Here is a 55681-nt window from a genome sequence, read left to right on the forward strand (position 1 = left end):
CCAGTTGGCGGGCGAAGCGGTAGCGCGGGGCGAGCTGAGCCGGGGTGTCGTCGGCGAGCGTTCTGGTGGCGAGGTCGGGCAGCGCGGCGAGCGCCTCCCGCTCGGCCGCCGGCAGCACGCCGTCACCGGCCCGGATGCCCTCGATGAGCATGAGCAGGGCGAGCAGCTCGGCGGTGTACGTCTTCGTCGCCGCGACCGCCCGCTCGTGCCCGGCGGCGATGTCGATGCTCAACTCGGCCGTCTCGGCCAGCGGGGAGCCGGGGGCGTTCGTCACCGCGAGGGTGAGCGCCCCGGAGGCCCGCGCGGAGCGCAACACCTCGGCCAGGTCGGGTGAGCCGCCGCTCTGGCTGACCCCGACGACGAGCGCGTCGGACAGGTCGGGCCGGGCGCCGAACAGGGTGACCACGCTCGGTGAGGCGAGCCCGGCGGGCAGGCCGAGCCGGATCTCGGTCAGGTACGCCCCGTAGAGCGCCGCGTGGTCGGAGGTGCCCCGGGCGGTGAAGACCACGTGTCGCGGTCGACGCTCGGCCACGACAGCCGCCACGTGGGCGATCGCCGCGGCGTTGGCGCTGTCGAGCAGGCGCGCGTAGCCGGCGGGCTGCTCGTCGATGTCGGCGGCCATTCCGGACCCTGCACGTGTCACGAACACTCCCCTCGTGCGCGATTGCCGCGCGTTTCCTGCTCAGTCTTGCACGCTAAACTCGGCAGCAGCAATTGTTCGAGCAGGAGTGCGCAGTTGATCACTTGATCATCTCAATATCAACTACGCTGGCCCCGCTGTCTGTAGCTGCGACGAGAGGACACCGTGCCCGAGGGAAGGGACGACCCCGCGCTCTCCGCGACGGAGGAGCTGGCCCTGGCCCGGCTGGCACTGGACGAGGGTGACCTCCACCACGCGGCCGGCCACCTCGCCGGCGCGCTGGCGCGGGCGCCCACCCTGCCCGAGGTGCACGAGACGCTGGCCCGCCTCGCCGCGGCCGACGGCGGAGGGCTCGACCTCTTCCCGATCAACCACCACACCTTCGTGGGCGCGGTCGTCGCCCGCGCCCACCTGCTGGCCGCCGCCGGTCGCCCGGCCGAAGGGCTGGAGCTGCTGGCCGCGGCGACCGGCCACGCCCCCGGCACCGAGTGGGCCGGCGTGCCGTGGGTGACCGCCTCCGAGCTTGTCGAACGGCTGGAACCGGACCACATCGCCCGCGTCCTCATGCAGGTCTGCGCGGCGCTCACCGACCCGGTGCCACGGGCCGGCCGGGCCGCCCTCGCGCCGTACCTCACGCTGGCCCGCAACGCCGCCACCGTGCACCCCGAGCACGGTCTCCTGCTGGGCGCGGCGTCCGCGCTGGCCCGGCGGCTCGGCGAGGTCGCGCTGGCGATCCGCTGGGCCAGCCGAGGAGTACGGTGCCAGCCGTCGAAGATGGGCGAGGTCTGGCTCGGGTACGCGTACCGCAGCGCGGGTCGGACCCGCGACGCCCTCGCGGCGCTCGGTCGGGCCGTCGACCTGGACCCCGACGACCTGGCCATCTACGCCGACATCGCCGGCACCCTTGCCGACACCGGCCGACTCGACGAGGCGTTGGAGTGGACCGAGCGGGCGCTGGCCCGGGACCCGTCGTTCGACTGCGCGGTGCACACCGCCCACCGACTGCGGCACCTGCGCGACGGCGACCTGTCCCACCTGGTCGCGCTCGCCGACTTCATCCGTGACCACCCGGACGACAGCCACGAGCACGGCGACCTGGCCCAGTGCTGCCGGGGCCGGCCCTGGCTCGGGCAACTGACGCCGGCCGGCGGCCCCCTTGTCGACGCGCTCCGCCAGGCGGTCGCCGACGACGACATCGGTATCGGCGGCGCCGTACGCCTCGCGGCGGCAGCCCCACCGAGTGCCCTGCGGACGGCGACGGCGGTGGCCCCCGGACTGCGGATCGAGGTCGCCGGCGCGGCGGAGCCGGACCCGCGCGAGCCCCGACGCCCGTCCGCGCAGCGGCTGTGGCACTTCGCCCAGGACGTGCCGACGCCGGCGCTGCCCGCGCCCTCGCCGGCAGCTGTCGAACGGATCGCACAGGTGGCCCACCCGGCGTGGCCGCACCCGCCGGCGGCCTACGACGCGGCGGTGGGCCTGGCCGGCCTCGACGTAGACGACCTGCTCGGGCTACTGGTGCACCCGCCCGCGGCGCCGGCGAGCGGGCTCGGTCGACTGCTCGCCGCTCAGGACCCGTCGATCTGGGTCCGCGGGGTGCAGGTGTGGGCCTGCCTGGGGCTGCTGCACCAGCGCACCGACGAGCCCTGGACGGACTCGACCCGACGCCGGGTGCTGCTGGACCTGGTCTGGGGCGTGGAGGACTGGGTCACCGAGGCGGCGCTGTTCGCTCTGATCACCGCCGCCTGGGTGGACCCGGCGGTGCGACCGGACGTGGCGCGCGTGGTGGCCGAGCGGTTGGCCGACGCGGCGGCCGTGGCCCAGGCCCGGCCGGTGCCGATCGCGGTCTCGCTGGCCCACCTCGCGCTGGCCGCCCCCGCCCTGGACCCGGACACGGCGGCACTGGCCACCCGGATGCTCGGCGAGCGAACCCCACGGCTCCCCCGCCCCCGCAACCCGCTGCGCCGCCTCTGGCAACGCCTGACCCGCCGCCGGTGAAAACGCGCGCCGCGCCTTCCCCTCGGGGACGACGCGGCGCGCGCTGTGGGTCGAGGATCAGGCGACCGGGGCCTTGCCGAGGGCGATCTCGGCCTCCTCCTCCGGGGTGGCCGCTGCGGCCGGCGCCTCGTTGGCGGTGCGCAGCGGGATCTCCTTGATGAACCAGGCGAGCACCGGGATCACGATGGTGAACAGCACGGCCCAGAGGAACACGTGCGAGATCGCGTCCGAGAGACCGGTGAGGACCAGCTCACGCGCCTGGGCGGGCAGCTGCTTGAGCTTCTCCAGGTCCATACCGCCCTCGCCGCCGCCGGTGAACGCCCTGCCGGCGGCCGAGTCGGCGAGCCGGTTGGCGAAGATCGCGCCGAACAGCGAGATGCCGAACGAGCCACCGATCGACCGGAAGAACGTGGCCGCGCCGCTGGCCGCGCCGAGGTCCTTCTGCTCCACGCTGTTCTGCGCGATCAGCATGGAGGTCTGCATGAGGAAGCCCATGCCGGCGCCGAGCACGACCATGTAGAGCGAGGACGCCAACTTGCTGGTGTCGGTGTCGAGCATGGACAGCAGCGCCATGCCCCCGGTCATCACCACGCCACCGATGATCGGGTAGGCCCGGTACTTGCCGGTCTTGGTGATCGCCCGGCCGATGACGAGCGAGACGACGAGCATGCCGAACATCAGCGGCAGCAGCAGCAGGCCGCTGTTGGTGGCCGAGGCTCCCTGCACGGTCTGCTGGTAGAGCGGCAGGAAGTTCATCGCGCCGAACATCGCGAAGCCGAGCAGGAAGCCGATCAGCGAGATCAGCGCGAAGTTGCGGTTGGCGAACAGCGCCAACGGCAGGATCGGCTCCGGAACCCGGCGCTCCACCAGGCCGAACGCCACAAGCGCCACAAGCGCCAACACGGCCAGGCCGAGGATCTGCGGCGAGGTCCAGTCGTACTCGTTGCCGCCCCAGGTGGTGATCAGCACGATCGCGGTGATGCCGACCGAGAGCAGCGCCGCGCCGAGCCAGTCGATCCGGTGCTCGGTGCGGTACTTCGGCAGGTGCATCGTGGTGATCAGCACGAGCAGCGCGATGCCACCCAGCGGCAGGTTCACGTAGAACGCCCAGCGCCAGGAGAGGTTGTCGGTGATGAACCCACCGACCAGCGGGCCGGCCACCATGGCGATGGCCATGATGCCGGCGATCATGCCCTGGTAGCGCCCGCGCTCGCGCGGCGGAACCAGGTCGCCGATGATCGCCATCACGCCGACCATCAGGCCACCGGCGCCCAGGCCCTGCACGGCACGGAAGGCGATGAGCTGCACCATGCCGTCCTGTGGGCCGCCGAACATCCCGGAGCCGGCCATGCCGCAGAGGGCCGAGCCGACGAGGAAGATGCCGACCGAGGTCAGGAAGACGGACTTGCGGCCGTAGAGGTCACCGAGCTTGCCCCAGATCGGGGTGGAGACGGTGGTGCCCAGGACGTACGCGGTGACCACCCAGGTGAAGTGGTTGAGGCCGCCGAACTCGCCGACGATCCGCGGCAGCGCGGTGCTGACGATCATGTTGTCGAGCATCGCGAGCATCATCGCGATCATCAGCCCGAACAGCACGACCCGTACGTTGGGTCGTGCGTCGGCCTGTGTTGCCTGAGTCATGGGTAAGCTCCCCCCGAGAGTTGCCTTACTTACTTGCCGCCCGGCTAGTCACCTTACTAGCCGCACGGTAAGTTGGGTACCAACTGGCGGTCAAGTGAATTGGGGGGCGTGGGTGAGGGAGAGCACAGGCGGCACCCGAGAGCGGATCAAGGCCGTCGCGTTGGAGCTCTTCACCGAGCAGGGGTACGAGAAGACCTCGCTGCGGGAGATCGCCGAACGCCTCAACGTCACCAAGGCGGCGCTCTACTACCACTTCAAGAGCAAGGACGACATCGTCGCCAGCTTCGTCGAGGACCGGCTGGAGCAGATGGACGCGCTGACCGCCTGGGCCGACTCACAGCCGGCGACCCTGGCCACCCGCCGTGCGCTCATCTCCCGCTACGCCGACACGATGTTCGGCGGCGACATGCCGTCGGTGATGCGCTTCTTCGAGCAGAACCAGACCGTGCTCAAGAGCCTCTCCTCCGGCCAGCAGATGCGCGGCCGGATGATGCGGCTCGCCAGCGCGCTCTGTCGGGGCGACGACTCCCCCGCCGCCCAACTGCGCGCCACCCTGTCCCTGTTCGCCGTGCACACCAGCTGGTTCGCCGTGCGGGCGCCGGGCATCAGCGACGGTGAACGCCGCCGGCTCGCCCTGGAGGTGGCCGACGAGTTGCTGGCCGCGATCGGCGCGGAGCCCGACGAGGACTCGGCCTCGACCAGCACGGCCGGCGCGCGGGGCTGACGAGCCAACTCGGCCAACAGTCGGGGCTGACGGGCCGATCAGGTGCGGGGCAGCTCCAGCCGCAGGCCGAGCAGGGCCACGCCCTCCACCGGCGACCAGTCCTTCTCCGGCATCCGCACGAACCCGAGGCGCTCGTAGAGCCGGTGCGCCGAGACGGCCATCCCCGCACGGACGCAGATCACGACCGCCGTGCAGCCCAACTCGGCCGCCCGGTCGACGCACGCCTGGGCCAGCGCCGCGCCGACGCCGCGCCCCTGGGCGGCCGGGTCGACAGCCAGCATGCGGAACTCCGCCTCGCCCGGCCCGGACAGCTCGGCGAACGGGGTGCCCGGCAGCACGAAGGTGACCGAGCCGAGCACCGCGCCGGTCGCCTCGTCCACCGCGACCAGCACCTCGCCGCTGGCCGCCCGGGTCGACACGTCGGCCAGCACCGCCCCGTACCCGTGCTCGCCCTTGAGCTGCCCGTCCGCCTCGTACGCGGCCACGGTCAGCCGGGCGACCGCCGGAAAGTCGGTCGCGTCGGCGAGCCGGACCAGCAGGCCGCTCAACCGATCACCGCGATCAGGTCGCCGTCCTGCACGACGTCGCCCTCGTGCACGGCGAGCTGCTGGACCACGCCGTCGGCCTCGGCGACCACCGGGATCTCCATCTTCATCGACTCGAGGATCACCAGGGTGTCGCCCTCGGACACGGTGTCGCCCGCCGACGCGACGACCTTCCAGACGTTCGCCACCATCTCGGCGCGGATCTCCTCGGCCATGTCCACGGCCCTCCCTTTTTCGCGATGTGCCTGCCGACGTATCCAATCACGCGAGGGTGGGGCGCGGGAGCGGAGCGGTACGGCCCGCATGCCGGGGCTGCCCCGGGGGAAGGCACCGGGTGCCGAGCGCACTACCATCAGCGGGTCGGACCCGACGCCGGGCGGCCGGTGGGTGCACCGGCGCGAGGCCGCGCGCAGCACGGATCCGACCCAACACGAGGAGGTCAGCATGGCGAAGAAGTCCCGCAAGAAGAAGGCTCGTAAGAAGAGCGCCGCGAACCACGGCAAGCGTCCCAACTCCTGAACGCGCCGACGGGCCGACGGCCCGTCACCGGTCAGTTGGACCCGGCGGAGGCCGGGTACGCCGGTGGCCCGGGTCGACGATCGACCCGGGCCACCGGTGTTTCACCGTTTCGGTACGCCGACGCTCAGTCGGCCAGCTCACGGGAGTCGCTGGTCTCGAAGACCACCAACTCGGTGAGCTTGACCCGCAGCCGCTCACGCAGCTGATCGGGTGCGGTCTCGTTACCGCAGCAACGGGCCACCAGCGCCCGCACCTCCTGCTCGAGGCCGTACTCGCGCAGGCACGGCCCGCACTCGTCGAGGTGGTGCCGGATCAGCGAGCGCCGCTCGTCGGCGCACTCGAGATCCAGATAGAGGTAGACCTCCGCGAGCACCTCGCGGCAGTCCGTCTCGTGCGGCTTCCCACAGCTCACGTCACACCTCCCGGCCGGCAGCGGCAGCGGTCGAGCCCTTCGCGGACCGGGCAGCGCTGAAGCCCCGCTCCCCTGCGTACTGCTCGAGCAGCTTGCGCAGATTACGACGGCCACGGTGCAGACGCGACATCACGGTGCCGATCGGCGTGCCCATGATGTCGGCGACCTCCTTGTAGGAGAAGCCCTCCACGTCGGTCAGGTAGACCGCCAGGCGGAACTCCTCCGGCAACTGCTGGAGGGCCTCCTTGACGTCGCTGTCCGGCAGCCGGTCGAGCGCCTCGGTCTCGGCCGAGCGCAGACCGCTTGAGGTGTGCGACTCGGCCTCGGCGAGCTGCCAGTCGGTGATCTCCTCCGTGGGCGCCTGGATCGGTTGGCGCTGCCGCTTGCGGTAGGAGTTGATGTAGGTGTTGGTCAGGATCCGGTAGAGCCAGGCCTTCAGGTTCGTGCCCTGCTCGAACTGGTGAAAGGCCGCGTACGCCTTCAGGTAGGTCTCCTGGACCAGGTCCTCGGCATCCGCCGGGTTGCGCGTCATGCGCAGCCCAGCAGCGTAGAGCTGATCGACGAATGGCATCGCGTCCCGCTCGAACCGGGCCCTGCGCTCGTCCGTCTTCTCGGTGGTCAACCGCACATCCCCTCGCGTCGGATGCTTTCCCGCCGAGGATACGCGCACGGACCTGCCCACAGATTCACTTCCGGCTGGTGTGCCCGTGCTCACCGCACCCACCCCGCCCGGTCCCGCTGTCACGGGCCAGTCCGGACCATCCAACAGCCGTTGCAGCTGCCGGGCGTCCCGCTCGTCCCGTTCCAGGCTTCGTGTCTCGGTCGGCACCGGTCACCCCCCTCGCAGAAAAGTCGTCCGGGGTTAGTAACGCGAGATGACCGGTGAGGCATTCCGCCCGGCTCTCCCGTTCCTGGTCCCGGCCCCGGTGGCGCCGGCGCTGGGACCAGGAAGGGCCTGGGAGGACTGGTGCCGTCCGTCCGTTTCGGGCCGGCGGCACCATCGGATGCAACGACCCGCGACCGGCAGCGGAAACGGTCGGGTGACTCAGTCGGCCACCCAGCGGTGCCGGCGCAGCCAGTCCCGCACCACGTCGGCGGTGCCGGCCGGGTCCCGCCGTAGGTCGTGCGTCTCACCCGGCCGGGTCACGACCTGCACGGTCGACCCGGACTCCGGCACCCCGAACGGGTCCCGGTCCCCGTTGACCACGAGCGTCGGCAGGCCGGTGGCCAGTTCGGCGGCCCGGGAGCGTTCCGGCCGGCCGGGCGGGTGCAGCGGAAAGGCCAGCGCGACGACGCCGGCCGCGCCCACCGCGCGGGACGTCCGGCAGGCCACCCGCGCGCCGCTGGAACGGCCACCCACCAGCACCGTGGGCACCTCGTCGTAGCGAGCGCGCAGCGCGGCGAGCACCGCCGTCCACGCCTCGTCGAGGTGCCCGGCGGGGGCCGGCGCGCGACGGCCGGCGACCCGGTAGGGCTGGGTCACCCGGATCACCGCCAGGCCGGCCGCGACCGCCGTGTCCCGCACCGCGAGCAGGTCGGGCGCGTCCACGCTGCCGCCCGCCCCGTGGCCGAGCACCAGCAGGGCGACAGCCGGCCGGGCCGGCAGGTCGGTGTCGATCCGCGCCGGACCGCGGGGTGTGTCGATGTCTTCGCTGGGCAGCACCGACCCATTCTGCGCCGACCTGGTCGGTCACCGGGACGGTTCGCCCCGGCGGTCAGCTCAGCGGCACCAGGGTGAGCAGGCGGTCGCGCACCGGCGGGCCGGCGTCGTCGGCCGCGTCCGGATCGGGCTCGACCTCGCCGCGCCAGGCGACAAGCATCGCCCGCCTCTCGCGGGGTGTGGTCGCGCCCCACACGCCGTGGCAGTCACCGACCTCCAGCGCCCACGCCAGGCAGGAGCCCTGCACGTCACAACTGCGGCACAGCGCGACGGCGGCGTCCGCCGGTTCGTTCGGCGCCGGAAAGAACGTCTCCGGATCGACGCTCTGGCACGTCCCTCTGGTGCGCCACGCGTCGTCCTGTCGGCGTTCTCGCAAGGCCCGCAGCAGCCGCGGATCTCTCCGTGCCGCAGCCACCTCGTGCGGGCGGGGCATACGCGCCCGTGTCATTCCACCCACCTCCCCCGTGGGACCGGCAAAATCGGTGGATGTCGTCCGCCCCGTGCGAATCGACAGCCACTACCGGCGCTGTGTTGTATCGCACTTCCGGACACCGGGACAAGGGGCTACGGAGAACATGGCTGAACGGCCAGGCGACGAATCGAGCAGAACCCTGGCAAATCGGCACCCGACGATGCCTGTCATTTTCAGAACAGGGTCAGCTCCGGCGGTGCCGGCAGCGGCGGAACGGACACCCGGGCGGTCAACTCCGGGCCGTCGTTCCGAACGTCACCCACGGCCGGCCCGACCGGGCGGATCTCCAACCCGGCCAGCCGGTCGGGAGACGTGGGCGCGAGCAGGCGTTCGGGCTCGTCACACGGCCCCAGCCAGGACGACCACCGATCGGGCGGCAGCAGCACCGGCATCCGGTCGTGCACCTCGGCCAGTTCGCCGAGCGCCGCGGTGGTCAGCACGCTGAAGGTGAGCCGGCTCTCGGCGGCGGACTCCCACACCGACCAGATGCCGGCCAGGGCCAGCACCGAGCCGTCGGCGGGTGTCATGAAGTACGCCTGCCGGCCACCGTCGGGCCGGCGGACCCACTCGTACCAGCCGTCGGCCGGGACCAGGCAGCGGCGGCGGGCGAACGCCCCGGCGTACGCCCGGCTGGTGGCCACCGTCTCGGCCCGCGCGTTGATCATGCGGGCCGCGCCGGCGGCGGACCGGGACCAGTGCGGAAGGAACCCCCAGCGGGCGACGCACAGGCTGCGGTGCCCCTCCGGGGTGAGCCGGACCAGCGGGACGCGGTCGGTGGGCGCGACGTTGTGATCCGGCCGGATCGCGCCGTCGGTGTCGTCGGACGACTCGAACAGCGCGCTCAACTCGCCCGAGCCACGGGTCGTCGCGTACCTGCCGCACATGCGCTCACGCTAACTCGTCCGGGGCCCCGCCTGCTGTCCCGCCAACCGGGAGTACGACCGCCGGCCGGCGTCACCCACCGGCGGACACGGCAGAATGTAACCGTGGGGAATCTGACCGCGACCCGGCCGCCGCAGCCGTGGACCGCACCGACCGCATCCGACCCGGTGACGGCGACGCTGCGCCTGCCCGGCTCCAAGTCGATGACCGCCCGGGCCCTGGTGCTCAGCGCGCTGGCCGCCGGCCCGTCGACGCTGGCCCGGCCCCTGCGCGCCCGCGACACCGAGTTGATGGCGGCCGGCCTGCGGGCGATGGGCGCCCACGTCTCGATCAGCGACGACGAGAGCTGGCTGGTCCGACCGCACCCGCTGGCCGGCCCCGCCCACGTCGACGTCGGGCTGGCCGGCACCGTGATGCGGTTCGTGCCACCGGTGGCGGGCCTGGCCGACGGGCAGGTCACCTTCGACGGCGACCCGCACGCCCGCACCCGGCCACTCGGCCCGCTGGTCGGCGCGCTGCGCTCGCTGGGCGTCCGGATCGACGTCACCGGCACGGGCAGCCTGCCGCTGACCGTGCTCGGCACCGGTGGGGTCACCGGCGGTGAGGTGGTGATCGACGCGTCCGTGTCCAGCCAGTTCGTCTCCGCGTTGTTGCTGGCCGCCCCGCGCTTCGACCGGGGCGTCGTGGTCCGCCACGTCGGCCCGCCGGTGCCCTCCGCGCCGCACCTGCGGATGACCGTGCAGATGCTGCGTGCCGCCGGCGCTGCGGCCGACGACAGCACGCCCGACGTGTGGACCGTCGAGCCCGGCCCGCTCACCGGGCGCGGCTGGGAGATCGAGCCGGACCTGTCCGGCGCGGTGCCGTTCTTCGCCGCCGCCCTGGTCACCGGCGGCGAGGTCACCCTCGCGGGTTGGCCGCACAGCAGCGCCCAGCCGCTCGAGCAGCTCCGCTCGCTGCTGCACCGGATGGGCGGCGAGGTCACCCTCACCACCGCCGGGCTGACCGTGCGGGGCACCGGGGTGGTGCACGGCCTGACCGCCGACCTGTCCGACGTCAGCGAGCTGACCCCCGTGCTGACCGCGCTGGCCATGCTGGCCGACTCACCGTCGGTCTTCACCGGCGTCGCGCACATCCGCGGCCACGAGACCGACCGGCTCGCCGCGCTGGCGCGGGAGTTCGCCGCCCTCGGGGCCGACATCACGGAGATGCCGGACGGGTTGGAGATCCGGCCCCGGCCGCTGCGCGGCGGAATGTTCGGCACCTACCACGATCACCGGATGGCGCACGCCGCCGCGGTTACCGGGCTCGCCGTGCCGGGCATCGAGGTGGACGACGTGGGGTGTACCTCCAAGACCATGCCCGAGTTCCCGGCACTATGGTCAGCGATGGTGACCGGAAAGTGAGCGTCCGCAAACCCCGTGGCGAGCGAGGCGGAGTCCCGCCGCAGCCGCTGCGGGGTTTCCGGACGCTCACTGAGAGCTGAGGCGAGAAGAGGACAGGTCCTGGCGACCAGACGGCGGGAGTACGACGAGGACGACGTACGGGTCCGACCCGGAAAGTCGTCGCGTCCGCGTACGCGCACCCGACCCCAGCACAGCGACGCGGTGGACGGTTTCGTCATAGCCGTCGACCGGGGGCGCTACCAGTGCGTGCTGGCCGGCGCCGAACGCGGCGTGGTGGGGGCCGAGCTGCCCACGGTGACCGCGATGCGGGCCCGGGAGCTGGGCCGCAAGTCGGTGGTCGTGGGTGACCGGGTCAGCCTCGTCGGCGACACCTCCGGCGCCGAGGGCGCGCTCGCCCGCATCGTCCGCATCGCCGAGCGCCGCTCGGTGCTGCGCCGCACCGCCGACGACGACGAGACCACCGCCGAGGGTCGGCTGGAACGGGTGGTGGTGGCGAACGCCGACCAGTTGGTGATCGTCAGCGCGTTGGCCGACCCACCCCCGCGCACCGGGTTCATCGACCGCTGCCTGGTGGCCGCGTACGACGCGGACGTCGAGCCGCTGCTCTGCCTCACGAAGGCCGACCTGGCCGGGCCGGAGGAGGTGCTGGGCTACTACACCGAGCTGGAGCTGCCGTACGTGCTCAACCGGCCCGACTCCGACCTGGGTGCCCTGCGCGCGCTGCTCAGCGGCAAGGTGTCGGTAATGGTCGGGCACTCCGGGGTGGGCAAGTCGACGCTCGTCAACCGCCTCGTCCCGGACGCGCTGCGCGCGGTGGGCGTGGTCAGCGCGATCGGTCGCGGCCGGCACACGTCGACAAGCGCGGTGGCGCTGCGGCTGCCGCCGGTGCCCGGGGTCGACACCGATCCGGGCTGGATCATCGACACCCCCGGCATCCGCAGTTTCGGGTTGGCGCACGTCTCGGCCGACAGCCTGCTGCACGGCTTCCCCGACCTGGTGGAGGGCACCGTCGACTGCCCGCCCAACTGCCCGCACACGGCCGACGAGGCCGACTGCGGGCTGGACGCGTGGGTGGCCGCCGGCAAGGCCGACCCGCGCCGGCTGGCGTCGTACCGCCGGTTGCTCGCCTCCCGGGCCGGCGACGGCGACGCGCGCGGCGACAGCGACCAGCGCGGGCCGGGCGAGGGTGACCGGCGCGGGCCCGACGAGTGACCCGCCGGGCGTCGGCTAGGTTGCCGGCATGACCGGGTACGCCGACGACCTCGCCCTCGCCCACCTGCTCGCCGATCGGGCCGACGCCATCGCCCTGGACCGGTTCCGGGCGCTCGACCTGCGGGTGGAGACGAAGCCCGACCTGACGCCGGTCTCCGACGCCGACACCGCCGTGGAGCGGGAGATCCGCGCGCTGCTTGCCGAGCACCGGCCCGCCGACGGGCTGCTCGGCGAGGAGTACGGCGCGCAGCCGTCCGTCCACCCGAACGGCCGACGGTGGATCATCGACCCGATCGACGGCACCAAGAACTTCGTCCGTGGCGTGCCGGTGTGGGCCAGCCTGATCGCGCTGTACGACGGCGACCGGCCGGCGGTCGGCGTGGTGTCGGCGCCGGCGTTGGGCCGGCGTTGGTGGGCCACCGCGGGCGGGGGCGCGTACGCCGGGCCGGGTCCGGCCGCGGGCGACCGGATCGGGGTCTCGGCGGTGCGCCGGGTAGCCGACGCGAGCGTCTGCTACTCGTCGCTGACCGGGTGGGAGGACGCCGGGCGACTCGACGCGCTGCTCGACCTGTTGCGGGCCGGTTGGCGCAGCCGGGCGTACGGCGACTTCTACGGCTACATGCTGTTGGCCGAGGGCGCACTGGACGTGATGGCCGAACCGGAGTTGTCGCTGTGGGACGTGGCGGCGCTGGTCCCGATCATCACGGAGGCGGGGGGCACGGTCACGGATCTGGACGGTCGGCCGTCCCCGACCGGCGAACCGGGCACCGAGAGCAGCGTGGTGGCCACCAACGGTGTGCTGCACGCCGACATCCTCGCCCGGCTGGATCGACCAGCCGAGCGCTGACCCCCGGCAACCTCTATCCTCGCCAGGTGGTCTCCTCCGGCTGGTGCTTCCTCGCGGCGATGATCGTCGCGTACGGCTTCGCCAACCTGCTCCAGTCGGTGGCTGCGGCACGCACCACCGTCCACCACACGTTCGATCCGGGCCTGCTGCTGCGACTGGCCGGGCACCGGACGTACCTGGTGGGGTTGAGCTGCCAGATCGGCGGTTTCGTGCTCGCCTTTCTGGCCCGGCGGGACCTGCCCCTGTTCCTGGTGCAGGCCAGCGTGGCGGCCGGGCTCGGGGTGACCGCCATCATCGGCGTGCTGGTGCTCAAGTGGCGGTTGCCGATGGCGGAGGTGGCCCTGTTGGCGCTGCTCTTCGCCGGGATCACCGCCCTGGTGCTGGCCGCGCGGCCGGCGCCGTCGAAGCAGCTCGGCACCGCCGGCTCGGTGGCCCTGCTGGTGGCGCTCGGGGTGATCGCGGTGCTCGGCGTCTTCGCCGTCCGACTGCACGGAGCGCCCGGGTCGGTGGCCCTGGGCTCACTGGCCGGGCTGGCGTTCTCCTCGGCTGCGGTCGCGGCCCGGCCGCTGGCCTCCGCGCCGTCGGCCGAGGCGTTCCTCGCCAACCCGCTGTTCTACCTGCTGATCGTCCACTCGATCGTCGGCCAACTGCTGCTCGGCCTGGCCATGCAGCGCGGCTCGACGACCGCCGCGGTCGCCGCCATGGACGCCGCCGGCGCGGTGCCGGCGGCCATCGTCGGTCTGCTGCTGCTCAACGACAAGATCTGGCCGGGTCGGGAGTGGCTGGCCGCCGCCGGTTTCCTGGTCACCCTCGCCGCCGTGATCGGCCTGACCCGCTACGCCCAGCCGCAGCAGCACCGCTCGGTGGCGCACCGCCACGACCGGGCCATGGTCGGCGCCGGCCGGCCCGTCTGACCGAAGACCCACGCCACACCCGGGGGCGCGGCGTGGGCTTCTCGGCTCAGGCCTCGACGGGCTTGCGGCGGCTCACGACCCGCTCGTAGAGGCGTTCCAGCGCACCGGCGGTCCGTTCCCAGGTGTAGCTGCTGCGGACCCGGTCCACGGCGGCGTGACCGTAGGCGAACCTGCCGGCGTTGTCGGCGAGCAGCCGGCGCAGGGAGACCCCGAGCGTCCGCACGTCGCCGGGGGGCACGAGTCGGCCGGTGACCTCGTCGACCACGGCATCCGCCAGGCCGCCCATCGCGTAGCCCACCACCGGCACGCCGCAGGCCATCGCCTCCAGCGAGACCCGCCCGGCCGAGGAGTAGTGCGGGGTGCAGGCCACCACGTCGGCGGACCGGTACCAGGTGGCCATCTGATCGTGCGGAACCGCCCCGACCAGGCGCACCTGGTCGGCCACCCCGGCGCGCTCGGCCAGCTGGCGGAGGCGACGCGCCTCCGCGTGGTTGGCCAGTTCACTGGCGGGCGGACCACCGGCGATCACCAGCTCGGCGTCGCCGACCAGCCGCATGGCCCGGATCAGGTCGTCCTGGCCGTGCCCCGGGGACAGTCCACCGACGGAGAGGATGCGGGCCCGCTGTTCGCGCGGTGCCGCCTCGCCGTCCGGGTGGAACTGCGCGATGTCCACCCCGGCGGGCACCATCGCCACCGAGGTGCGTTGCAGACCCATCCGGGTCAGCTCGTCCACCTCGTCGTTGCACTGGGCGACGGCGATGTCCACCGCCCTGGTCAGCGCCCGTTCCAGCGGGATCCGCTCCCCCGGGCCGTCGTAGTCGCCGCCCAGGTGGCGCAACTGCTCCACCCCGAGCGAGTGGAAGGTCTGCACGACCGGGATGTCGGTCTCCCGGACGGCGTGCGCGGCCGCCAGGCCGCCGATCCAGTAGTGCCCGTGCACCACCTCGGGACGCCAGGCGCCGCTCCACTCGTCGGTCAGCCAGCGCCCGAACTCCGTGACGTGCGGGATCAGACCGGCGGTGGGCAGGGCGGTCGCCGGACCGACGGGCACCCGGTGCACCCGGTAGCCGTCGACCTCCGCCGTCGCCGGCAGCCCCGGGTCGTCCCGGCGCTCGTAGATGCGGACATCATGGCCCCTGCCAGCCAGTTCGGCGGCGACCCGCGCAATGTGTTGTCGGGTGCCGACCGGCGGGCCGTCGGCGTGCCGGTACGAACTGGTGTGCGCGCAGACGAGGCCGACGCGCATGGGTCACCTCCCTGCGAATCTTTTCCTCGGCGGTCCCGGTCAGAGCGTCCCATTAACCTGCGGACCCGGAGCCGAAACCTGGCAGATCGGGAACAGTCACCGCAGGTGCCACCGACACTTGCGCCACGGCAACCACAGGAGCCCCGATCCGGTGCCGGCAAGGACGCTTCCCGATGATCCTCCGGCGGCTGGTGGTATGACCGGGCCCGACCGGGGGTACCGCTCAGGAATGCCGCTGACCCGCACCCTCGACGATTCGACCGTGGTGATCACCGGCGCGTCCAGCGGGATCGGCACGGCCACCGCGTACGCCCTGGCCCGCCGGGGTACCGCCGTGGTGCTCGCCGCCCGCAGCGAGCCCGCGCTCCGACAGGTCGCGCAGCGCTGCCGGGAGCTGGGCGGCCGGGCGTTGGCCGTCCCGACCGACGTGACCGATCTGGAGTCGGTGCAGCAGCTGGCCGACCGCGCGGTGGGCGAATTCGGCCGCATCGACGCCTGGGTCAACAACGCCGCGGTGAGCGCGGTGGGTCTGTTCGACGAGATCCCGGTCGCCGAGTTCCGGCGCGTGCTGGAGGTCAACCTGTTGGGCACGGTGCACGGGATCAAGGCCGCGCTGCCGTACCTCGGCGCGGCCGGCGGTGGCGTGCTGATCAACAACGCGTCGGTGCTGGCCGAGGTGGCGATGCCGTACCAGTCGGCGTACAACGCCGCCAAGCACGGCATCCGCGGGCTGGCCGACACCGTCCGGCAGGAGCTGCGGGTCACCGGTCGGGGGCAGATCTCCGTCTGCACCGTGCTGCCGGCCACCATCGACACCCCCTTCTTCCGGCACGCGGCCAACCACAGCGGTCGGGAGCTGGTGCCACCCCCGCCGGTGTACCCGCCGGAGGTGGTCGCCGAGACGATCGTGCGGTTGCTGCGCCGGCCGCGCCGCGAGGCGTACGCCGGTGGCGCCGCCCGGCTGATCGGCCTGCAGTGGCGGTTGGCGCCCGCTCTGGTGGAGCGCACCCTCGGCTGGTACCTGCACCGCACCCAGTTCGGTCCGGGTGCGCGGCTGGACAGCACCGGAAACGTCTTCCACGCCGACGGACAGGCCAGCCGCAGCGGGGGCTGGCACGGTCGGCGTCGGCAGCTGGTGCGGATGACCGCCGCGTTCGGTCTCGCCGCGGCCGGCACCGCCGTCGGCACGATGGCCATGAACCGCCGATCCCGATCGGATCGCTGATGACCGGCGTCGACCGACCGGACGCGCCGTTCGTCCGCGGGCCACACTCCGAGGCGACCATCCCGGTGGACGAGCGCTGTCGGGTGGAGGTCGACGAGTCGTCCCCGGTCGTCCGGTTGAGCGGCGTGCTCGACGCCGTCGAGGCGGGTCGGGTCCACGACGTGTTGCTCGCACGGCTGAGCGACCGGCCCGGCCCGGTGGTCGCCGACGTGACCCGGCTGCTGGTCGCCGACCCGGCCGGGCGGAGTGTCTTCGCCGAGGTCCGCCGGGAGATCGCCGACTGGCCCGCCGCGGACCTCCTGCTCTGCGACCCGGCGGTCTCCGGGCCCGGTCGCCCCGACGCCGTCCTGGCGGGTGTGCCGGCCTGGCCCACCCTGGACGCCGCGCTGGCCGCGGTCGCCGCGGCCCCGCTGGCGGCGGTGCTGACCGCCGAGCTGCCGCCGGCCGCGGAGTCCGCCCGGCAGGCCCGTGAGCTGGTCGCGACCGGTTGTGCGCGTTGGGGCATGCCCTCCCTGACCGACCCGGCGCAGATCGCGGTCACCGAGATGGTCAACAACGTGGTCACGCACGCCCGGACGCTTATGGACGTGCGGTTGGCGCCGCAGGGCGACACCCTGCACCTGGCGGTTCGTGACCACTCGTCGCGCCGGCCCACGTTCGCCGGTCTGTCCCCGCCGAACCGTGTGGGTGGCCGCGGTCTGCTGCTGATCGACACCGTGGCCCGCCGGTGGGGCACCAGCATGGTGCCGGACGGCAAGGTCGTCTGGTGCGTGCTGCACCCGGACGACGAGGCAGCGCACGGCTGACGGGCCTCGCGCGCCCGGTGTCCGGTTCGCCGCGGCATGACCGGCGGTGCTCCGGTTACGGCGGGAGGGCAGCGGGTAGTGATCAGACATGCGCGACAACGAGTATCCGACCCCCGTGTCCGACACCGAGGCGGAGGGGCTGCCCGACACCGCCGATGACGACTCGACCGCCAACGACGACGTGCTCACCGGGCGCGAGGCGGACGGCCCGGAGCCGGCGCAGCTGCCCGGCGACCGGACGCCGGTGGCGGTGGACCGCTTCGGGACGACCGCCGAGGAGCAACTCGACGGGGAGTCGTTGGACTACAAGCTCGACCGGGAGGTCTACGAGCGCCCGGTGGACGATCCGCTGGCCGGCCCGGTCGACCCGAAGATCGCCTTCGAGGCCGAGAACGAGGCCGCCGCGGCGGAGGCCCAGCTGGACGCCGACGTGATGGACCCGGGGCCCACCTCGGATCCCAACTCGCCGGTCTCCCTCTACGACCACGGCCAGCTCGGCACGGTCGCCGACCACACGGTGGGCCGGCTGGTGGAGCCGGACGAGGGGGCGCACACCGACCAGGAGACCGACTCCGTGGCGTACGACGCCGGGTCGGCGGGCGGCGGGGCGACCGCGGAGGAGCTGGCCATCCACGAGACCGAGCCGCCGCGCTCGGTCTGAGCCGATCAGTCGTCCAGGCCGCGCTCGATCGCGTAGCGGGTCAACTCGACCCGGTTGTGCAGGTGCAGCTTGCCCAGCGTGTTCTGCACGTGGTTCTGCACCGTGCGGTGGGACAGGCCGAGCCGCTGCGCGATCTGCTTGTACGACATCCCCTTGGCCACCAGGCGCAGCACCTCCGTCTCCCGGTCGGTGAGGCGGGGCCTTCCCGGCTCCGCGTTCCCGGTCGTTCCCTGCCCCGGCCCGGCGGCCAACCGCCGGTACTCCCCCAGCACCAACCCCGCCAGGCCGGGCGTGAAGACCGGGTCACCGGCGGCGGTGCGGCGGACCGCGTCGAGGAACGCGGCGGGTGCCGTCGACTTCACCAGGTAGCCGGTGGCGCCCGCCTTGACCGCGTCGAGCACGCTCTGCTCCTCGCCGCTGGCGCTGAGCATGAGCACCCGGACGTCGGGCAGCGCGGCACGCAGCCCGACGACCACCTCGACACCGGAGATGTCCGGTAGTTGCAGGTCGAGGACGACCACGTCGGGTCGGGCGGCGGCGGCAACCCGGATCGCCTGCCGCCCCTCGCCGCTTGTCGCCACCACCAGGAAGCCGGCCTCGGCCAGATCGCGGGCCACGCCCTCGCGCCACATCGGATGGTCGTCGACGACCATCACCCGCACGGCAGTCACCGCTGTGTCCTCGGCACGGTCAGCTCGATCTCGGTGCCCGCGTCGGCTGTCGACAGGATCCGGACCGTGCCCCCGAGGTCGGTCACCCGCCCGCGGATCGACTGGGCCACCCCGAGCCGTCCCTGCGCGGCGGCCTCGACCAGCCTGCCGTCCGGGATGCCCGGCCCCTCGTCACGGATCGACACGGTCACGGTCTCCCCCTCATCCTCGATCAACACCCAGGCCCGCCCGCCGGCGTGGCGGCCCACGTTGTCCAGGGCCGCCCCTGCGGCGGCCGCCAACTCGCCGGCCACCTGCCGGGGCAGGGTCACCGGGGTGGCGGGGGCCGAGAGCGACACCGCCGCCGAGGCGTACCGGCCGAGCAGGCCCCGCAGGTCCACCGCGTCCGTACCGCCGGCAGCGGCCGGTGCGGTGCCCGCGATCAGTGCCCGCAGGGCGGCCTCCTGCTCACCGGCGAGCCGGGCCAGTTCGCCGGCCTCGCCGGGCAGGTGCGCGCCGCGCCGCTGCACCAGCGCCAGCACCTGGAGCACCGAGTCGTGGATGTCGCGTGCCAGTCGTTCCCGCTCCCGGGTGGCCGCCTCCAGCTCCACCGCGTGTTGCAGGCGTTCCTCGGCGGCCACGGCGAGCCGGGCCACGTGCCCGACCACCACCCCGGCGAGCAGCAGCAGGATCACCCCGGTGAACGAGGACTGGCCGATCCGTTCCCGGGTGGCCAGGTCCGCGCCGGCGACCAGCAGCGCGGCCACCGTGCCCCGCCGGCGGCCGCCGGAGACGGCCCAGGCCAGCACCGGGCCGGCCATCCAGGCAACCCCCAGGGTGGGTACGCCGTGCCCGAGCGCCTCCCGTCCGACCGCCCAGGGGGTGGACAGCACGATGGCGATCACCACTCCGAGGTCGGCCAGCAGCAGCGGCCAGCGGCGCCGGGCGGGCCGGGCGTAGCCGACGGCGGTCGCCCCGGTCCAGAAGATCATCGTCAGGATCAGGGCGCCGACGGCGAACGGGTGGTCGTACCGGTCGACGTCGCGCACGGCGAGCGCGCAGACGTACAGGAGGGAGGCCACCCGGAACACCGTGAGCGCCCGCCAGAGCGGCACCTCGAAACCACCCGGGGGCGACGGCATGGCGGTCAGGATGCCATAACCGGGCCGGAGGCGTGGGCCACGGAGTGCGCCTCGGGGAACCCTGACGTACGGTGGAAAAGCCGCGAAATACTCCGAGATCCGCCGTCGGGACGGGCCATGACGAATGCAGATCCGCACGCACCGCGTACGGTTGTGCCCATCGAACCCTCCCTCCTGATCGCCGAGGCCTTCGAGCAGGCCCAGGTGACCGAGATTCGACACTCGGTCACCTCCTGCGCGCACGCCTCCGGCCTGGACGGCCAACGGCTGGACGACTTCGTGCTGGCGGTCAACGAGTTGATCACCAACGCCGTGCGGCACGGCGGTGGGCGCGGATGGCTGCGGCTCTGGCGGGAGCCGGGCGCGCTGTTCTGCGAGGTGGCGGACCACGGGCAGGGCATCACCCCGCAGCGGCTGGGCGACCGGAGCCGTCCCGCCCCGGACACCGCCGGCGGCTGGGGTCTCTGGCTGGCCCGGGAGCTGACCGACGACATGGAGATCGCCACCAGCGCCGCCGGCACCACCGTCCGCATCGCCGCCATCCTCTCCGCCACCGACCGCACCCAGCGCTGAACCCGGGCGCGGGGTGCGGGCGGCTCAGCCGAAGAGGGCCGAGACCGACTCCCCGTTGTGGATCCGGCGCATGGCCTCGGCGAGGGCGGGCGCCACCGAGAGGACCTCGAGTTTCCCGACCCGCTTCTCGGCCGGGATGGGGACCGTGTTGGTGCAGACGATCTCCAACACGCCGTCCTGGTCGCTGAGCCGCCGCAGCGCGTCGCCGGAGAACAGGCCATGCGTGCAGGCCAGCCGGATCGACCGCACCTTCAGGCCGCGCAGGTGCTCCATCAGCTCGACCACCGTGCTGCCCTTGGCGATCTCGTCGTCCAGCACGATGACGTCGCGGTCGGTGACCTCGCCGATCACCGCACTGATCTTGACCAGGTCGTCGCTGAACCGCTGCTTCGCACCGGCCGCCACCGGCGTGCCGAGCAGCCGGGCGAAGGCGGCGGCCTCCTTGGCGTTGCCCAGGTCGGGCGAGACCACCACCGTGTCGGTGAGGTCGTAGCGCCGGAAGTGGGTGGCCAGCTCGCGCAGCGCGTGCAGGTGATCCACGGGAACGCTGAAGAAGCCGTGCACCTGCGGCGAGTGCAGGGTCATCGCGAGCACCCGGTCCGCCCCGGCCGAGGTGAGCAGGTCGGCGACGAGCCGCGCGCCGATCGAGATCCGCGGCGCGTCCTTCTTGTCCGAGCGGGCGTACGCGTAGTGCGGCAGCACCACGGTGATCCGGCCGGCGGACGCGCCCCGCGCCGCGTCGATCATCAGCAACAGTTCGACGAGGTTCTCCTGCACCGGCGGCACCAGCGGCTGGATCAGGAAGACGTCCCGCTCTCGGCAGTTGGCCTGCAACTGCACTTCCAGACAGTCGTTGGCGAACCGGGAGACCCGCACCGGATGCAGCGGCACCCCCAGGTGGGCGCAGATCTCGGCAGCCAGGTCGGGATGGGCGGTTCCACTGAAAACGGCGATGTCGCGCACGTTCGCAGATCGTAGGCGATGCGGAGGCCAACGTGACGTCGGTCGCTCCGCGCCGCCGGTTTGGGTACGGTGCTGCCGTGACCCCCCAGTACGTCGCCGCCATCGACCAGGGCACCACCTCCTCGCGGTGCATCGTCTTCGACTCCGCCGGGGACATCGTCGCCGCGGCCCAACGCGAGCACCGGCAGATCTTCCCCCGGCCCGGCTGGGTGGAGCACGACGCCGAGGAGATCTGGGACAACGTCCAGCAGGTCGTCGCCGAGGCGCTGCGGGCCGCCGGCACGGACGCGGCCGGGTTGGCCGCCGTCGGCATCACCAACCAGCGGGAGACCACGCTCGTCTGGGACCGGGCCACCGGCCGGCCGGTGGCCGACGCCGTGGTCTGGCAGGACACCCGCACCGGGCCGCTGCTGCGCGAGCTGGCCTCGGCGTACGGCGAGGAGCGCCTCCGGGCCCGCACGGGCCTGCCGCTGGCCACCTACTTCGCCGGCCCGAAGGTGCGCTGGCTGCTCGACGAGGTCGACGGCCTGCGCGAGCGCGCGGAACGCGGCGAGGTGCTCTTCGGAACGATGGACAGTTGGCTGATCTGGAAGCTGACCGGCGAGCACGTCACCGACGTGACGAACGCCAGCCGGACCATGCTGATGGACCTCACCACCCTCGACTGGGATCCGGAGCTGCTGGACGCGCTGGGCGTGCCGGCGGCGATGCTGCCGGAGATCCGCTGCTCCGCCGAGGTGTACGGCACCGCCACCGGCGTGCTCGCCGGAGTGCCGGTGGCCAGCGCGCTCGGCGACCAGCAGGCCGCCCTGTTCGGGCAGACGTGTTTCCAGCCGGGCGAGGCGAAGTGCACCTACGGCACCGGCAGCTTCCTGCTGCTCAACACCGGCGCCAGCCCGGTGCCGTCGGCGCACGGCCTGCTCACCACAGTCGCGTACCAGATCAAGGGCCAACCTCCGGCGTACGCCCTGGAGGGCGCCATCGCCGTCACCGGCTCACTGGTGCAGTGGCTGCGCGACAACCTCGGGCTGATCTCCACGGCCCCTGAGGTGGAGGAGTTGGCCCGTACCGTGGACGACAACGGCGGCTGTTACGTCGTGCCGGCGTTCTCCGGTCTCTTCGCCCCGCACTGGCGCAGCGACGCGCGGGGCGTGATCGCCGGGCTGACCGGCTACATCACCAAGGGGCACCTGGCCCGGGCGGTGCTGGAGGCGTCGGCGTGGCAGACCCGCGAGGTGGTCGACGCGATGAACGCCGACTCCGACGTGGCGCTGCGCCGACTCCGGGTGGACGGCGGGATGACCGCCAACGGTCTGCTCATGCAGTTCCTCGCCGACGTGCTCGACGTTCCGGTGGTCCGCTCCCGGATCACGGAGACCACCTGCCTCGGCGCCGCGTACGCCGCCGGCCTGGCAGTGGGCTTCTGGCCGGACCTCGCCACCCTGCGCGCGCAGTGGCGCTCGGACGCGCAGTGGGAGCCGGCCATGGCGCCCGAGCTGCGCGAGAGGGAGCTGCGCCAGTGGCGCAAGGCAGTGCAGCGCACCCTGGACTGGGTGGACTGAACCCGCGTCAGCGCTCGGTGTCGGTCACCGGGAGCTCGCCCGGAGCGGGTCGGCGGCCGCGCCGCACCCGCTGCACGCCCGCCTTCAGGAAGACGACGGCGAGCGCCACCATCGTCGCGAACAGGGCGGAGCCCACCATCAGCGGGGCGATGAGCCAGGCCATCAGGCTGACGGTGGCCCGCTTCCCGTTGGCCCAGCCGTCGACCCGCTCGCCGGCACGCGGCGAACCGCCGCCCACCGGGCCGGTGACCACACGCCCGTCGGACATGTGCCAGGTGCCGCGGCACCGCTGGGTTGCCTTCGGACCGCCGAAGTCACAGGAATCGACCCGGATGCTCACCCGCTCGGCGCCGATCACGTTGCGGCCGAGGCCGACGGGCAGCACCAGGAGGACCAGGAGCATAAGGATCGGCAGCAGAATCCGTTGCCAGCGCGGTCGGCGGGCCATTCGGGAGACGTAGTCATCGGGGGGCGTAGACGCGGAACGTCCGGACGACATAGGCCGCAGACTACCAACGACGGGCACCACCGCCGATCCCTGCGCAGACGCCGGCCCTCCGGACGCCGCGTTCACTCCCAGCGGTTGCCGGTGAGCTTCTCGTACACCTCGACGTAGCGGGCGCGGGTCGCCTCGACGACCTCGGCGGGCACGTCCGGGGCCGGGGCCTGCTTGTTCCAACCGCTGCCGGTGGCCCAGTCCCGCACGTACTGCTTGTCGTAGGAGAACTGCACCCGGCCCGGCTGGTACGAGTCGGCCGGCCAGAACCGCGACGAGTCGGAGGTGAGCAGCTCGTCGGCGAGGACCAGGGTGCCGTCCGGTGCCCACCCCAGCTCGATCTTGGTGTCGGCGATCAGGATGCCCCGGTCGGCGGCCAGCTCCGCGCCACGCCGGTAGACGTCGATGGTGATCTGCCGCAGCCGCTCGGCGGTCTCCTCGCCGACCTTGTCCACCACCTCGGCGTACGTGATGGGTTCGTCGTGTTCGCCAATCGGCGCCTTGGTCGACGGCGTGAAGATCGGCTCGGGCAGGATCGACGCCTCGCCCAGCCCACGCGGCAGCGGTACGCCGGAGACCGCACCGGTGCGCTCGTACTCCCGCAGACCGCCGCCGGTGAGGTAACCGCGGGCGACGCACTCGACCGGGATGATGTCCAGCCGCTGGCAGCGGATCGCCCGCCCGGCGAACTCGGCGGGCACGTCGGTGGCCGAGATGACGTGGTTCGGCACCAGGTCGGCGAGCTGCTCGAACCACCACAGGGAGAGCGCGGTGAGCAGGCGACCCTTGTCCGGGATCGGCGTCGGCAGCGCCACGTCGTAGATCGAGATGCGGTCCGAGGCGACCAGGATCAGGTCGTCGCCGTCGGCGTAGATGTCCCGAACCTTGCCCGAGTGCAGAAGTTCCACGCGCCCTAGTACATCACGCGATATCGGAGGGCCCGATTCGACCACCAGGGTCGGGCATGGCCGGACGGACGTTGACACCCTCCTGCGCCGCCTGCGTGAATGGTCCGACCCGTCCGTACGTGCCAGGAGCCCCCGTGCCCGTTGTTCGTCCCCCGATCGCCCGCTTCGGCGCCGACCCGGGCCGACGCCGAGTGCTCACCGCGCTGCTCGGCGCTCCCCTGCTGGCCACCGGCGGGCTGGCCGGATGCAGCGACGGCGCCGACACCTCGACCCAGGACGGGCCGATCGAGCTGTCGGTCTTCTGGTGGGGCGGGACGAAGCGGGCCGAGCTGACGGAAAAGGCCCTACGGCTGTATTCGGAGCGCAACCCGCGGGTCAGCTTCCGGGTCACCTGGCAGGGCATCGACGGCTATTACGAGCGGCTGGCCATCCAGGCCGCCGGCGGCAACATTCCGGACCTGATCCAGCTCGACGACGCCATGCTTACCGAGTACGCCGAACGCCAGATCGCGCTCGACCTCACCGAACAGGCCGCCGACCACAGGTTGGACCTGCGCGGCCTGCCGGAGGGTCTGATCCGCTACGGCACCGTGGACGGCCGGACGATGGCGGTGGCCGCCGGGCAGACCCTCGCGGCCGTGGTCTTCAACCGTGACCTGCTGCGCGAGCTGCGGGTGCCCGAGCCCCGCGGCGGGATGTCCTGGGTGGACTACATCGCCTGGGCACAGCAGGTCACCGAGGCCAGCGACGGCCAGGTGGCCGGCACGATGGACGCGTCCGGCGACTACCGCGCCCTCTGGCTCTGGCTCCGGTCCCAGGGCAGCGATTTCTACCGGGGGCGGCAGCTGGGCTTCGGCGCCGAGGAGCTGATCGCCTGGTTCGAGCTGTGGCAGCGCGCCCGCACCGGGCGGGCCACGCCGGGCGCGGCCCTCGTCGAGCAGGCCGACAGCGGGGAGCCGGCCCGGCAGTTGGTCGTCACCGGGTTGACCGCCGCGTCCTTCGCCTGGTCCCACCAGTTGCCGGAGCTGCAACGACTCACCGATGCCGAGCTGGGCGTGGTGGGCTTTCCCGGCCCGCCGGGCGCCCAGTGGGCGCGCGCGTCGATGTACTGGGCCGGCTTCCGGGGCACCCGCCACCCGGACACGGTGGCCGACGTGATCAACTTTCTGACCACGAACGGCGAGGCGGGCACCATCCTCGGCCACGAGCGGGGCCTGAACGCCAGTCTCGCCGTCCGCCGCTACACCGAGGGCAGCATCACCGACCCGGCTCAGCAGCGCGCCGCCGCGTTCGGCGCCAGCATCGCCGGCCAACTGGGGCCGGCGCCCGCGCCACCGCCGAAGGGCCATGCCAAGGTGCGTTCCCTGCTGGTCACCGCCGCGGAGAGCCTCCGCGCCCGGCGTGTCGGCACGCGGGCGGCGACCGCACGCTTCCTCGCCCAGGCCAACGCCGCCCTGGCCGCCTGAGCCACCACCGCCGGCCACACCCACCGGCCGCTACCAGCCATGCCTACAGCCCGCTAACGGCCGCCGCCAGCGACGCCTGCCGGCCGCCACCGGACGCCGCCAGCCACGCGGACCGCCTGCAGCCGGGCGGCCCGCCTGCACTCAGCCATACCTGCCGGCCGCCCGGGCCGCCGCCGACCTGTGGTCGTCGGCGGCCGGCCGGATGGGCGACGGTCAGCGCGGAGGGCCGCCGCGCCGGTTGCGCGTCAGACGCAGCACCAGGAACACGATGATCGCCACCACCACGAGGCAGCAGAGCAGACCGAGGAAACCGAAGCCGCCGCCACCACGGGAGCGCCGCCGCGCGGCCTCCACCACCACCTCGCCGGTCCCCGTGGACGCCCAGGCCGCGACCGGCACGAAGACCGCCAGGACAACCGCACCGAGGACCGCGCTGAGCCGGCCCCACCATTTACCGAATGAAGACATGCGCCCATCCTCGCCGAAGGACGCAACCTCGGCACCTCGGTCCACGCCGAATTCACGCCGACGCTGCGGGCTGGGCGGTCGGAGCGGACCCGCCGCCGGAAAACGCTCCCGCAACCTCACGCAGCCCGGGTCCCGACCGTTGCCCGACGGCACCTCGCGACTCGACGCCGTCTTCGCCGGGGCAGCGTACCGACTGGGTCTCCGCCGGCGAGGGCATCCGCTGGAAGCAGGACTCCTACGTCGACGGCTGGACGCGGTCGCACACGGACGAGATCGCCTACCGGCCGGGCAGCGTCCAGAAGGACCGTTGGTTCGAGCCCATCACGCGGCACGCCTGCTGACCTACGACATCCCGTTCCGCGGCCCAGGGTGACAGGCAACTGGTGCAGTTCGAGGGCTGGCCCGAGCTGTTCGCCGGTGAGTTGTCACCGGAGAAGTTGCCGTACCGGCTTGTCGTCGAGACCGAGACCAAACCCGAGTACACCCCGTACTCCTCCACCACGCGCACCGACTGGAGTTTCCTCTCCGGCGCCGCCCAGGACGTGCAGGCCATTCCGCTGGTCCAGTTGGACCACGACACGGAGGTGGACCTGGCGGGCCGTGCGCCGCGCAGGAGCGACCTCGCCATCACGCCTGTCGTGGTGGGCAGCGGCAGGGTCTCAAGGAGCGCAGGGGCACCTGGACGGCGTCGGTGAACGCGCCGAGCCGGGCCGAGTACGTGTCCATCCGTGTCACCGCCGCGCAGCGCGACGGCGGTGGCGTCACTCAAACCGTCATGCGGGCCTTCGGCCTCAGGTGACAGCAGTGGGGGTCGGTGCCCGTCGGGCGCCGACCCCCGCGCGCGCCGGCGTCATCCCGGCCGAAAACCAGAAAACCCGGCCCCAAGGATCTGGGACCGGGAACCGGCGTGCACTTTCCGTGGTAGCGGGGACAGGATTTGAACCTGCGACCTCTGGGTTATGAGCCCAGCGAGCTACCGAGCTGCTCCACCCCGCGTCGACTGGTTAACCCTAACCCATCCGCCCCGACGATGATCAGCGGGGGTCCTCGTCAGGGCGGGACACGAGTCCCGGACAGGGCGAAAGCCCGCCCCCGGCGAACCGGAGACGGGCTTTCAGTCGTAGCGGGGACAGGATTTGAACCTGCGACCTCTGGGTTATGAGCCCAGCGAGCTACCGAGCTGCTCCACCCCGCGTCGGCTCGTTAACCGTAGCGCACCGACCCGGGGCACCGCAAAACGACTCCGATACCGCCGTCAGCCGAGCCATTTCTCGATGGCCGCCACCGCCCGCCGGCTGTCGGCGTCGACCTGCGCGCGTTCGGCGGCGGTGTACTCCCAGCCCTGCTCCCAGAGCACCGTCACCACGTCGTCGACCCGGACCGCCCGGACCAGTCGCACCTCGTCCGCGCCCGGATCGCCCATGCCCTGCGGGTACGGCGCACGCAGCTCGAACAGCACCGACTCGTCGCCGTACGCGCCCGGGTCCAGCAGCCGCTGCCGCCAGGTCCTGGTGTCGTCGGGCATCCTCTGCTCCGGGCAGGCGCGGACGGCCTGCCGCAGCTCCCGCAGCGCGTCGTCGGCGCGGCCGGGACGGTAGATCGTGATGCTGTGCCGGTAACTGCCGTCCGGCACGCTCCCCACCCGGGTCTCCGGTCGCTTGTAGGCCAACGAGCGGGCACGGCGCTGCACCACCGCCGACTCGCTGGGATACCGGGCCCCGCACAGCGCCGGCAGGACCGGGCCCGCCGCTGTCGATTCCAGGCCCGTCCGGTTGGCCGCCGCCAGGACGAAGAAGGCGCGGTCCGGGATCGAGGTCGGTGGGGGGGCGGTCACCGCGCCGGTGGGCTCGGGCGACCGCGTACCGCTGGGGGTGGCGCGCGACGGCGTCGGGGACGCCGTGGACGCGGACGGCGGCGCGGACGGGGATGGGGACGGGGGAAGAGCCGACCCGGTCGGCGGTGGGGAGGCCGGTGTGCCGGCCGGTGGCGGCAGCGGCGCGGACCCGTCGGCGGAGAACGCCAGCCGCCCACCGGCGGCCACCCCGCCGAGCAGCACCGCCACCGCCACCGCACTGCCGGCCACCTGGACCCGGGCCCGCCGGTCGGCGTGCCGCCGGACCAGCTCGGGGTGGGCAATCTCCACACCGTCGGCCACGACGGTGAGCGACCGGTACAGGTCGGAGAGTTCAGCTGACATCGTTCGCCTCCAGCTCGTCGATGTGGACGTCGGGCAGCAGTACGGCCAGCCGGGACCGACCGCGGGACAACCAGGACTTGACGGTGCCGAGCGGGACGCCGGCTTCCCGAGCGATCTCCTCGATCGGCATGTCGAAGAGGTAGTGCAGGGCCAGCGCCTGTCGCTGCGTCGCCGGCAGTTGGCGAAGTGCGTGCACGAGCAGCACCCCGTTCTCGCTCGGTGGCGGCGCGGTCGGTGGCGGCCCGCTGCGGCTCGCCATCACCCGCCAGCGGTGCAGGTGCCGCCAGCGGTCGTTCGCCAGCCGGGACACCACCAACCGCAGCCACGCCTCGGGCGCCGGATGCTCGGACAGTCGCCCCCACTGCCGCCAGGCCCGCGCGAACGCCTCCTGAACGAGGTCCTGCGCCTCGGTGTGGTCACCGCTCACCGCGTAGCCGTACCGCATCATCCGCCGGGCGGTGCTGCGGTAGAACTCGTCGAAGCTCTGTGCGTGCCTCACGCCTGCCCCCTTGTCCGCCCCCGTTGCATCAAGGACGGCGGGACGTGGTCGCGGGTTGCGGCTCAGCCGGACAAAGCATGTCGGAGAGGCGACAGGCCGGCATAACGTACGGACACGACGGAGCCCTCGCCGTCCGGACCGCACGGGTCCGACGACGAGGGCTCCGGGGTGCTCCTCGGGTGGCCGGTCAGCCGCCCGGGGTGGCGCTCGGCGACGGCGGCGCGCCGCCGCTCGGCGTGCCACCGGGGTTGGCGGCCTGCTGCGCCTGCTGGAACGCGGTGAGCGCCTCGTCCAGCGCCTTGAGCGCGCGACCGTACCGCTCGAAGTCACCGGAGGTCTGCGCGGCGCGGACCTCCGTGATGGCGGCCTGCACCCGGTCCGCGGCGGTGGCCAGCGGGCCGGTCGGCGGCGGGTTGGTGCTGCCCGGCGTCGGCGTCCCGCTCGGGGTAGCGGTCGGCGACGGGTTCGTCGGGTTGCCCCCGGTGGTCGGCGGCGGCGAGGTGCCCTGCCCGGCCTTCTTCCCCTGCTCGACCAACTGCTTGATGCCGTCGTTGATGTTGTCGGCGAGCGCCACGAACGAGCCGCCGTCCCCGTAGGAGAGCAGCACCTTCTGCAGCAGCGGGTACGCGTCCTGCTGGTTGCTCTTCACGTAGACCGGCTCGACGTAGAGCATGCCGTCGGCGAAGGGCAGCGAGAGCAGGTTGCCGTACTGCACCTGCGCCTGGTTGCTGGAGAGCAGGTTGAGCTGCTGGCGGATGTTCGCGTTGTTGGTCATCTGCTGGTGCACCTGCACCGGCCCGGAGATCCGGGTCTGGTCCGGCAGCTCCAGCACCTCCAGCCGGGGCTTCCCGTCGACGTACGACCCGGAGATCAGCGCGGCCAGGTTCTGCCGGCCGTTCGGGGTGACCGCCGAGGTGAGCTGGAACCGCGGGCCCTCCTGGCCCGGGAACTGGGTGAACAGGTAGTACGGCGGCTGCTTCTGGCCACTGTCCGGCGCGTCCGGCACGTTCGGCACCTGCCAGAAGTCCTGCGCGGAGTAGAAGTCACCCGGGTTGGTCACGTGGAACTTGGTGAGCAGGTTGCGCTGCACCTTGAACATGTCGGCCGGGTAGCGCAGGTGCTCCGTCAGCTCGACCGGGATGTCCGCCTTCGGCTTGATCAGGTCCCCGCCGAACGCCTTGTTCCACGCCTTGAGCACCGGGTCGGTGTCGTCGTACTCGTAGAGCGTCACCGTGCCGTCGTACGCGTCGACGGTGGCCTTCACCGAGTTGCGCATGTAGTTGACGTTCTCCCGGGCCAGCTGGAACGTGCCCCGGTTGGTCAGCTCGTCGGTCGTCTCGGTCTGCAGGTTGACCCGCTCGGCGTACGGGTAGGTCGCCGCAGTCGTGTAGCCGTCGACGATCCACTGCACCCGACCGTCGACCACCGCCGGGTACGGGTCGCCGTCCAGGGTGAGGAACGGCGCGACCTTCTCCACCCGGTCCCGCGGGTTGCGCACGTACAGCAGCTTGGAGTCCTTGTTGACCGCCTCGGAGAGCAGGAAGTTCGACTCCTGCTCCTTGATCGAGTACAGCAGCCGCCGGGTGAAGGAGCCGATCTCCACGCCGCCCTCACCGGTGTAGGTGTAGGACTCGCCGCCACCCTCACCGACCGGCCTGTCGAACTCGGCCTTCTTGTTCGGGTCGGACTGCCCGACGATCGCGTAGTCGTCGGCCGCCATCCGCTCGCCGTAGTAGATCCGCGGCTGCTTGGCCGGGATCTGCTCGGTCTGCGAGGAGCACGCCTCCTGCGTCTTCTCGCCGAGGAAGCCGGAGACGAAGAACGGCTGCCCGCCGCACACCACCTGGTTGGCCGGGGCGGCCACCAGCCCGTACCCGTGGGTGTAGACGGTGTGCCTGTTGATCCAGGTGTTCTGCTGGTCGGTCAGCTCGCCGTAGTTGATCTCACGGACGCCGACGACGTAGTCGGAGGTCTTGCCGTTCACCCCGTACCTGTCGATGTCCAGCTTGGGGCCGAAGTCGTAGAAGCCCCGCACCTGCTGGAGCTGGGTGTACGTCTCGCTCACCAACTGCGGGTCGAGCAGCCGCACGTTCGACACCACCGACGTGTCGGTGGCCAGGTTCGCCGGTGGGGTGAGGTTGTTCGCCGCGTACGGGGTGGTCTCGGTGGCCCCCAGCCCGAACGCCGCCCGCGTCGCGTCGATGCTGCGCTGGATGTACGGCGCTTCCTTGTCCTTGGCGCTCGGCTTCACCTCGAAGGTCTGCACCGCCCAGGGGTAGATGCCGCCGATCGCCACCGCGGAGACGCCCAGCAGAGCGAGCGAGATGCCCGGCCAGACCAGGTTCCGCATCCAGGCGTTGGAGAACACGATGATCGCGATCGCCACGACGATCGAGATGTACGCCAGGATCTCCTTCGCCGGCAGCAGCGCGTTGACGTCGGCGTAGCCGGCGCCGTACAGCTTGGCGCCCTCGTTGTACTCAAGCAGCATCGCGCGGCGGTCCAGCACGTACGCCAGGGCCTTGAGCAGCACGAACACCGCGACGAGGGTGCTCAGGTGAGCGCGGGCGGCGTTGCTCATCCGGTCCCCGACGCCCTGCAGGCGAACCCCGCCGAAGAGGTAGTGCACCGCAAGCGCGCCGATCAGGGCCAGCACCACTGCGGTGAAGCCGACACCGAGCAGGTAGCGCCAGAACGGCAGCTGGAAGACGTAGAAGCCGATGTCCACCCCGAACTCCGGGTCCTTGATCCCGAAGTCACCACCGTTGCGGAAGAGCAGCCACTGGTTCCACCGGCTCTGCGCGGACAGGCCGGCGAAGAGGCCGACCACGGCGGCGGTCAGCGCGATCCAGGTGCCGAGGCGCGGGCTGAGTGCCATCCGGTAACGCTCCAGGGTGGCCTGCTCCACCGAGTGCGGCCGCAGCCGCGGACGCAGCCGGTGGGCCAGCCACAGGTTGCCGCCGACGATCACCGCCATGCCGAGGCCGATGACGAGGAACAGCGTCAGCCGGGTGACAAGCACACCGGTGAAGACCTCGGTGTAGCGGACCTCGTCGAACCAGAGCCAGTCCGTCCAGGCCTGAACACCCCAGCCGAGCAGGGTGAAGAGCACGAACACCCCGACCAGGACAGCGATGGTGACGCGGCCGCGCCGGCTCATCCTCGGCAGGGGGCTGCTGCTACGCATTACCACTGTTGGCTCCGCACGCTCGATGTGATCGGCTCCGATCAGGCACCCAGAGTACGGGGTGTTCCTGAGCGTGTCGGGGCACGGTCACGCCGGTCAGCAGCGGGTCGGCTGACCACCCGCGCGCAACGTCTCCAGCGCGGTGAGCGCCTCGTCCAGTGAGCCCACCTTCAGCAACGGCAGGTCGGGCTGCGGATTGCGGACCGCCTCGGCGCAATTGTCCGCCGGCACCAGGAAGACCTTGGCACCCGCACGCTTCGCGCCGACCAGCTTCTGGGCGATGCCGCCGATCGGGCCGACCGTGCCCTCGTCGTCGATGGTGCCGGTGCCCGCGATGACCTTTCCGCCGGTGAGGTCGGCCGGGGTCAGCTTGTCCACGATGCCCAGGGCGAACATCAGGCCGGCGCTCGGGCCACCGATGTCCCCCAGGTCGATGCCGAGCGTGAACGGGTGCGGCTGCTGCTGGTCGATCTCGACGCCGATCCGCGGCCGGCCGTCCTGCTCCCGGCTCGTCACCGTCGCCGTGGCCGCCGCGCCGTCGCGCGTGTAACCGATCCGCAGGGCCGTACCGGACGGCTTGGCCCGGATCAGCTCGGTGACCTTGGCGGCCACCGGCACCGGCTGACCGTCGACCGAGGTGACCACGTCGCCGACCTTGAGCACCCCGGCGGACGGGCCGTCCGCGGCGACCGTCTTGATCACCACCTGCACCGGGAAGCCCAGCTCGCGCAGCGCGGCCGTCTCGGCGCTGGTCTGCGAGACCTTGAAGTCCTCGGCGTTGCGCTGCTCGACCTGCTCCGTCGACTCCCCCGGCGGGTAGACCAGCTCGCGCGGCACCACCGCCTCGTCGTCGGAGAACCAGCCGGCGATCGCCGAGCGGAGCCGCACCGTGGGCTGCACCCCCACTGTCGTCAGCCGGAGCTGGCCGGCGGAGGTGGACGTCTCCCGGCCGGTGACCTGGATGACCTCCTTACCGTCGGCCGTGCCGAGGGTGTTGACCGTCGGGCCCGGGCCGAGCACCACGTACGGGATCGGCACCCGGAGCACCCCGATGCTCAGCAGGGCGGTGAACAGGGCACCGAGCAGGACCGTCAGGCCGCGACGTCTCATGCGCCAGAGCGTACCGATTGCTCGGGGCCCGCCCGACGGATGCGCCACGCGACTTCGCCCTCAGCGCAACGCCAGCGGCGGCTACCTGGGGCGCGGCGCGCGTAACGTAGACGTCGTGCCTGATATTCCGTTCGGTTTCGCGCTCCCGGGTGGGCAACCACCAGACCCCAACGATCCCGCGCAGATGCAGCAGTTCATGTCGCAGTTGCAGCACCTGCTCTCGGCGCCGGGCAGCGGGCCGGTCAACTGGGACCTGGCCCGGCAGGTGGCGGCCAGCCAGCTCGCCGCCGCCGGCGACCCGGCGGTCTCCCCGTACGAGCGCAACGCGGTCGAGGAGGCGTTGCGCCTGGCCGACCTGTGGTTGGAGCCGGCCTCGTCCTGGCCGTCGGGCATCCAGTCCCCGGTCGCCTGGAACCGCAACGAGTGGATCTTCAAGACGCTCGACGTGTGGCGCAAGCTCTGCGACCCGGTGGCCAGCCGCATGGTCGGCGCGATGGGCGACCTGGTGCCGCCGGAGGCGCGCGCCCAGCTCGGCCCCATGCAGTCGATGGTGGCCACCCTCGGTGGCGCACTCTTCGGCGGTCAGCTCGGGCAGGCCCTCGGCTCGCTCGCCGCGGAGGTGCTCTCCGCCGGCGACATCGGGCTGCCGCTCGGCCCGGCCGGCACGGCCGCGCTGATCCCGGCAAACATCCGCGCGTACGGCGAGGGCCTGGAGCTGCCCGAGGACGAGGTCCGCCTCTACGTGGCGCTGCGCGAGGCCGCCCACCAGCGGCTGTTCCAGCACGTCCCGTGGCTGCGCGGGCACGTGCTCACTGCCGTCGAGATGTACGCCTCGGGCATCCGCGTCAACCGCGAGGCGATCGAGGAGGCGATGGGCCGCGTCGACCCGACCGACCCGGAGTCGATGCAGGCGATCGCCCTGGAAGGCATCTTCACCCCGGAGGACAGCCCGGCGCAGAAGGCCTCGCTGGCCCGGTTGGAGACCGCACTGGCCCTGGTCGAGGGCTGGGTGTGCCACGTGGTGGACAGCGCGGCAAGCGACCGCCTGCCCAACGTCGTCCGGCTGGGCGAGGCGTTCCGCCGCCGCCGGGCCGCAGGCGGCCCCGCCGAGCAGACCTTCGCCGCGCTCGTCGGCCTGGAGCTGCGCCCGCGCCGGCTGCGCGAGGCGGCGGCCCTGTGGGCTGCGCTCACCCAGCACCGCGGCATCGAAGGCCGGGACGCCGTCTGGGGCCACCCCGACCTGCTCCCGTCGGACGACGACTTCGCCGACCCGGTGGCCTTCGCGATGAACGACATGGACCTGAGCGAGCTGGACAGCTTCGACTTCACCGCGCCCGGTGGAGCCCCGGAGAAGGCCCCGGGCCAGCCCGACGAGACCGAGGGCGACGCCGACACCGACACCGACGGCAAGGCCTGACGCGCAGGCCCGGGTGCCCGCGCCACTCGGTGGCGGGCACCCGGCACGCGTCCGCGCCAGGTTGTCCGGTCAGCAAAGCGGCTGATCGAGTGGGGCGCTCGGTTGCCGACCAGCCGGAACGCCGGCGCAGCGCGCGGCCACCGACCAGCCAGAACCGCCGACCAGCGGAGCAGGGGGCGGAGCGCGTGTTGCCTGGTCAGCCCGGGCGGCCCGACCCGGACAGCAGCGCGCGGGTGGCCTCCCAGCCCTCGAAGGCCGGGTCCAGGGTGGCGAGGTCGGCCGGGCCGCGCTGCCGCCGCCAACCGGCCGTGACGGCGACGTCCCCGGGCGCGGGAGCACCGGCTCGGGCGTCGGCCGGCGTCGCCGTGTCCAGGTCGAGCGGGGGCAACCACTCCGGCACGGGCAGTCGTACGGCCACTCCGAGCAGACCCGCACCGCCGCCCTCCACCGGGGCCACGGCGACCGACCGGGTGGTGAGCGGACGCAGCAGCTTGCCGACGGTCAGCGCGGGCAGGTCGGGCACGTCGGCGGAGAGCACGGCCGCCTGGTCGTAGCCGTCCAACGCCGCGAACACGGCGTTCGGCGTCGGCTCGGCCACCTCGTACACCGCGGTGCCGGGCCAGACCAGCGCGTCGGCGAGGGCTCGGTCGGCGGGGGTGACCGCGACCGCGACCTCCACCTCGTTGAGCGTGGCGAACAGGTCGATGACGTCTTCCGCGAGGGCCGCTCGCCATTCGGCCCGGTCGACGCCCGGCGGTGACCAGGGAACCGGCCCGAGCAACGCCACTACCACCCGTCGTGCCACCCCCCGACCCTAGCGCCCACCCCTCGGCCGCCCCACGGCCGTCCCGCACGGCGTGCGAAGGCGTGATCGACTCGCCTTCCTTGAAATCGTGGTCTCCGGAAGGCATCGATAGCGCGATTTTCAGGAACGCGAGTCGATCAACCTCGCCAGCTGGAGACTCGGGGCGCTGTGGATCAGGTGGGGACGGGGGTGCAGGAGGCGGCGGCGACGCCCTCGAGGTAGCCGCGGGCGCGCTCCGACTTGGGGTAGCGGCCGACCAGCGCCCAGAAGCGGGCGTTGTGGCTGGGCACGATGAGGTGGGTAAGCTCGTGCAGCAGCACGTAGTCGATCACCCAGTCGGGCATGTCCTGGACGCGGTGCGAGATGCGGATGCTGCGGTCGGCGGGCGTGCAGGAGCCCCAGCGGCCGTTCTGGTTGGTGACCCAGCGGACGCTTGCGGGTACCGCCTTGGCGCCGTACCCGCCGAGGTAGAGATCGATCAGCCGGTTGGCCCGGGCGACCAGTTCGTCGTCCGAGCGGGCGAGCCGGCCCTCGCGGGCGGCGAGTCGCGCCAACATGCGGTCGACCCACTCGCTCTCCTCGGCCCGGGAGAACTGGTCCGGGATGAGGACGACCACCCGCTCACCGTCACGGTACGCAGACACCGTGCGTCGCCGACGCTGGCTGCGCCGCACCTCGACGACCGGCTTACGCGTCCCCGCCATCACTGGCCCGCGCAGCCTCGGCTACGTGTCACGAAGGAAAGCTAATGCGTACTGACCAGGGGTCCGCAAGGGTCAACCGCACGACACGCGCCCAAAAAATGGTGATTGGTCGTCCCGCGTCCCGAAAATTTCTTGGGCCGCTGCTCGCCCGGACGCCGCCGGGCCGTCTCGTCACCCACCGTGTACGCCGACGTCGCGGCTCCCCTCCACCGTAGGTGATCACCGTGCCCGGAGCCGCCGCGGGGGCACTCGCACGGGTGGCTGTGAGGGTTTGGTCGGCGTGTCCCCGCCAAACTGACTTATCCGACCTAATTCGCCATGCACACTCTCGACGTCGACTTGCTCACAGTGTCGATGCACAGCTGACATGGAACTGCCCAGACCTGGGTAGGGTCCGCGGACCAGCGGTCACGAAGGTGGCCGTGGAGTGAGACCCAGCGCCGGCGCCCCGTGTGGCCCGCCGCCGGGCACCCCGCCGGGACCGTATTGACCGGCGGACGAGACGAGGAGGGCACCGTGGCCGACCAGGCCCAGACCTACAACGGTTACTGCGTGAAGTGCAAGGAGAAGCGGGACTTCGAGGGGCACGTGGAGGTCTCGAAGACCGGCATGAACATGGCCAAGGGCAAGTGTCCGGTTTGCGGCACAACAGTGAACCGGATTCTCGGCAAGGCGAAGGTCTGACCCGTACGGATCAACGGGGGGCGGACGGCCACACCGGCCGTCCCGCCCCCCGTTGCGGGCCCGGGAGAAGGCACGCGGCCTGCCTGTCGGGTGACTGACAGCACGTCCGGCGACCTGTGGATAACCCGGCAGATCCTGTGGACAAGGCTGGATACGGCCTCGACCGCCTGTGGACAACGATCGACCGAGCGCAGGGAAGCGGTCACGATTCGTCACCATGAGTCGTACCGCGTTGCCCCGCCCCACGCTTCTTCCCGGCCTCAGCCGGCTCTGGCGGGATCGACACACCCTCCAGCTCGGTGTCGGCCCGGGGCCCGCCGTGCTGGTGGAGCTGGCCAACCCGCGTACCGCTGCCCTGCTCGACCTGCTGGACGGCACCCGCAGCGAGCGGGAGGTGCTGGTCCAGGCGAGCGCGGCCCAGGTCGCCACCGACGACGCGCGTACGCTGCTGGACGCCCTGCGCGCGGCGGGCCTGTTGGTGCCGGCGCACAGCCTGCTCCCCCGCGACCTGGCCGGGCCGGTCCGGGCCCGGCTCGCCGCCGAAGCCGGAGCGTTGGCCCTGGTCGCGGCCCGGCTGCCCGGGACTCCCGCCCAGGTCCTGCGTCGCCGGCGGGCGGCCCGGGTGCTGCTCGCCGGCGCGGGTGCGCTCGGCGGTCCGCTGGCCGTGGCGCTGGCCCAGGCCGGCGTCGGACAGGTCATCCCGCACCTCACCGGTCCGGTGCGCCCGACCGACCTGGTCGGGACGGGCATCCCCGCCACCGAGCTGGGCCGGCCGCTGGCCCCGGCGGTCCGGGCGGCGGTCGACCGTGTCGCGCCGGGCACCGGCACCCACCCGGTCCGGGCCACCCGAGTGGACCTGGTGATCCAGCTCGGCACGGACCGTCCGCCCGCGCTGCTCGCGGCCGGTCTCGCCCAGCGCCGTCAACCGCACCTGCTGGTGACCCTCCGCGAGGGCGTACCTGTCATCGGGCCGTTGGTCCGCCCACCTGCGGGGCCGTGCCTGCGCTGCGTCGAACTGCACCGCGCCGACCGCGATCCGGCCTGGCCGGGGCTCGCCGCCCAACTCGCCACGGCTGAGCCGGTGGCCGCCTGCGCGACAGGCACCCTGCTCGCGGCCATCGGGTACGCGGTCGCGGAGGCACTGGTGCACCTCGACGGCGGTCACCCCGAGACGCTGGGCGGCGCCATGGAGATCACCGGAGCGGGCCGGTTCCGCCGCCGGGGTTGGCCGCCGCACCCGGCGTGCGGGTGCTCGTCGAGCCGGGTGTACGCACCAGCCCGGCCGCACAGCAGCAGCGGACCCCTCCGGTCGGTAACAATGGCGAAGTGACCGACATCCCGCGCCGGGCCGTGTCCCGGACCGCCAAGCTCGCCGCTCTGCCGCTCGGCTTCGCCGGCCGGACCGTCCTCGGCATGGGTAAGCGCGTCACCGGGCTCGCCTCCGACGTGATCTCCGCAGAGATCCAGCAGCGCACCGCCGAGCAGTTGTTCAGCGTGTTGGGCCAGCTCAAGGGCGGGGCGATGAAGTTCGGCCAGGCGTTGTCGGTCTTCGAGGCGGCCTTGCCGGAGGAGATCGCCGCGCCGTACCGGCAGGCGTTGACCAAGCTTCAGGAGGCCGCGCCGCCGCTGCCGGCCGCGAGCGTGCACAAGGTGCTGGCCGAGCAGCTCGGCCCCGACTGGCGCGACCGGTTCGTCGAGTTCAACGACACTCCGGCGGCGGCGGCCAGCATCGGGCAGGTGCACCGGGCACGGTGGCGTGAGCCGGGGTACGGCCCGTCCGGCGAGCCGAACAGCCGCGACGTGGCCGTCAAGATCCAGTATCCGGGGGCCGGTGACGCGCTGCTCGCCGACCTCAAGCAGCTCTCCCGGCTGGGCGGCATGTTCCGGGCGATCCAGCCCGGCCTCGACGTCAAGCCCCTCCTCGTCGAGTTGCGTGAACGGATCACCGAGGAGCTGGACTACGAGCTCGAGGCCGAGTCGCAGCGCACCTTCGCCGCCGCGTACGCCGACGATCCGGAGATCTTCATCCCGGAGGTGGTCTCCACGTCGCCCCGGGTGCTCGTCACCGAGTGGGTGACGGGCACACCGCTTGCCGACATCATCCGGGAGGGCACCGAGGAGCAGCGGGACGAGGCCGGCCGGCTCATGGCCACGTTTCATCTCTCCGCGCCCCAGCGGGCCGGTCTTCTGCACGCCGACCCGCACCCGGGCAACTTCCGACTGCTGCCCGACGGCCGGCTCGGGGTGATCGACTTCGGTGCGGTGGCCCGGATGCCCGAGGGCACGCCGGAGCCGATCGGCCTCATCGCGGGCCGGGCCCTGCGCGGCGACGCGGACGGGGTGGTGGCGGGCCTACGGGACGAGGGGTTCGTCGGCGCCACCGACGAGATCGACGCCGAGGGGGTCCTCGACTTCCTCCGCCCGATGCTGGAGCCCATCGCGGCCGACGGGTTCCGCTTCACCCGGGCCTGGCTGCGGGCCGAGGCGGGCCGGCTGGCCAGCCCCCGCTCCCCCACCTACCAGCTGAGCAGGCAGCTCAACCTGCCCCCGTCGTACCTGCTCATCCACCGGGTGACGCTCGGCTCGATCGGGGTGCTCTGCCAGTTGGAGGCCAAGGCTCCGTACCGCAGCATCCTGGAGCGCTGGCTGCCGGGCTTCGCCCCGGTGGCCTGAGCAGGGCGGGTCGAGACGTCACGAAGGGCGGGTGCCGACCGGCACCCGCCCTTTCTGGTGAGGTGGTACTAGAGAACGCCCAGGTCGCGCGCCGACTGGTTGCGGCTGTTCATGGCGACGGTACGGGCGGATCGGGTTGCCTCAGTGCTCGTGGTGGTACGACCGGCCTGAGGCCGGCGCATTCGAGCCCTGGTCAACGCTTCGTGGAGTAGTTGCATCTCGAAGGCTCCACTCGGAACGTTCAACATCGTTTTCTCACTCACTGCCGGTGTGCCACCGGCGTAGTTGGTACGGGTCGGGAACATGTCAGGCTGCCAGCCGGACCGCGCCACGCACCTCGGACAGCCCACTGGCTGCCAGGCGCGCCTCGGCCTCGACCCGAAGCTCGGCGTCACGAGCGACGTCCTCCTTGCGCGGACGGCCACGGGGCCGCTTGCGCGGGACGACCGCGCCACGCTCGAAGATCTCGCCGCCCCAGACGCCCCACGGCTCCGCTCGCTCCACCGCCCCGGCCAGGCACTCGACGCGCAGCGGGCAGTCCCCGCAGAGCGACTTGGCCAGCTCGAGCTCGGCAGGCGAGTCGGAGAACCACAGGTCGGGGTCGAACTTCCGGCAGGGCAGGTTCGCCTCCAGCTCGACGCTCACATCGAGGGGGGCCAACGCCAGACTCATCTCCCGGTCACCTCTCTCTCACTTCGATCTCGTGGATCGCATTCCGACGTACTTCGGCGGGGCAAAAAACTGAGGCCGCGGATCCCGGTAGCGGGTTCCGCGGCCTCGAGGTGAGCCGGTGTCTGAAGATCAGACCGGTCTACCTCGAGGTGGAACGCCGCGGACATCAGTGCGCTTCTTGACGCCATTGATGTCCATGCCCGTGATGCCACTGGTCCCGTTGAATCCGGTGGGCGCGACGGCCAGGGTCAGCTCGGCCTGAACCTGGTGCACCTGCGGAACCGACGGTCGTGCGGCCGCAAGGGCCACCCGGACAGCCGACAGCGGAGCGCAGACAGACGGCATCGCCGTCAGACGCTCATAGGTGAAGATCTCCACGGTGGCCACCTCCCTCACGTTCCTCGAATCGACTGGACCAACCCCCGTGAGCAGCCGGAATGGCGCCGCTCGCGTGGTGTGTTCTGAGGCTATTCCTCGCCCGGGGGCGAGGGCAAACGAATTTACGACGAGATTTCGAAAGTTTTCTCCGGGCAGACGTCGTCCACCCCCGCGCCCTGCACGAGCGCCAGCACCGACTCCCCGTAGAGGCCCAGTTTCCGGGGGCCGATGCCGGCGATGGCGATCAACTCTTCCGGCCGGCCGGGCCGCCGCTCGGCCAACGCGGTCAACGTGGCGTCGGTGAAGACCACGTACGCCGGGACCTTCTGCGCGCCGGCCACCCGCTGCCGCCACTCGCGCAGCCGTTCGTGCAGCTCATCGTCGATGTCGGACGGACAGGTGGGGCATCGACCCAGCTTGCGGTCGGGGCCCGCGAGCAGGGTGGCGCCGCAGATCCGACAGGACACGATCTGCGTCCGGCGTCGTTCGGGACGGCGCGCGGGACCGGTGGAGGCGCCGGCCCGCTCGGTGCCGCCGGAGCGGTCCAGCTGGGGCAGGAACCGCGACGGCCGCCGGGCCCGCCCGCCCGGCGAACGCGCGGCGGCGTACGACAGCCAGAGCCACTGCCGCGCGCGGGTGATCCCGACGTAGAGCAGCCGGCGCTCCTCCTCGACCTGCTCGACGGTCTTGGCGTACGTGGTGGGCAGGGTGCCCTCGGCGAGGCCGACCAGGAAGACGGCGTCCCACTCCAGCCCCTTGGCCGAGTGCAGCGACGCCAGCGTGACCCCGTCCACCGTCGGCACGTGCTGCTGGGCGGCCCGCCGTGCCAGCTCCTCGGTGAAGTCGGTGAGGGTGACCGGGCGCTCCACCGACGCGGCCTCGCCGATCGGCACGACCTCGGGGGTGGCCGCGTACTCCTCGGCGAGCTGGACCAGCGCGGACAGCGCCTCCCAGCGCTCGCGGGCGGCGCCGCCGGCCGGGGGCGCATCCGGGGCCCAGCCGACAGCGGTGAGCGCCTCGACCACGGCGGTCGGCAACGGGGTCTCCCCCGGGATCGAGCGGGTGGCCGACCGCAGGGCGACCATCGCCTGGCGCACCTCGGTCCGCTCGAAGAACCGCTCGGCGCCCTGCACGACGTACGGCACGGCGGCCTCGGTGAGCGCCTTCTCGTACGCCTCGGACTGCGCGTTGACCCGGAACAGCACGGCGATCTCCTTCGCCGGCGTGCCCGCGTCGATGAGCGCGCGGCAGCGGGCAGCCACCGCGTTCGCCTCGGCCGGCTCGTCGGTGAAGATCCGCAGGTCCGGCTCGGGGCCGGGTGGGCGCTGCCCGCTCAGTTCCAGCCGCAACCGGGCCTCGGTGCCCCGGGCCTGGGAGATCACCGCGTTGGCCAGCCCGACGACCTGCGGGGTGGAGCGGTAGTCGCGGACCAGCCGGACCACTGTGGCGTTGCGGTGCCGGCGGGGGAAGTCGACCAGGTACGCCGAGGTCGCCCCGGTGAACGAGTAGATCGTCTGGCTGGCGTCGCCGACCACTGTCAGGTCGTTGCGGCCGGCCAACCAGGCTTCGAGCAACCGCTGCTGGAGTGGGTTGACGTCCTGGTACTCGTCGACCACGAAGTGCCGGTACTGGGTGCGGATCTGCTCGCCGACGTCCGGGTGCTCCTCGATGCCCCACACCGCGGCCCGCAGCATGTCCTCGAAGTCGATCACCCCGTTGGAGCGCTTCAGCTGCTCGTACGCGGTGAACACCTCGGCGACCTTCGCCGGCTCGTGCGGCGTGTCCCGCAATGCCCGGGCCGCCGCCACGACGTAGTCCCCCGGCTCGACGAGCGACGACTTGGCCCACTCGATCTCGCCGGCCAGGTCCCGCGCGGCGGCCCGGTCGGTCCGCAGGCCGACCCGGGCGGCGGCGAGGGTGACGAGCCGCACCTTGCTGTCCAGCAGCTCGGGCATGGCCCGGCCGGCCAGCAGGCGGGGGGCGAAGTACCGCACCTGCCGCAACGCGGCCGCATGGAACGTCCGCGCCTGCACGCCGCCCACCCCGAGCACGGTGAGCCGACTACGCATCTCGGCGGCGGCGCGGGCGGTGAAGGTGACCGCGAGCACGTGCCGGGGGGAGATCTCCCCGGAGAGCGCCCGGTGGGCGATCCGGGAGGTGATCGCGCGGGTCTTGCCGGTGCCGGCGCCGGCGAGGATGCAGACCGGGCCGGCGGGTGCGGTCACCGCGGAGCGCTGCTCCGGGTCGAGCCCGGCAAGTACGCCTTCCGACGCTGAGTGAACCACCACAACCAGGAATCATCTCAGCTCCTCCGGACGTTGTAGCGGACAGCCTCGGCTTGATCCGCAAGCCGGCGGTCAGAGGAGTTGGAGGATCCGACCATGCTGACGATGTATTCCACCCCCTGGTGCGGCTACTGCCACCGGCTGAAGTCGCAGCTCGACCGGGAGGGCATCGGCTACGAGGTGGTCGACATCGAGCGGGACCCGGAGGCCGCGGAGTTCGTGATGAGCGTCAACGGCGGCAACCAGACGGTGCCGACGCTGCGCTTCGACGACGGCAGCGCCCTGACCAACCCCTCGATCACACAGGTCAAGCAGCACCTGGCGACCCTCAGCGCCTGACCGGCCGGGTCACCTCTCGACGAACGGCCGCCCGCGTCCGGGCGGCCGTTCGTCGTGTCCGACATCCGTCACCGCCGGGGCGGTCGCCGCGGTCCCGTGGCCACCGGCGCGTCGATGTCGGCGTCGACCGGGCGCCGCGGCGCGGGCAGCGTCGGGCGCGGCGGCGGTGTGGGTGGACGTCCGCCGGCCGGCGCGCTCAGGTGCCGGCCCCGCCAGAGGTAGACGCCGGCCGCCAGCGTGGCCACGCCGACCAGCAGGAACAGCAGCCGGTAGTCCAGGACGCCGACCAGCAGGGCGCCGGTGCCGATGGAGAGCGCCTGCGGGCCGCTGACCAGCGCCTGGGTGGCCGCCGCGACCCGGCCGACCAGCCCGGGTGGCGTACGTCGCTGGATCAGCGTGTGCAGGCCCACCATCGTCAGCGGCAGCGAGACGCCGGCCAGCAGCACCGCCACGAACCCGAGCCGCAGATCGGGGTACGCGAGCGCGAGCGCGGCCGGGGAGAAGAAGGCCACCCCGGCGGCCAGTGTGCCGATCTCACCGAGTCGGCGGACCAGCGCCGGTGAGCAGAGCCCACCGACCAGCCCGCCGACGCCCTGCACCATGACGAGCACGCCCACGAAGGCGGCGTCCCGATCCAACCCCTGGTCGACGTAGGCGAAGATCAGCGATTCACTGAAGCCCATCACCAGCGATCCGAGCCCGTAGCCGAGCAGGGCCCGGCGCAGCGCCGGCTCACCGGTCAGGTGCCGCAGGCCCGCGCCCAGTTCGGCGGGCCAGCGCAGCCGCACGGTCGGCGGTGTCAGCGCCGGGCTCGGCACCGCGCTCACCACCGCGGCCGCGGTCAGGAAGCCGACCATGCCGATCCCGGCCAGCGCCCAACCGCCGAGCGCCGCGTAGAGCGCCGCGCCGGCCAGCGGGCCGATCAGCCGCAGCCCCTGGCGTACGGTCTGCAGCACGCCGTTCGCCTCGGCGAGCAGCTCCAGCGGCACCAACTGCCGGAGCAGCCCGCTGAGCGCCGCGCCGAGCGTGATGGACGAGAGGCCGTACAGGGCGGCGACCAGGTACACGAGCCAGACGTCGCCCGCGTCGCGGACCGTGAACAGCGGGACGAGCAGCAGCGCGGTGACCACGCTCGCGGTCACGAAGAAGGGCCGGCGCGGGTACCTGTCGACGAACCAACCGACAAGCGGCGCCAACATCATCGGGGCGATGACGGCGAAGATGATGCCGCCGGCGAGCCCGTTGGAGCCGGTCAGGTCCTTGACCCAGATGGCGAGCGCGAGCAGCAGGATCGACTCGGCGGTCATGCTGGCCAGCAGGCCGCCGAACAGCAGGCGGAAGTCGGGTCGGCGCAGGACGGTGCGCATGGGGTCCCTCCGGCGGGATGGCGTGCCCGGCTGGGCGCGGTCGACGGGGCGTGGACCACGGGTCCGTCGTCGTCCGGCGTAACCGTGGTCCATTTTTCGCAAGACACGCCCCCGCCGGACCCTCCGACGCCGGTCGCGCCGTCCATACTGACCGTGGGGGGCGAATTTCATACAGTTACCGTCGCGTCTGCGGCGGTCGACGGGAAAGAGGACACTGTGCCTCCTGCCGCACCCAGCCCGATCATGCGTCGTCGACGGTTGGGCATCGAACTGCGCAGTCTGCGCGAAGCTGCGGGCCTCACCGGTGACCAGGTTATCGAACGGATCGGTTGGGCGTCCGCGTCCAAACTGTCCCGCCTGGAGAACGGCCGCAGCCGACCGGACCCGCAGGATGTCGGCGTTCTGCTCGACCTCTACGGGGCCGACGCCGCAGCACGCGACGAGTTGCTCGGGATCGCCGGCGAGGCCGGCGACATGCGCGGATGGTTGAAGAACTTTCCGGTGATGACGCAGCAGCAGCGCAGTTGGGCCGAGTTGGAGGCGGGCTGCGCGGAGATCTCCGAGTACAACCCGGTTCTGGTGCCGGGCCTGTTGCAGACCGCCGGGTACGCGAAGGTCCGGATCGTCTCGGCCCGCCAGGTGAGCGAGGGCGCCGGCGAACCGGGCCCGGCCGACGAGCCGGAGACCGAGGTCCAGGCCCGGTTGGCCCGCCAGTTGCTGCTGACCCGCGAGCCGCACGCGCCGAGCTACACCGCCGTGCTGGAGGAGGCGGCCCTCGGCCGCCGGGCCGGCCCACCCGAGGTGCTGCACGAGCAGTTGGCCCAGCTGTGCGATCTGGCCCTGCTGCCCAACGTGACGCTGCACCTGCTTCTGCGGGACACGCAGATAGGCAATTGGTACCTTCCGCCGACCGCCTTCTCCCTCTATCGGTTCGCCGATCCGCTCGATCCGGAGACATTGGCCATCGAAGGGGGGTTCACCGACGTCATGTCGACCGAGTCAATCGCGCTAAATCGCTATAAAGTGGTGTTCGAGTGGCTATGCACGGCGGCACTTGACGCCTCGGACACCCTCTCCTGGCTGATCGAGGCGACGGGACGGCTGACCGGGGCGACGTCCCCATCCACAGTGGCGTTCGGGCCGGCAACGGCGCCGACCCAACGCCGCCGGGATTCGGGGCGACTGACGGATCGGTGATCCACGGGGGACCCTCCGTCGGGGGTGCGGCACCACTCGTCCCATCGGATCGGTTCACATCAGGAGCAGAGCCATGAACGACATCCACAACACGCCGTCCGTCTCCGCCAACTCGTTGGCGGACGCCCCGTGGCGCACAAGCACACGCAGTCAGACCTCCAACTGCGTGGAGGTCGCCCCACGTGGGCACCGGCCCGTCGGCTGTCGCGCTGCGCGACAGCAAGGACCGGGCGGCCCGGTGCTGCTGTTCAACCGGGCCGGCTGGCTCGGCTTCATCACCGGAGCGAAGACGGGCCAGTTCGATCTGAACTGAGCCTCCCGACCCGGGCGGGGCCGTCGGCACACTTGCCGGCGGCCCCGTCGTCGTATGTGGCGACGACCCCGCTGACCAGGCATCCGCCGATCGGACGAGGCTCGGAACCAATAGGCGCGTTTCACTTGCTGGGATGACCACGGGGCGTAACATGACCCACGAGAACGTGGAACTTCCACACTGGCTCATTCGTCGCGGTTCATCCGGAGACCCTTATGCGGTTCCTGATCGTTCGCACCGACATCCGCACCGTCGCCGACGGCGACATCGCCGCCGCCTGGGCGGACGGTCATCGCCTCCGCGACGAGACGACCGCGCCGGAACCGCGCCGGCAGACCGTGCACGCCGAGGACCGGGACGCGGCGCTGCTGCTGGCCCGGGCCCTCTCCACGGTCGGCGCGGTGCGCGCCGGCAAGCAACGGGTCAAGGTCCTGCCGCTCGGCGAACCGCGGTCCGCCTTCCGACGCAGACCCGGCCGCACCGGCACCTGACCCCACAGACGTCCGTCGTGGTCGGCTCGGCTCCCCCGCCGCGTCATTCGCTCCCACCGGCCACGACGGCCCGTGTTCCCGGCCCGTGACCGCCGCGGCAACGGCGGCCGCGGGCCGGGACCGTGCTCAGTGGTCGGCGTCCACCCGGCCGGCCAACCAGCTCAGTGGTCGGCGTCCACCCAGCCGTCCAACCAACGGTGGATGAGGAACAACGCGATCGACGACGGCGGCGGCAGGATCAGTCGGGCCCCGTCCCCCACGTCCACGGCCCTCCCCGCACACGCGGCCCCGATCTCCGCGCGGCTGAACCAGCGGGCGTACGCGATCTCGGACGGGTCGACCCGCACCGGATCCGCCGGGTCCGCGGTGGCCAGGAAGCCAAGCATCAGCGAGCCCGGGAACGGCCAGGCCTGGCTGCCGACGTACGCGATCCGCTCGACGGAGATGCCCACCTCCTCGCGGACCTCGCGCAGCACCGCGGCCTCCGCCGACTCCCCCGGCTCGACGTACCCGGCCAGGCAGGAGTAGCGCCGGCCGCCCGGGGTGCCCGGCCAGCCGGCGTTGTTGCCGAGCAGGCAGCGGCCCTCGGGGCCGTCGACGCCGTCGTGCACCAGCACGATCATCGCCGGGTCGGTGCGCGGCCAGATCCGCCCGCCGTCGCGATCCACCCGGGACCAGCCGGCCTCGTCCATCACGGTCGGCGCACCGGTGGCCGTCGAGTAGCCGTGCCGGGTGTGCCAGTTGAGCAGCGCGAGCGCCGTGGTGAAGATGCCGGCCTCCCGGTCGCCGAGCAGGTGGCCCACCTCCCGCAGGTTGACCGGCCGGGTGCCCGGCACCGTCGGCAGCGGCGCGTCGAGCGCGAAGACCGGCACCCCGTCCGGCTCGACGCCGAGGAACATCGCCGTCGACTCGGCGCCGGCCGGCACGTCGGCCGCGCCGAACAGCACCAGCACGGGAGGAGACACGTCGGTACGGGCGAGCGTCCGCCCGTCGTCGGTCGAGTCGAGCAGCAGTATCCGACCGCGCAGCCACGCCTCGGTCAGCCACTGCGCGTCGCCCCTGCGGTGCGCGGCGCGATCCAGCGTGGACCGCGCCAGCGGCGGCGCCGCCTCCCCGCTCACGTCCGCGCTCCGCGGCCGGCAGCCCGCCCCAGCGGGTCGTGGCGGTGCCTCATGGCTGCACCGGCTCGGTGTGCACAGGCGTCAACGCGGCCAGCCCGGGGGTGATCCGCTCGGCGTCGCCCAGCACGACCACCGCCGCCCGGGCGGGCGCGAGGTAGTGGGCGGCAACCCGCGCGACGTCGTCGACTGTCGCCTTCGCCAGGCGGTCCGCGTACTCCGCGAGGAACTCCAGCCGCAGGCCGTTGCCGGCGTACGCGCTGGTCAGCGCGGCCAGACCGGCCTGGGTGGACATGCCGAGCTGGAGGGTGCCCAGGGCGTACTGACGGGCCTGCTCCAGCTCCTCCGGCTTCGGCGGCAGCGACGCCAGCCGGCCCAGCTCGTAGGTGGTCTCCAGCAGCGCCGGGCCGGTGACCTCGGTGGCCACCTCTGCGCCGGCGACCAGAACCGACCCGGCCACCGAGTGTTCGATCACCGAGTGCGGGCCGTACGTGTAGCCCTTGTCCTCGCGGATGTTCTCCACCCAGCGGGACGAGAAGTAGCCGCCGAAGATCAGGTTGGCCAGTTGCAGCGGGGCGTGGTCGGGGTCGGTGCGCGACACGGCGGGCAGCGCGACCCGCAGCGAGGACTGCACCGAGCCGGGCCGGTCGACAAGCAGCAGCGGCCCCGGTTCCAGCGGCGGGGTGGCCGGCAGGGTGGCCGTACGGCCGGCACCGGCCCACCCTCCGAGCGCCCGCTCGGCCGCGTCCAGGGCCTTCTCCGGCTGCACGTCGCCGACCACCACGAGCTGCGCCCCGGCGGGGTGCACCCGCTCGGCGTGCAGGGTGCGCAGGGCCGCCGGTCGGACGGCACGGATCTGGCCCGGCTCCGGGGTCTGCGTGGCGTACGGGTGTCGCCCGTAGATCCGCTTCAGCAGCGCCTCGCGGGCCAGGTGCGCCGGCTGGCTCTGGGCGACCTGGATCCGGTCGATCAGCCGGTCCCGCTCGGCGGCCACCTCGTCGCCGGGGTAGCTGGCGCCGGTCAGCACCTCGGCCAGCAGCTCCAGCATCCGGTCCAGGCCGGTGACCAGGCCGGCGCCGGAGAGCATCAGCCGGTCCGGGTCGACGCCCGCGGACAGTCCGCCGCCCACCTTCTGCAGCTCGGCGGCCAACTGCACGCTTGTCATCGACTCGGTGCCGGAGAGCATGGTCTGCGAGAGCATCGCGCCGCGCGCGAGGTGGGCGCGGCCGAACGGAACCCAGAGCCGCAGCTCGACCAGGGGCACCGCCGGCCGGCGTACGGCGATCACGGTGAGCCCGTTGCGCAGTGTGCGCTCGGCCTGCTTGGGCACCTTGAGCTTGCGGGTGGGGCCGAGCGCGGGCAGCGTACGCGGCCCGGTGGTGGTGGTGCTGCTCATCGGGCGCCTCCGGGAATGACCTCGACCGCGGCGCGGCGCTCCGGGCGCAGGGTGGCCGCGGCGGCCCGGACCTGCTCCTCGGTGACGTCGCCGACCAGTCGGGGCAGGTCGTTGAGCAGGCCCGGCTCGCCGCGTTGCTGTTCCAGGACCGCCATCCGCAGCGCCCGACCGAGCACCGCGTCGGTGTCGCGCAGCAGGTGGGTGGCCATCCGGGCCTGGGTGCGGGCCAGCTCACCGTCGGTCAGCCCGTCGGTGGCCAGCCGGTCCAGTTCCTCGTCGACGGTGCGCAGCACCTTGTCCACGTCGCCGCCGGGCGGCAGGTGCGCCTGGAGCAGCAGCGCGGTGGGGTCACGGACGTCGAACGGGTCACCCATGAAACCGAGGTAGCCGCCGAGGCTGGTCACCGTCCGGTCGCGCTGCACCAGCCGTTCGACCAGCCGGGACGCGTCGCCGTCGGTGAGCACCTCGGCCAGCACCACGTACGGCAGGTAGCCGGCGAAGTCGCCGACCGGGTCGGGCACCCGCCAGGCGCCGGCCACCGCCGGCAACGGCGCCAGGGCGTCGGTGTACGAGCTGCGCCGCTCCGCGGTCAGGTCGGGCTCGGTGAAGTCGGGCCGTCGGGGTGCGGGACGGGACGGCACGTCGCCGAAGTGCCTGGTGACCAGCTCGGTCGCCTCGGCCACGTCGATGTCGCCGCTGACGGCAAGCACCACGTTGCCGCTGGCGTAGTAGCGGCGGAAGAAGTCGGCGGCGTCGGCGACGGTGGCCGACTCCAGGTCGTCGAACGAGCCGTAGCCGTCGTGCGCGTTCGGGAACGTGTCGAACATGACCGGCGGCAGGGTCAGCCAGGGGAAGCCACCGTACGGCCGGCTGAGCACGTTGACCCGGATCTCCTCCTTGACCACGTCGACCTGGTTGCGCAGGTTCTCCTCGGTCAGTCGGGGCCCGCGCATCCGGTCCGCCTCGAGGAACAGCGCGCGTTCCAGCGCGTTGCTCGGCAGCGTCTCGAAGTAGTCGGTGTAGTCCAGGTGGGTGGAGCCGTTGAACGTGCCGCCGGCGCCCTGCACGTGCCGGAAGTGGGCAAGCTTCTCCAGGTTCTCCGAGCCCTGGAACATCAGGTGCTCGAAGAGGTGGGCGAAGCCGGTCCGCCCTTCCGGCTCGGAGCGGATGCCGACGTCGTAGACCACCGCCACCCCGATCACCGGGGCACTGCGATCCGGGGTCAGGACCACCCGCAGGCCGTTGTCGAGGGTGAACCGCTCGACCGGATACTTCGTCGCTGGAATTCTGGATCTCCGCGCCGCCACGGGATCGACCCTAGCGCGTCGGCACCCCCGCCACCGGCGACCTCCGCGGAGCCACCGTCACCGGGTTGGCGAGGCGCGGCAGGACCTCGGCGCCGACCCGCTCGGCCTCCTCCCGGTGCGGCCAACCGGAGAGGACGAACTCGTCGACGCCGAGTGCCGCGTACTCATCGATCCGGGTCGCGACCTCGGCGTAGCTGCCGACGAGCGCGGTGCCGGCGCCCTCGCGGACCAGGCCGACCCCGGCCCAGAGGTTCGGTGCGACGGTGAGCCCGTCGGTGCGGCCGGCGTTCAGCGCGGCCATCCGGGCCTGGCCGACGGAGTCCATCCGACGGAACCGCGCCTGGGCGGCGGCGATCCGCTGCGGGCTCATGCCGGCCAGCAGCCGGTCGGCCTCGGCCCAGGCGTCGGCGCTTGTGGGCCGCGCGATGACGTGCAGCCGGAGGCCGGTGCGCAGGGTGCGGCCGTGCTCGGCGGCGAGCGCCCGGATGCGGGTGACGCGGGCGGCGATCGCCGCCGGCGGCTCGCCCCACATCAGGTACACGTCGGCCTGGCGGGCGGCCACCGTCTCGGCGGCCGGGGACGCGCCGCCGAAGTAGATCGGCGGCGGATCGGCCAGCGGGGTGGCCAGCCCGCCGCCGTCGACCCGGTAGTGCGTCCCGGCGTGGTCGAACGGCCGGCCGGCCCAGGCGCGCCGCAGGACCTCGATGAACTCCCCGGTACGCGCGTAGCGCTCGTCGTGGCCCAGGAAGTCGCCGTACGCGCGCTGTTCGGCGGGGTCACCCCCGGTCACGATGTTGAGCGACAGGCGGCCCCCGGAGACGGCCTGGAACGCCTCGGCCTGCTGGGCGATGAGCGTGGGCAGCGCGAAGCCGGCCCGGACGGCGACAAGCATCCCGAGCCGCTCGGTGTGCTGGGCGACCGCCGCGCAGACGATCCACGGGTCGGGGCAGCCGGCGCCGACGGGGGTGAGCACTGCGGCGAAGCCGCCCGCCTCCGCGGCGCGGCCGACCTCGGCCAGGTACGCCACGGTGGCAGCCCGGTCGTGGCGGGCGGCACCGGCGGTGACGGTGGCGGCGCCGACCTGGTCGCCGTCGCCGGAGGTGGGGAGGAACCAGTGGAAAATCACGCGGCCACCCTACCGAGTCGGTAGGAATTACCGACATAACTGAGACGCCCCTTCCCGGCATGTGGATGAGCCTTGACGCTGGCCCTGCTCTGGCCCACTCTTCCTACCAACTAAGTAGGAATACTGCGGATTGGATGGACGATGAGACGGCATCCCCTGCGCCGGTTGGTCACCCTGGCCACGCTCGCCGCCCTCGGCGTGACGACCCTGGGCACCACCGCCGCGTGCGGCGACGACAGCGAGGGCGCGGAGGGCGGCTCCGGCCCGGTGACCCTGCGGCTCGGCTACTTCCCCAACATCACCCACGCGCCGGCCGTCGTCGGCGTGGAGAAGGGCATCTTCGCCGAGAAGCTCGGCGCCGACGTCAAGCTCGAACCGAAGACCTTCAACGCCGGCCCGGCCGCCATCGAGGCCGTCTTCTCCGGCGCGCTGGACGCGACCTACATCGGCCCGAACCCCACGGTGAACGCGTTCTCCAAGTCCAAGGGCGAGGCCGTCCGGGTCGTCTCCGGCGCCGCCTCCGGAGGCGTGGCGCTTGTGGTCAAGCCCGGCATCACCGGCCCACAGGACCTCAAGGGCAAGAAGGTTGCCACCCCGCAGCTCGGCAACACCCAGGACGTGGCGGTCCGCTACTGGCTCAAGCAGCAGGGGCTGACCACCACCAAGGAGGGCGGCGGCGACGTCAAGATCGTGCCGCAGGAGAACGCCCAGACGGTGGAGACGTTCAACAGCGGCGCGATCGACGCCGCCTGGGTGCCCGAGCCGTTCGTCTCCCGGCTCGTCAACGCCGGCGGCAAGGTGCTCGTCGACGAGCGCGACCTCTGGCCGGACAAGAAGTTCGTCATCACCAACCTGCTGGTCAGCACGAAGTTCCTCAAGGCACATCCGGACGTCGTGCAGAAGCTGGTCGACGGCCAGGTCGCCGCGAACGAGTTCGTCAACACCAAGCCGGACGAGGCCCAGCAGGCCATCTCCGACGCCATCGGCAAGATCACCGGCAAGCCGCTGGACCTCAAGCTCATCAAGCAGGCGTGGCCGACGTTGGAGTTCACCAACGACCCCATCCCCACCTCGCTCAAGGCCGGGCTCGACCACGCCGTCGAGGTCAAGCTGACCGAGCCGGTGGACCTCAAGGGCCTCTACGACCTGACGTACCTCAACAAGGCGCTCAAGGCGGCCGGCAAGCCCGAGGTCACCCAGCCATGACGTCGACCACGACGGCGCCGCAGAGCGCGACCACCGCGGTCGCGCTCTCCGGCGTGACCAAGGTGTACGGACGCGGGTCGAACGCCGTACTGGCCCTGGACGGGGTCTCGCTGGACGTGGCGCCGGGCGAGTTCGTCTGCCTCGTCGGCGCGTCCGGCTGCGGCAAGAGCACCCTGCTCAACCTGGTCGCCGGCCTGGACCGGCCCAGCGGCGGGCAGATCGGCATCGCCGGCGGCGCCAATCCGGGGCTGATGTTCCAGGAGCCGGCGCTCTTCCCGTGGCTGACCGTCGACGCGAACGTCGAGGTGCCGCTCAAGCTGCGCGGGCTGCCCCGCGCCGCGCGCCGCGAACGGGTCGCCGAGCTGCTGCGCACGGTGCACCTGGCCGAGTTCGGTCGCAAGCGGCCACACGAGCTGTCCGGCGGCATGCGACAGCGGGTCGCGCTGGCCCGCACCCTGGCCCTGGACACGCCGGTGCTGCTGATGGACGAGCCGTTCGGCGCGCTGGACGCCATGACCCGGGACATCCTGCACGACGAACTGGAACGGATCTGGTCCGAACGGCAGCTCTCGGTGCTCTTCGTGACGCACAACGTCCGCGAGGCCGCCCGCCTGGCCGACCGGATCATCCTGCTCTCCAGCCGCCCCGGCCGGATCATCTACTCCACCGAGGTGGACATCCCCCGGCCACGACGGATCGACTCGCCGGAGGTCGCCGCGATCGCCGCCGAGGTCACCGAACGGCTCCGTACGGAGGTGGGCCGCCATGGCCAGTGACACCCTCACCAGCACGGCGCGCAGCGACGCGGAGATCTCCGGCCTGGACGCACTGGAGATCGCCGGTCGGGAGAAGGAGGTGTCCCGCGGCACCCGGTTCTGGGCGGCCACCTGGCCCAAACTGGCCGCGCTGGCCATCGTCATCGCCGCCTGGCAGTTGGTAGTGCTGTCGGGCTGGAAACCGCCGTACTCGCTGCCCGGCCCGCTTGTCGTCGGCCGCGAGCTGGTCACCCAGGCCCAGGGCCCACAGCTCTGGGAGGGTCTGGTCACCACGCTGCGGCGGGCCGCCGTCGGGTACGTCTTCTCGGTCGCGGTCGGCCTGCTGCTGGGCCTGGCGGTGGCCCGGTCCAAGGTGCTCCGGGCCGCCATCGGCTCGATGATCACCGCGTTGCAGACCATGCCGTCGATCGCCTGGTTCCCGCTTGCCATCCTGCTGTTCGAGCTGAGCGAGAAGGCGATCTTCTTCGTGGTGGTGCTCGGCGCCGCGCCGTCCATCGCCAACGGGGTGATCTCCGGTGTGGACTACGTGCCACCGCTGCTGCTGCGCGCCGGCCGCAACCTGGGCGCCCGGGGGCTCAACCTCTACCGGTACGTGATCGCGCCGGCCGCCCTGCCGGCGATCATCGCGGGCCTCAAGCAGGGTTGGGCGTTCTCCTGGCGGAGTCTGATGGCCGGCGAGCTGATCGTCGTCGGCATCTCGCAGACCTCGCTGGGCGCCCAGCTCACCTACTCGCGGGAGCTGTCCGACGCGCCGTGGCTGCTCTCCACGATGATCGTCATCCTGGTGCTCGGCCTGGTCGTGGACGCGGCGTTCGGCGCGGCCGACAAGGCGATCCGCCGTCGTTGGGGCGTACTGGACCAGGCTGGTCAGTGACGTGTACGTCTCCGCGCGCAGCGACTACGCGCTCCGGGCGATGCTCGCCGTCGCCGCCGCCGTACGCGGCGGCGGCGACGCGGGCGGTGGTGGCAGCGAGCTGGTGAAGGCGGGCAGCCTGGCCGAGGTGCAGGAGATCCCGCTCAGCTTCCTGCAGGGCATCCTGCTCGACCTGCGCCGGGCCGGTCTGCTGCTCAGTCATCGGGGCGCCGAGGGCGGCTACGCGCTGACCCGGCCACCCGAGGAGATCACCGTCGGGGACGTGCTGCGCGCGGTCGGCGGCTCGCTGACCACGGTACGCGGACTGCCAGCCGAACGCGCCGGCTACCACGGGGTGGCCGCCGGGCTCACCGACGTCTGGCTGGCGGTGCACGGGGCGATCGCCACAGTCGTCGACAGCACCAGCCTCGCCGACCTGCTCAGCCGCACCCCGACCGACCGGGCGTCCACGACGTCCTGACCACCGGGGCGGTGTGGTCGGGTCGGTGCCCCGCCGGCCCGACCACCCCCTCGTACCGATCCTGACCGGGCCTGCCCCTCGCCGACGCCGGTCGACCGGTCGCTGCTCAGCCCCGGTGCTCGACCGTCGGGCCGGAGCCCGGATCGCCGGGACTGCGCAGCTCCACCAGACCGGCGGGAGCATTTCCCGCCGGGGTGGCATGCCAGGGCGCGAAGGCCGCGACCATCGCGAGCAGCAACCCGGCGAGCCCGACCGCGACCACCAGGATCAGTTCGCGCAGCGCCCCCGAGCCGGCTTCGCCCGCCATGGTCACCCCTCCCGCGCCGGGCCCCCCGCCCGGCTTCCCCCGGTGGCCAGCTTCGACCACACCGGGCCGGGACACAGTCGGCCAGCCGACCAAGCGACGGCTGATATTCGACTCGGACCAGCGGCCGGACGGTGGTGACGCCCGCCCGCCCCGGTCGTCGGGGCAACCGGTCCGGGACGCAAGCCGGACCACCCCGCAGACGAACCGACCCGCCCCGCCGAAGCGGAACGGGTCGGTGACGTGCGTGCGGAGATCAGACGGTACGCGGGCGGCGCGGACGACGCGACCGGCCCGACGCGCGGTGCGCCGGACGAGCGCCGCCGTCCGTGGCCGAGCCACCGGCCGCGCGTCCCCGGCTGACGGCCACCGGCGGGGCGGCGATCGTCACCGGCACACCGGAGGGCTCGCGCGCCCCGGTGACCCGGGCCAGCGCCTCGTCACCCGGGCGCACCTGGACCGACTGCGGCCGGATGCCGGCGGTGGCCATCAGCCGGGACACGTCCCGGCGCTGCTCGGGCAGGACCAGGGTGACCACGGAGCCGGACTCGCCGGCGCGGGCCGTCCGACCACCGCGGTGCAGGTAGTCCTTCGCCTCGGTCGGCGGGTCCACGTTCACCACCATGTCGAGGCCGTCGACGTGGATGCCCCGCGCCGCCACGTCCGTGGCGACCAGGGCGGTCACCTGACCGTTGCGGAACTGCTCCAGGATGCGGGTGCGCTGCGGCTGGGACTTGCCACCGTGCAGCGCGGCGGCGCGTACA

58 protein-coding genes and 2 tRNA genes (2 of these 60 cut by a window edge) are annotated in these 55681 nt (G+C 72.6%); 26 read left to right on the forward strand and 34 right to left on the reverse strand.

Annotated features, from left to right (window positions below; translation table 11 throughout):
* Window positions 1-622, reverse strand: partial view of an SIS domain-containing protein gene (locus tag MILUP08_RS29500; protein ID WP_007464718.1) — the 5' portion only. 410 nt of this gene lie to the left of the window's left edge; only the first 622 of its 1032 coding nucleotides appear in the window; the start codon lies at window positions 620-622; its stop codon lies off the left edge, out of view.
* A gap of 183 nt (window positions 623-805) precedes the next feature.
* On the opposite strand from MILUP08_RS29500, the gene MILUP08_RS29505 reads away from it, so the two are divergent.
* Window positions 806-2635 carry a tetratricopeptide repeat protein gene (locus MILUP08_RS29505; RefSeq protein ID WP_007464720.1) on the forward strand — a complete coding sequence of 610 codons (1830 nt, stop codon included), beginning with the start codon at window positions 806-808 and terminating at the stop codon, window positions 2633-2635.
* 57 nt (window positions 2636-2692) lie between these two features.
* On the opposite strand, the gene MILUP08_RS29510 is transcribed toward MILUP08_RS29505, so the two are convergent.
* Window positions 2693-4276: an MDR family MFS transporter gene (locus MILUP08_RS29510; RefSeq protein WP_007464723.1), complete on the reverse strand. Its 1584-nt coding sequence runs from the start codon at window positions 4274-4276 to the stop codon at window positions 2693-2695.
* Window positions 4277-4388: 112 nt separating this feature from the next.
* On the opposite strand from MILUP08_RS29510, the gene MILUP08_RS29515 reads away from it, so the two are divergent.
* A complete protein-coding gene (locus MILUP08_RS29515; protein ID WP_007464725.1) occupies window positions 4389-5000 on the forward strand; it encodes a TetR/AcrR family transcriptional regulator in 612 nt (203 codons plus the stop codon).
* A gap of 38 nt (window positions 5001-5038) precedes the next feature.
* Here MILUP08_RS29515 and MILUP08_RS29520 read toward each other — a convergent pair whose 3' ends face one another.
* Together MILUP08_RS29520 and MILUP08_RS29525 are read right to left on the reverse strand one after the other, a co-directional pair.
* Window positions 5039-5548 (reverse strand): GNAT family N-acetyltransferase, encoded by a 510-nt coding sequence (locus MILUP08_RS29520; protein ID WP_007464727.1) that lies wholly within the window; start codon window positions 5546-5548, stop codon window positions 5039-5041.
* Window positions 5545-5766 (reverse strand): biotin/lipoyl-binding carrier protein, encoded by a 222-nt coding sequence (locus MILUP08_RS29525; RefSeq protein ID WP_007464729.1) that lies wholly within the window; start codon window positions 5764-5766, stop codon window positions 5545-5547. The genes MILUP08_RS29520 and MILUP08_RS29525 overlap by 4 nt, the downstream gene beginning before the upstream one ends.
* 223 nt (window positions 5767-5989) lie before the next feature.
* On the opposite strand from MILUP08_RS29525, the gene MILUP08_RS37485 reads away from it, so the two are divergent.
* Complete coding sequence (locus MILUP08_RS37485) at window positions 5990-6064, forward strand: 50S ribosomal protein bL37 (protein ID WP_369814844.1); 75 nt, start codon at window positions 5990-5992, stop codon at window positions 6062-6064.
* Between the two features lie 124 nt (window positions 6065-6188).
* Here MILUP08_RS37485 and rsrA read toward each other — a convergent pair whose 3' ends face one another.
* The 5 genes from rsrA to MILUP08_RS29555 all read right to left on the reverse strand — a co-directional run bounded on the left by rsrA (window position 6189) and on the right by MILUP08_RS29555 (window position 9492).
* Window positions 6189-6476, reverse strand: coding sequence for a mycothiol system anti-sigma-R factor (rsrA, locus tag MILUP08_RS29535; protein ID WP_007464731.1), 288 nt, complete (start codon window positions 6474-6476; stop codon window positions 6189-6191).
* A 1-nt stretch (window position 6477) separates the two neighbouring features.
* Window positions 6478-7305 carry a sigma-70 family RNA polymerase sigma factor gene (locus MILUP08_RS29540; RefSeq protein WP_039906834.1) on the reverse strand — a complete coding sequence of 276 codons (828 nt, stop codon included), beginning with the start codon at window positions 7303-7305 and terminating at the stop codon, window positions 6478-6480.
* Window positions 7306-7521: 216 nt separating this feature from the next.
* The gene (locus MILUP08_RS29545) at window positions 7522-8139 is read right to left on the reverse strand and encodes an alpha/beta hydrolase family protein (RefSeq protein WP_007464735.1); all 618 of its coding nucleotides are present in this window, start codon (window positions 8137-8139) and stop codon (window positions 7522-7524) included.
* Between the two features lie 52 nt (window positions 8140-8191).
* Window positions 8192-8584 carry a WhiB family transcriptional regulator gene (locus tag MILUP08_RS29550; RefSeq protein WP_007464737.1) on the reverse strand — a complete coding sequence of 131 codons (393 nt, stop codon included), beginning with the start codon at window positions 8582-8584 and terminating at the stop codon, window positions 8192-8194.
* 197 nt (window positions 8585-8781) lie between these two features.
* Window positions 8782-9492: an SOS response-associated peptidase gene (locus MILUP08_RS29555; RefSeq protein WP_007464739.1), complete on the reverse strand. Its 711-nt coding sequence runs from the start codon at window positions 9490-9492 to the stop codon at window positions 8782-8784.
* 102 nt (window positions 9493-9594) lie between these two features.
* Between MILUP08_RS29555 and aroA the strand changes: the two genes are divergently transcribed.
* From aroA to MILUP08_RS29575, 4 genes are all read left to right on the forward strand, one after another.
* On the forward strand, window positions 9595-10893 hold the full coding sequence (aroA, locus tag MILUP08_RS29560; RefSeq protein WP_007464741.1) for a 3-phosphoshikimate 1-carboxyvinyltransferase: 1299 nt from the start codon (window positions 9595-9597) through the stop codon (window positions 10891-10893).
* A gap of 201 nt (window positions 10894-11094) precedes the next feature.
* Window positions 11095-12105, forward strand: a complete 1011-nt coding sequence (rsgA, locus tag MILUP08_RS29565) for a ribosome small subunit-dependent GTPase A (protein WP_007464743.1) — start codon at window positions 11095-11097, stop codon at window positions 12103-12105.
* A gap of 28 nt (window positions 12106-12133) precedes the next feature.
* Window positions 12134-12952 (forward strand): histidinol-phosphatase, encoded by an 819-nt coding sequence (hisN, locus tag MILUP08_RS29570; protein ID WP_007464745.1) that lies wholly within the window; start codon window positions 12134-12136, stop codon window positions 12950-12952.
* Between the two features lie 59 nt (window positions 12953-13011).
* Window positions 13012-13866, forward strand: a complete 855-nt coding sequence (locus MILUP08_RS29575; RefSeq protein ID WP_377557374.1) for a hypothetical protein — start codon at window positions 13012-13014, stop codon at window positions 13864-13866.
* Window positions 13867-13912: 46 nt separating this feature from the next.
* Here MILUP08_RS29575 and MILUP08_RS29580 read toward each other — a convergent pair whose 3' ends face one another.
* On the reverse strand, window positions 13913-15112 hold the full coding sequence (locus tag MILUP08_RS29580) for a glycosyltransferase (protein WP_007464749.1): 1200 nt from the start codon (window positions 15110-15112) through the stop codon (window positions 13913-13915).
* Between the two features lie 229 nt (window positions 15113-15341).
* On the opposite strand from MILUP08_RS29580, the gene MILUP08_RS29585 reads away from it, so the two are divergent.
* The 3 genes from MILUP08_RS29585 (at window position 15342) to MILUP08_RS29595 (ending at window position 17804) form a co-directional block, all read left to right on the forward strand.
* Window positions 15342-16337 carry an SDR family oxidoreductase gene (locus MILUP08_RS29585; RefSeq protein ID WP_039906838.1) on the forward strand — a complete coding sequence of 332 codons (996 nt, stop codon included), beginning with the start codon at window positions 15342-15344 and terminating at the stop codon, window positions 16335-16337.
* Entirely contained in the window at window positions 16337-17143 is an 807-nt protein-coding gene (locus MILUP08_RS29590; protein ID WP_007464753.1) for an ATP-binding protein, read from the forward strand. The genes MILUP08_RS29585 and MILUP08_RS29590 overlap by 1 nt, the downstream gene beginning before the upstream one ends.
* Window positions 17144-17231: 88 nt before the next feature.
* A complete protein-coding gene (locus MILUP08_RS29595) occupies window positions 17232-17804 on the forward strand; it encodes a DUF5709 domain-containing protein (protein WP_007464755.1) in 573 nt (190 codons plus the stop codon).
* 5 nt (window positions 17805-17809) lie between these two features.
* On the opposite strand, the gene MILUP08_RS29600 is transcribed toward MILUP08_RS29595, so the two are convergent.
* A complete protein-coding gene (locus MILUP08_RS29600; protein ID WP_051066085.1) occupies window positions 17810-18457 on the reverse strand; it encodes a response regulator in 648 nt (215 codons plus the stop codon).
* A 14-nt stretch (window positions 18458-18471) separates the two neighbouring features.
* Window positions 18472-19596, reverse strand: coding sequence for a MacS family sensor histidine kinase (gene macS, locus MILUP08_RS29605; protein WP_007464759.1), 1125 nt, complete (start codon window positions 19594-19596; stop codon window positions 18472-18474).
* A 117-nt stretch (window positions 19597-19713) separates the two neighbouring features.
* Between macS and MILUP08_RS29610 the strand changes: the two genes are divergently transcribed.
* Entirely contained in the window at window positions 19714-20169 is a 456-nt protein-coding gene (locus tag MILUP08_RS29610; protein ID WP_007464761.1) for an ATP-binding protein, read from the forward strand.
* A 24-nt stretch (window positions 20170-20193) separates the two neighbouring features.
* Here the strand turns inward: MILUP08_RS29610 and MILUP08_RS29615 are convergent, their stop codons facing one another.
* Window positions 20194-21132, reverse strand: coding sequence for a ribose-phosphate diphosphokinase (locus MILUP08_RS29615; protein WP_007464763.1), 939 nt, complete (start codon window positions 21130-21132; stop codon window positions 20194-20196).
* A 77-nt stretch (window positions 21133-21209) separates the two neighbouring features.
* Between MILUP08_RS29615 and glpK the strand changes: the two genes are divergently transcribed.
* Window positions 21210-22694 carry a glycerol kinase GlpK gene (gene glpK, locus MILUP08_RS29620; protein WP_039906841.1) on the forward strand — a complete coding sequence of 495 codons (1485 nt, stop codon included), beginning with the start codon at window positions 21210-21212 and terminating at the stop codon, window positions 22692-22694.
* A 7-nt stretch (window positions 22695-22701) separates the two neighbouring features.
* Here the strand turns inward: glpK and MILUP08_RS29625 are convergent, their stop codons facing one another.
* Together MILUP08_RS29625 and MILUP08_RS29630 are read right to left on the reverse strand one after the other, a co-directional pair.
* Entirely contained in the window at window positions 22702-23097 is a 396-nt protein-coding gene (locus tag MILUP08_RS29625; protein WP_144057038.1) for a hypothetical protein, read from the reverse strand.
* A 167-nt stretch (window positions 23098-23264) separates the two neighbouring features.
* Window positions 23265-24098 carry a phosphoribosylaminoimidazolesuccinocarboxamide synthase gene (locus MILUP08_RS29630; protein ID WP_007464768.1) on the reverse strand — a complete coding sequence of 278 codons (834 nt, stop codon included), beginning with the start codon at window positions 24096-24098 and terminating at the stop codon, window positions 23265-23267.
* A 134-nt stretch (window positions 24099-24232) separates the two neighbouring features.
* Here MILUP08_RS29630 and MILUP08_RS29635 point away from each other — a divergent pair, with 134 nt between their 5' ends.
* A complete protein-coding gene (locus MILUP08_RS29635; protein WP_007464770.1) occupies window positions 24233-25564 on the forward strand; it encodes an ABC transporter substrate-binding protein in 1332 nt (443 codons plus the stop codon).
* Between the two features lie 213 nt (window positions 25565-25777).
* On the opposite strand, the gene MILUP08_RS29640 is transcribed toward MILUP08_RS29635, so the two are convergent.
* On the reverse strand, window positions 25778-26032 hold the full coding sequence (locus MILUP08_RS29640; protein WP_007464771.1) for a hypothetical protein: 255 nt from the start codon (window positions 26030-26032) through the stop codon (window positions 25778-25780).
* A 383-nt stretch (window positions 26033-26415) separates the two neighbouring features.
* Between MILUP08_RS29640 and MILUP08_RS29645 the strand changes: the two genes are divergently transcribed.
* The gene (locus MILUP08_RS29645; RefSeq protein WP_007464773.1) at window positions 26416-26727 is read left to right on the forward strand and encodes a hypothetical protein; all 312 of its coding nucleotides are present in this window, start codon (window positions 26416-26418) and stop codon (window positions 26725-26727) included.
* A 224-nt stretch (window positions 26728-26951) separates the two neighbouring features.
* Here MILUP08_RS29645 and MILUP08_RS29650 read toward each other — a convergent pair.
* From MILUP08_RS29650 to MILUP08_RS29675, 6 genes are all read right to left on the reverse strand, one after another.
* Window positions 26952-27028 (reverse strand) — tRNA-Met (locus MILUP08_RS29650).
* 125 nt (window positions 27029-27153) lie between these two features.
* A tRNA-Met gene (locus MILUP08_RS29655) sits at window positions 27154-27227 on the reverse strand.
* 60 nt (window positions 27228-27287) lie between these two features.
* Window positions 27288-28229: a hypothetical protein gene (locus MILUP08_RS29660; RefSeq protein WP_007464775.1), complete on the reverse strand. Its 942-nt coding sequence runs from the start codon at window positions 28227-28229 to the stop codon at window positions 27288-27290.
* Window positions 28219-28728: a SigE family RNA polymerase sigma factor gene (locus tag MILUP08_RS29665; protein ID WP_007464781.1), complete on the reverse strand. Its 510-nt coding sequence runs from the start codon at window positions 28726-28728 to the stop codon at window positions 28219-28221. The genes MILUP08_RS29660 and MILUP08_RS29665 overlap by 11 nt, the downstream gene beginning before the upstream one ends.
* A gap of 187 nt (window positions 28729-28915) precedes the next feature.
* Complete coding sequence (locus MILUP08_RS29670) at window positions 28916-31915, reverse strand: UPF0182 family membrane protein (RefSeq protein WP_083915942.1); 3000 nt, start codon at window positions 31913-31915, stop codon at window positions 28916-28918.
* 96 nt (window positions 31916-32011) lie between these two features.
* Window positions 32012-33025, reverse strand: coding sequence for a YlbL family protein (locus tag MILUP08_RS29675; protein ID WP_007464784.1), 1014 nt, complete (start codon window positions 33023-33025; stop codon window positions 32012-32014).
* Window positions 33026-33209: 184 nt separating this feature from the next.
* Between MILUP08_RS29675 and MILUP08_RS29680 the strand changes: the two genes are divergently transcribed.
* On the forward strand, window positions 33210-34442 hold the full coding sequence (locus MILUP08_RS29680) for a zinc-dependent metalloprotease (RefSeq protein WP_083915943.1): 1233 nt from the start codon (window positions 33210-33212) through the stop codon (window positions 34440-34442).
* A 196-nt stretch (window positions 34443-34638) separates the two neighbouring features.
* On the opposite strand, the gene MILUP08_RS29685 is transcribed toward MILUP08_RS29680, so the two are convergent.
* Window positions 34639-35247 carry a hypothetical protein gene (locus MILUP08_RS29685; protein ID WP_007464789.1) on the reverse strand — a complete coding sequence of 203 codons (609 nt, stop codon included), beginning with the start codon at window positions 35245-35247 and terminating at the stop codon, window positions 34639-34641.
* A 173-nt stretch (window positions 35248-35420) separates the two neighbouring features.
* Window positions 35421-35951: a M48 metallopeptidase family protein gene (locus MILUP08_RS29690; RefSeq protein WP_007464791.1), complete on the reverse strand. Its 531-nt coding sequence runs from the start codon at window positions 35949-35951 to the stop codon at window positions 35421-35423.
* Between the two features lie 516 nt (window positions 35952-36467).
* Here MILUP08_RS29690 and MILUP08_RS36170 point away from each other — a divergent pair.
* The 3 genes from MILUP08_RS36170 (at window position 36468) to MILUP08_RS29705 (ending at window position 39308) form a co-directional block, all read left to right on the forward strand.
* On the forward strand, window positions 36468-36635 hold the full coding sequence (locus tag MILUP08_RS36170) for a DUF5679 domain-containing protein (RefSeq protein ID WP_007464795.1): 168 nt from the start codon (window positions 36468-36470) through the stop codon (window positions 36633-36635).
* Between the two features lie 217 nt (window positions 36636-36852).
* Complete coding sequence (locus MILUP08_RS29700; RefSeq protein ID WP_007464797.1) at window positions 36853-37965, forward strand: ThiF family adenylyltransferase; 1113 nt, start codon at window positions 36853-36855, stop codon at window positions 37963-37965.
* The gene (locus tag MILUP08_RS29705) at window positions 37962-39308 is read left to right on the forward strand and encodes an ABC1 kinase family protein (protein WP_039906849.1); all 1347 of its coding nucleotides are present in this window, start codon (window positions 37962-37964) and stop codon (window positions 39306-39308) included. Before MILUP08_RS29700 ends, MILUP08_RS29705 begins: the two co-directional genes overlap by 4 nt.
* 306 nt (window positions 39309-39614) lie before the next feature.
* On the opposite strand, the gene MILUP08_RS29710 is transcribed toward MILUP08_RS29705, so the two are convergent.
* From MILUP08_RS29710 to MILUP08_RS29720, 3 genes are all read right to left on the reverse strand, one after another.
* A complete protein-coding gene (locus tag MILUP08_RS29710; protein WP_007464802.1) occupies window positions 39615-39980 on the reverse strand; it encodes a WhiB family transcriptional regulator in 366 nt (121 codons plus the stop codon).
* Window positions 39981-40109: 129 nt separating this feature from the next.
* Window positions 40110-40358, reverse strand: coding sequence for a hypothetical protein (locus tag MILUP08_RS29715; protein WP_007464804.1), 249 nt, complete (start codon window positions 40356-40358; stop codon window positions 40110-40112).
* 122 nt (window positions 40359-40480) lie between these two features.
* Window positions 40481-42646, reverse strand: a complete 2166-nt coding sequence (locus MILUP08_RS29720; protein ID WP_039906852.1) for an ATP-dependent DNA helicase UvrD2 — start codon at window positions 42644-42646, stop codon at window positions 40481-40483.
* Window positions 42647-42739: 93 nt separating this feature from the next.
* Here MILUP08_RS29720 and MILUP08_RS29725 point away from each other — a divergent pair, with 93 nt between their 5' ends.
* Window positions 42740-42982 carry a mycoredoxin gene (locus MILUP08_RS29725; RefSeq protein WP_007464808.1) on the forward strand — a complete coding sequence of 81 codons (243 nt, stop codon included), beginning with the start codon at window positions 42740-42742 and terminating at the stop codon, window positions 42980-42982.
* A gap of 68 nt (window positions 42983-43050) precedes the next feature.
* On the opposite strand, the gene MILUP08_RS29730 is transcribed toward MILUP08_RS29725, so the two are convergent.
* The gene (locus MILUP08_RS29730) at window positions 43051-44349 is read right to left on the reverse strand and encodes an MFS transporter (protein WP_007464809.1); all 1299 of its coding nucleotides are present in this window, start codon (window positions 44347-44349) and stop codon (window positions 43051-43053) included.
* Between the two features lie 216 nt (window positions 44350-44565).
* Here MILUP08_RS29730 and MILUP08_RS29735 point away from each other — a divergent pair, with 216 nt between their 5' ends.
* From MILUP08_RS29735 to MILUP08_RS29745, 3 genes are all read left to right on the forward strand, one after another.
* Window positions 44566-45546 (forward strand): helix-turn-helix domain-containing protein, encoded by a 981-nt coding sequence (locus MILUP08_RS29735; RefSeq protein ID WP_007464810.1) that lies wholly within the window; start codon window positions 44566-44568, stop codon window positions 45544-45546.
* 73 nt (window positions 45547-45619) lie between these two features.
* The gene (locus MILUP08_RS29740) at window positions 45620-45859 is read left to right on the forward strand and encodes a DUF397 domain-containing protein (RefSeq protein WP_039906854.1); all 240 of its coding nucleotides are present in this window, start codon (window positions 45620-45622) and stop codon (window positions 45857-45859) included.
* Window positions 45860-46074: 215 nt separating this feature from the next.
* Window positions 46075-46350, forward strand: coding sequence for a hypothetical protein (locus MILUP08_RS29745; RefSeq protein WP_007464814.1), 276 nt, complete (start codon window positions 46075-46077; stop codon window positions 46348-46350).
* Window positions 46351-46511: 161 nt separating this feature from the next.
* On the opposite strand, the gene nudC is transcribed toward MILUP08_RS29745, so the two are convergent.
* From nudC to MILUP08_RS29765, 4 genes are read right to left on the reverse strand one after another with little or no spacing between them, the layout of a single operon-like run.
* Complete coding sequence (nudC, locus tag MILUP08_RS29750) at window positions 46512-47471, reverse strand: NAD(+) diphosphatase (RefSeq protein ID WP_007464816.1); 960 nt, start codon at window positions 47469-47471, stop codon at window positions 46512-46514.
* A gap of 49 nt (window positions 47472-47520) precedes the next feature.
* Entirely contained in the window at window positions 47521-48864 is a 1344-nt protein-coding gene (locus tag MILUP08_RS29755; protein WP_007464819.1) for a M16 family metallopeptidase, read from the reverse strand.
* Complete coding sequence (locus MILUP08_RS29760; protein WP_007464821.1) at window positions 48861-50171, reverse strand: M16 family metallopeptidase; 1311 nt, start codon at window positions 50169-50171, stop codon at window positions 48861-48863. The genes MILUP08_RS29755 and MILUP08_RS29760 overlap by 4 nt, the downstream gene beginning before the upstream one ends.
* Window positions 50172-50181: 10 nt before the next feature.
* Window positions 50182-51297, reverse strand: coding sequence for an LLM class flavin-dependent oxidoreductase (locus MILUP08_RS29765; protein ID WP_007464823.1), 1116 nt, complete (start codon window positions 51295-51297; stop codon window positions 50182-50184).
* 141 nt (window positions 51298-51438) lie between these two features.
* On the opposite strand from MILUP08_RS29765, the gene MILUP08_RS29770 reads away from it, so the two are divergent.
* Genes MILUP08_RS29770 through MILUP08_RS29785 form a run of 4 tightly spaced genes read left to right on the forward strand, consistent with a single transcriptional unit; the run spans window position 51439 to window position 54613 of the window.
* A complete protein-coding gene (locus MILUP08_RS29770; protein ID WP_007464825.1) occupies window positions 51439-52503 on the forward strand; it encodes an ABC transporter substrate-binding protein in 1065 nt (354 codons plus the stop codon).
* A complete protein-coding gene (locus MILUP08_RS29775) occupies window positions 52500-53279 on the forward strand; it encodes an ABC transporter ATP-binding protein (protein ID WP_007464827.1) in 780 nt (259 codons plus the stop codon). Before MILUP08_RS29770 ends, MILUP08_RS29775 begins: the two co-directional genes overlap by 4 nt.
* Window positions 53269-54153, forward strand: a complete 885-nt coding sequence (locus MILUP08_RS29780; RefSeq protein ID WP_007464829.1) for an ABC transporter permease — start codon at window positions 53269-53271, stop codon at window positions 54151-54153. Before MILUP08_RS29775 ends, MILUP08_RS29780 begins: the two co-directional genes overlap by 11 nt.
* A gap of 1 nt (window position 54154) precedes the next feature.
* On the forward strand, window positions 54155-54613 hold the full coding sequence (locus tag MILUP08_RS29785) for an RrF2 family transcriptional regulator (RefSeq protein WP_007464831.1): 459 nt from the start codon (window positions 54155-54157) through the stop codon (window positions 54611-54613).
* Between the two features lie 106 nt (window positions 54614-54719).
* Here the strand turns inward: MILUP08_RS29785 and MILUP08_RS29790 are convergent, their stop codons facing one another.
* Complete coding sequence (locus MILUP08_RS29790; protein WP_007464832.1) at window positions 54720-54920, reverse strand: hypothetical protein; 201 nt, start codon at window positions 54918-54920, stop codon at window positions 54720-54722.
* Window positions 54921-55173: 253 nt separating this feature from the next.
* Window positions 55174-55681, reverse strand: the 3' end of a protein-coding gene (locus MILUP08_RS29795; protein ID WP_007464835.1) for a DEAD/DEAH box helicase. Its footprint extends 806 nt past the window's final position; only the last 508 of its 1314 coding nucleotides appear in the window; the start codon falls outside the window, past its right edge; it ends in the stop codon at window positions 55174-55176.

The sequence above is a fragment of the Micromonospora lupini str. Lupac 08 genome (assembly GCF_000297395.2).
GTDB classification, from domain to species: Bacteria; Actinomycetota; Actinomycetes; order Mycobacteriales; family Micromonosporaceae; genus Micromonospora; species Micromonospora lupini.

Coding starts and splice junctions, on each gene's coding strand:
- MILUP08_RS29775 (WP_007464827.1), top strand. CDS start 52,500: ATGACGTCGACCACGACGGCGCCGCAGAGCGCGACCACCGCGGTCGCG.
- MILUP08_RS29780 (WP_007464829.1), top strand. CDS start 53,269: ATGGCCAGTGACACCCTCACCAGCACGGCGCGCAGCGACGCGGAGATC.
- MILUP08_RS29670 (WP_083915942.1), bottom strand. CDS start 31,915: ATGCGTAGCAGCAGCCCCCTGCCGAGGATGAGCCGGCGCGGCCGCGTC.
- MILUP08_RS29580 (WP_007464749.1), bottom strand. CDS start 15,112: ATGCGCGTCGGCCTCGTCTGCGCGCACACCAGTTCGTACCGGCACGCC.
- MILUP08_RS29660 (WP_007464775.1), bottom strand. CDS start 28,229: ATGTCAGCTGAACTCTCCGACCTGTACCGGTCGCTCACCGTCGTGGCC.
- MILUP08_RS29575 (WP_377557374.1), top strand. CDS start 13,012: ATGATCGTCGCGTACGGCTTCGCCAACCTGCTCCAGTCGGTGGCTGCG.
- MILUP08_RS29595 (WP_007464755.1), top strand. CDS start 17,232: ATGCGCGACAACGAGTATCCGACCCCCGTGTCCGACACCGAGGCGGAG.
- MILUP08_RS29745 (WP_007464814.1), top strand. CDS start 46,075: ATGCGGTTCCTGATCGTTCGCACCGACATCCGCACCGTCGCCGACGGC.
- MILUP08_RS29725 (WP_007464808.1), top strand. CDS start 42,740: ATGCTGACGATGTATTCCACCCCCTGGTGCGGCTACTGCCACCGGCTG.
- MILUP08_RS29680 (WP_083915943.1), top strand. CDS start 33,210: ATGCAGCAGTTCATGTCGCAGTTGCAGCACCTGCTCTCGGCGCCGGGC.
- MILUP08_RS29700 (WP_007464797.1), top strand. CDS start 36,853: ATGAGTCGTACCGCGTTGCCCCGCCCCACGCTTCTTCCCGGCCTCAGC.
- MILUP08_RS29600 (WP_051066085.1), bottom strand. CDS start 18,457: ATGGTCGTCGACGACCATCCGATGTGGCGCGAGGGCGTGGCCCGCGAT.
- MILUP08_RS29590 (WP_007464753.1), top strand. CDS start 16,337: ATGACCGGCGTCGACCGACCGGACGCGCCGTTCGTCCGCGGGCCACAC.
- MILUP08_RS29740 (WP_039906854.1), top strand. CDS start 45,620: ATGAACGACATCCACAACACGCCGTCCGTCTCCGCCAACTCGTTGGCG.
- MILUP08_RS29585 (WP_039906838.1), top strand. CDS start 15,342: ATGCCGCTGACCCGCACCCTCGACGATTCGACCGTGGTGATCACCGGC.
- MILUP08_RS29550 (WP_007464737.1), bottom strand. CDS start 8,584: ATGACACGGGCGCGTATGCCCCGCCCGCACGAGGTGGCTGCGGCACGG.
- MILUP08_RS29790 (WP_007464832.1), bottom strand. CDS start 54,920: ATGGCGGGCGAAGCCGGCTCGGGGGCGCTGCGCGAACTGATCCTGGTG.
- macS (WP_007464759.1), bottom strand. CDS start 19,596: ATGCCGTCGCCCCCGGGTGGTTTCGAGGTGCCGCTCTGGCGGGCGCTC.
- MILUP08_RS29730 (WP_007464809.1), bottom strand. CDS start 44,349: ATGCGCACCGTCCTGCGCCGACCCGACTTCCGCCTGCTGTTCGGCGGC.
- hisN (WP_007464745.1), top strand. CDS start 12,134: ATGACCGGGTACGCCGACGACCTCGCCCTCGCCCACCTGCTCGCCGAT.
- MILUP08_RS29770 (WP_007464825.1), top strand. CDS start 51,439: ATGAGACGGCATCCCCTGCGCCGGTTGGTCACCCTGGCCACGCTCGCC.
- MILUP08_RS29555 (WP_007464739.1), bottom strand. CDS start 9,492: ATGTGCGGCAGGTACGCGACGACCCGTGGCTCGGGCGAGTTGAGCGCG.
- MILUP08_RS29675 (WP_007464784.1), bottom strand. CDS start 33,025: ATGAGACGTCGCGGCCTGACGGTCCTGCTCGGTGCCCTGTTCACCGCC.
- MILUP08_RS29610 (WP_007464761.1), top strand. CDS start 19,714: ATGACGAATGCAGATCCGCACGCACCGCGTACGGTTGTGCCCATCGAA.
- MILUP08_RS29625 (WP_144057038.1), bottom strand. CDS start 23,097: ATGCTCCTGGTCCTCCTGGTGCTGCCCGTCGGCCTCGGCCGCAACGTG.
- MILUP08_RS29640 (WP_007464771.1), bottom strand. CDS start 26,032: ATGTCTTCATTCGGTAAATGGTGGGGCCGGCTCAGCGCGGTCCTCGGT.
- MILUP08_RS29690 (WP_007464791.1), bottom strand. CDS start 35,951: ATGGCGGGGACGCGTAAGCCGGTCGTCGAGGTGCGGCGCAGCCAGCGT.
- MILUP08_RS29755 (WP_007464819.1), bottom strand. CDS start 48,864: ATGAGCAGCACCACCACCACCGGGCCGCGTACGCTGCCCGCGCTCGGC.
- MILUP08_RS29510 (WP_007464723.1), bottom strand. CDS start 4,276: ATGACTCAGGCAACACAGGCCGACGCACGACCCAACGTACGGGTCGTG.
- MILUP08_RS29710 (WP_007464802.1), bottom strand. CDS start 39,980: ATGAGTCTGGCGTTGGCCCCCCTCGATGTGAGCGTCGAGCTGGAGGCG.